Origin of the sequence: Saccharothrix australiensis (genome assembly GCF_003634935.1) — a bacterium.
GTDB classification, from domain to species: Bacteria; Actinomycetota; Actinomycetes; order Mycobacteriales; family Pseudonocardiaceae; genus Actinosynnema; species Actinosynnema australiense.
Window position 1 is genome coordinate 677,094 of the sequence record NZ_RBXO01000001.1, and the last position, 56,413, is coordinate 733,506.

Sequence of the window (56,413 nt, forward strand, 5' to 3'; positions counted from 1 at the left end):
AGCAAGTCCGGGACGGCAAGGTCAAGGAAGCCACGATCGAGGACAAGGAGCAGCGCCTCAAGCTGACTCTCAACGACGGGGCGACCTTCGAAGGTCACAACCGGTTGATCACGCAGTTCCCGGCGAGCTCCACCGACGAGGTCTTCACCATCCTCGACCAGGCCGGCAACAAGCCGACCGTCGAGACCAAGGTCAGCCAGGACTCGTTCCTGACGCAGATCCTGCTGTACCTGGTCCCGCTCGGCCTGCTGTTGCTGCTGCTGATGTGGATGATGAACAACGCCCAGGGCGGCGGCAACCGCGTCCTGAACTTCGGCAAGTCCAAGGCCAAACAGCTGTCCAAGGACATGCCGAAGACGACGTTCGCGGACGTCGCGGGCGCGGAGGAGGCCGTCGAGGAGCTCCAGGAGATCAAGGACTTCCTCCAGAACCCCGGCCGCTACCAGGCGCTGGGCGCGAAGATCCCGAAGGGCGTCCTGCTCTACGGCCCGCCCGGAACCGGTAAGACGCTGCTCGCGAGGGCCGTCGCCGGCGAGGCGGGCGTGCCCTTCTACTCGATCTCCGGCTCGGACTTCGTCGAGATGTTCGTCGGCGTCGGCGCCTCCCGCGTGCGCGACCTGTTCGAGCAGGCCAAGCAGAACGCGCCGTGCATCATCTTCGTGGACGAGATCGACGCGGTCGGCCGCCACCGCGGCGCGGGCCTCGGCGGCGGCCACGACGAGCGCGAGCAGACGCTGAACCAGCTGCTCGTGGAGATGGACGGGTTCGACTCGCGCGGCGGGATCATCCTGATCGCGGCGACCAACCGCCCCGACATCCTCGACCCGGCGCTGCTGCGCCCCGGCCGGTTCGACCGGCAGATCCCGGTGTCCGCGCCCGACCTCAAGGGGCGCAAGCAGATCCTCCGGGTCCACGCCAAGGGAAAGCCGTTGCACCCGGAAGCGGACCTGGACGGCCTGGCCAAGCGCACCGTCGGCTTCTCCGGCGCGGACCTCGCGAACGTCATCAACGAGGCCGCCCTGCTGACCGCCCGCCAGAACGGCACCGTCATCACCGGCGCCGCGCTGGAGGAGTCGGTGGACCGCGTGATCGGCGGTCCGGCCCGCAAGAGCCGGATCATCTCCGAGAAGGAGAAGAAGATCACCGCCTACCACGAGGCCGGGCACGCCCTGGCCGCGTGGGCGATGCCGGACATCGACCCGGTCTACAAGGTCACCATCCTCGCCCGCGGCCGGACCGGCGGTCACACGCTGTCCGTGCCCGAGGAGGACAAGGACCTGATGACCAGGTCCGAGATGATCGCCCGGCTGGTGTTCGCGCTCGGTGGCCGCTCCGCCGAGGAGCTGGTCTTCCACGAGCCGACCACGGGCGCGTCGAACGACATCGAACAGGCGACCAAGATCGCCCGCGCGATGGTCACCGAGTACGGCATGTCCGCCCGCCTCGGCGCCGTCAAGTACGGCCAGGAGCAGGGCGAGCCGTTCCTCGGGCGCACGGCGGGCCGGCAGGCCGACTACTCGCTGGAGGTCGCGCACGAGATCGACGAGGAGGTGCGCGAACTCATCGAGGCCGCGCACACCGAGGCGTACGAGGTGCTCAACACCTACCGCGACGTGCTCGACGCGCTGACGCTGGAGCTGATCGAGAAGGAGACCCTGCACCAGAAGGACCTGGAGCGGATCTTCGCCGACGTCGAGAAGAGGCCGCGGATCACGAAGTTCAACGACTTCGGCAACCGCACGCCGTCCGACAAGCCGCCGGTCAAGACCCCGGCGGAGCTGGCGAAGGAGCGCGGCGAGCCGTGGCCGCCCGCCATCGAGGACACCCTGGACAAGGAGCTGCCGCCCGCGCAGGACCCGGTGCCCGCGCCGCCTGCCGTGCCGAACGGCAACGGCGCGCCGTACCAGCCGCAGCACCCGTCGTCCGGCCCGCCGAACTACGGCGCGCCCCCCGGCTGGACCCCGGCCACGGTGCCCGGCGGCGGCCAGCCCGCGCCGCAGTGGCAGCCGGAGCACACCGACGCCGACGCGGGGAAGCGCACGTTCGACACGGATTCGGACAACCGCAAGTGACCGAGATCGACCAGACCGGCCTCCCCGCTTCCGGGGAGGCCGGTTCCACGAGGCGGGCGTTCGACCAGCGCCGGGCCGAGGCGGCCGTGCGCGAGCTGCTGCTCGCGTGCGGCGAGGACCCCGAGCGCGAGGGCCTGCGGGAGACGCCCGCCCGCGTGGCGCGGGCGTACCGCGAGCTGTTCGCGGGCCTGTACACCGACCCGGACAGCGTGCTGGCGAAGACCTTCGACGAGAGCCACGAGGAACTCGTCCTGGTCACCGACATCCCGATGTTCTCCTTCTGCGAGCACCACCTGCTGCCGTTCCACGGCGTCGCGCACGTCGGGTACATCCCGAACGAGCACGGGCGGGTCACCGGCCTGTCCAAGCTGGCCCGGCTGGTGGACCTCTACGCCAAGCGGCCCCAGGTGCAGGAGCGCCTGACGTCGCAGATCGCGGACGCGCTGGTGCGCAGGCTGGAGCCGGGCGGCGTGATCGTCGTCGTGGAGGCCGAGCACCTGTGCATGGGCATGAGGGGCGTCCGCAAGCCCGGCTCGCGGACCACGACCTCGGCCGTGCGCGGGCTGCTGCGCTCGTCCTCGTCCACGCGCGCCGAGGCGATCGAGCTGATCAGGGGACGCACGCGGTGAGCCTGCCTCGGCCGGGGCGCTGCGTGGTGATGGGCGTCGTGAACGTCACCCCGGACTCGTTCTCCGACGGCGGCCGGTACCTCGGGCGGCCGGACGCCGTCGAGCACGGGGTCGCGATGTTCCGCCGCGGGGCCGACCTGATCGACGTGGGCGGCGAGTCGACCCGGCCGGGAGCGGACCGGGTCGAGCCCGCCGTGGAGGCCGCTCGGGTCGCCCCGGTGATCCGCGAGCTGGTCGCCGCCGGCGTGCCGGTGTCCGTGGACACCATGCGGGCCGAGGTGGCGGAGGCGGCGCTGGAGGCGGGCGCCTCGATCGTGAACGACGTGTCCGGCGGCCTGGCCGACCCGAGGATGGCGTCCGTCGTGGCGTCGGCCGGGGTGCCGTACGTGCTGATGCACTGGCGCGGGCACAGCCGGGACATGGACAAGCTCGCGGTGTACGACGACGTGGTGCGCGACGTGCGGGACGAGTTGAGCGCCCGCGTCGACACCGCCCTCGCGGCCGGGGTGCGGGCGGAGGACGTCGTGCTGGACCCCGGCCTGGGGTTCGCCAAGGACGCCACGCACAACTGGCAGCTGCTCCAGCGCCTGGACGAGCTGCTGGAGCTGGGCTTCCCGGTGCTGGTCGGAGCATCCCGCAAACGTTTTCTCGGCACCCTGCTGGGTGGTCGCCCGCCGAGCGGGCGCGAGGATGCGACGGCCGCGGTGTCGGCGCTGGCGGCGTTCTCGGGCGCGTGGGGCGTGCGGGTGCACGACGTGGGCAGGTCGCTGGACGCGGTGGCCGTGGCAGGGGCGTGGAGGGCTGGACGTGGGTGACCGGATCTCGCTGCGCGGCCTGCGGGTGCGCGGCTTCCACGGCGTGTTCGAGCACGAGAAGCGCGACGGCCAGGACTTCCTGGTCGACGTGACGGTGTGGCTGGACCTGTCGCGGGCGGCGGCCACCGACGACCTGCGGGAGACGCTGCACTACGGCGAGCTGGCCGAGCGCGCGGCGGCGATCGTGGCGGGTGAGCCGTACGACCTCATCGAGACCGTGGCGGGGAAGATCGCCGACGAGGTGATGACCGACCTGCGGGTGCGGGCGACCGAGGTGACGGTGCACAAGCCGTCCGCGCCGATCCCGCTGACCTTCGCGGACGTCGCCGTCACGGTGCGGCGCACCCGTGACTAGGGAGGTGCGCCCGTGACCAGGGCGGTGCTGTCCATCGGCTCGAACCTGGGCGACCGGCTCGGGTACCTGCGGGCCGCGGTCGCGGGGTTCGCCGCCGAACTCGTCGCGGTGTCCCCGGTTTACGAGACCGCGCCGTGGGGCGTGACCGACCAGGACGACTTCCTCAACGCGGTGCTGGTCGTGGCCGGCGACCTCGGGCCGTGGGACTGGCTGCGGCGCGGGCAGGAGCTGGAGAACGCGTCGGGCCGCGTCCGGACCCTGCGGTGGGGGCCGCGGACGCTCGACGTCGACGTGGTGACCGTGGACGGCGTGACGTCCGACGACCCGGAGCTGCTGCTGCCGCACCCCGGCGCGGCCGAGCGCGCCACCGTGCTCGTGCCGTGGCTGGACGTGGAGCCGGACGCCGTGCTGCCGGGCCGGGGTCGGGTCGCGGACCTCGTGGCGGGGCTGGACCTGGGCGGTGTGGAGCGCCGGGACGACCTGTCGCTGACCTGACCGTTCCGCCGCCGCGACGCCGAGCCGGTCGCCGGGTCGGCCCGCGCCGCGGATGACGCCGGGGCGGGAAGACCGCGCGCTGGTCGAAAGGCACGAATGACACCATGAGCCGTGTGAGGTTCACCAAGCCCCGTGACCTGCTCGCCGCCGGACTCGTCGCGGGCCTGCTCGCGCACCTGCTGCTGCGGCTCGCCTACGACACCCTGCCGCCGCTGCCCACGTTCGCCGGGTTCACGCTGCTGGTCATCGCGGTGGTCGACCTGGTGCTCGGTTTCTCGTTGCGGGCGCGCATCCGGCGCAAGCCGGGCACGCCGCCCGTCGAACCGCTGACCGCCGCGCGGGCGGTCGCGCTGGCGAAGGCGTCGTCGCTGCTCGGAGCCATCATGGCGGGCGCGTGGGCGGGCGTGCTGATCTACGTGCTGCCGGTCCGCGGCGAGTTCGAGGCCGCCGACCACGACCTGGTCAGCGCGGTCGTCGGGATCGCCTGCGCCGCCGCGCTGGTGGGCGCGGCGCTGTGGCTGGAGCACTGCTGCCGGACGCCGGACGACCCCCACCTGGACGCGTGAACGCGGACGCGGAGGTCTCAATCGGATAACTGACCGGTACGGTAGGCGCCATGACCGGGCGAGGCACGTCGCAGGACGACGAGCGGCAGGATCACGGTCGTGGCTCCGGGCGACTGCTGCTGGTGGCGGCACTGGCGCTCGCGCTGGGCGCCGCGGCGGTGCTGGTGCTGAGCGACAACGCCCGCTGGCTGCGGCTGGCCGTCGTCGCCGCCCTGTGGGCGGCGCTGGTCGGGGCGTTCCTCGCGGCCCGCTACCGCCGCCAGGCCGCCGACCGCGAGGACGAGGTCGCCGACCTCCAGTCGGTGTACGAGCTGGAGCTGGAGCGCGAGGTCGCCGCCCGCCGCGAGTACGAGCTGGAGATCGAGGCGGAGACCCGCCGGCAGGTGCGGGAAGAGGCGAAGGACGACCTGGAGGCGCTGCGCGGCGAGCTGCGCGCGCTGCGGGAGAACCTGGAAGCCCTGCTCGGCGGCGAGGTCCTGGTCGAACGGGTGGCGCTGCGCGCCGAGTCGACGCGGATGCGCTCGCTGTCGGACCAGTCGCGCCTGATGGGGCTGGCCGACCAGCGGGTCATCACCGCGGGCGGCGCGAAGACGACCGTGAAGAAGGCCGCGGAGAAGCCCGCGGCGGACCGGACGGAGCTGATCGAGCGGGTCGCGCACGAGGCGGCGCGCAAGGAGCAGGTCCGGCGCCCCGAACCCGTCCGCCCGGAGCCCGCGCGCCGCGAGTCCGGCCAGCCGGTGCGCCGCGAGCCCGCCCGCGCGGACCGGCAGCGGCCCGCCGTCGTGGCCCGGCCGGGCGCGCCCGACCCGACCGAACGCGTCAGCCGGGCCGACCTGGCGGGTCGCCTGAACCCGGCGGGCCGCCCGGCGGAGCCGACCCGCCGCGTCGAGCCCGCCGCCGGTCGCGGCGCGGACGCGCAGGCGGACCCGCCGGTCGGCGGTCCGCCCCCGGCCGAACCGGCGCGGGCGGACACCCCGCGCGCCACCGCGCAGGCCGACGTGCCGCGGCCGGACCCGGCTCGGGTGGACTCCGCGCGCACGGGTTCGGCGCGGACCGACTCGGCGCGGGTGGACCCGGCGCGGGTCGACGCCGTGCGCGCCGAGACGCCCCGCAAGGCCGAGCCGGCCAGGACCGAGCACACCATCCAGCGGCGCAGCCGGATCGCCGAGCGGACCGAGATGATCAGCCGCGACGCCCTCGCCGCCGACCAGGCCGCCCGCCGAGGCTCGCCCGCCGACCAGGACGGCGGCCACCGCGCCGCGCCGCCCGCCGAGGCGACCGGCGCACGCGCGGTGCCCGCCGCGGCGCGGACCGGCGGGTTCCGCCCGGTGGACCCGGATCGGGCCGAGCAGGCCGGCGGCCACCGCGTGGCGCCCGCAGCCGGGGAGACGCCCCGTCCCGGCCGGACCGCCCGCGCGGAGGCCGGTGGTCGTCGGCCCGCGCCCGCGGCCGGTCCGGCCGGCGGGTTCCGGTCGGTGGGCGAGGGGGGCGGCGAGCCGACGGCCGGTCGGCGCGCGGCCGAGGAGAGCGGGTACGTGCCGGTCGAGCCCGAGCCCTCCGCCGGCGGGCACGCGGCCGAGGAGGGCGGCGGTCGGCGGCGTGCCGAGGACCGGTCCACCCGGCGCGGTGCGCCCGAGCCGGTCGAGCCGGCCGGCGCGCACGCGGACGGCAAGTCGGTGAGCGAGCTGCTGGCCGCGTTCGGCGGGGCGGAGTCGCCGCGGCGTCGCCGTCGGCGCGGCGGGGACTGAGCGCGGGCGCTGAGCGGGCCGGTGAGGACCCGGCGCGGTGCTGAGCAGGCCGGTGAGGACCCGGCGCGGGTGCCGAGCGGTCGGTCGGTGGGGACTGAGCGCGAGTGCTGAGCGGGTCGGCGCGGTCTACTTGTCGATGTCGCCGACCACCACGGCGAACGAGCCCAGCACGGCGGGCAGGTCGTCCACGCGGGTGCCGGGCAGCAGCGCGGACAGCGCCTGCACGTTGTTGAACGACGGCGTCCGCAGCTTGAGCCGCCAGGGCGTCTTCTCGCCGCGGGACGACAGGTGCACCCCGGAGACGCCCAGCGGCGCCTCCACCCGCGTGTACACGGAACCCTCGGGCGCCTTGACCGCCTTGGGCAGCCGCAGGTTCACCGGACCGCCCGGCAGCCGGTCCAGGCACTCGCCGGCCAGCCGCACGGACTGCCGCACCTCGTCGACCAGGCACCGCACCCTGGCGAGCGCGTCGCCCTCGGTCCGCACGACCGGCGTCACGGTCAGGTCCCGGTAGCCGGGCAGCGGGTCGTCGCGGCGCAGGTCGAGGTCCACCCCGGACGCCCGACCGATCGGGCCGGTCACCCCGTGCGCGAGCGCCGCGTCCTGGCCCAGCACCCCGAGCCCGGCCAGCCCGTCGGGCACCGGGCCGGGGTCCACGGTGGACAACGCGGCGCGGACGCGGTCGGTCCACCCGGCGGGCACGTCCTCGCGCAGCCCGCCGATGCGGTTGAACATGAAGTGGATGCGCCCGCCGGACGCCTCCTCCAGCACCGCCTGCACGGCCTCCCGGCCGCGGGCCGCGGCCGGGCCGGTGAGCGGGGCGAGGAAGACCAGGTGCGCCATGACCCGGTTCAGCTCGCACAGCAGGGCGCGCAGCACTTGGGCGCGAGGAGGGACGTCCATGCCGGTCATGCGCTCGACCGCCAGCGCGACGGCCAGCTCGTTGCAGAACGCGGCCAGCCAGTCGTGGCGGTTGGCCAGCGTCAGCACCTGCCGGTAGTCGCGGACCTCGAACAGCTTCTCCGCGCCCCGGTGCAGGTGCCCGACGAGCGGTTCGGCGGCGGTGATGACCTCGTCGTCGCGGACGGTGAGGCGCAGCCGGTACGCGCCGTGCGCCGACGGGTGCAGGGGGCCGAGGTCGACCACCCGGTCCACGCCCAGGTGGCGGGCACCGGCCCCGACGCCAACGGTGATCTCCACGGCCCCATGCTCGCACGTCAGTCCGCGGTGACGGAGAACAGGAAGCACCCGTGCGACGCGCTGCGCACCTGGACCTCGACCACGCCGGGCTCGTCCAGCAGCCCGGTGATCCGCTCCGCCAGCTCGTCGGGGGCGGCGACCCCGCCGTCGTGGATGCGGCCCTCGGCGTCGTAGGCGCGGACGGTCCGGTGGTTGTGGCGCAGCGCCTCGGGCAGCTCGTGCGGGTCGTCCGGGCCGGCGCAGGGCAGCGCGTGCGCGAAGACCGGTCCGAGCTCTTCGTACGGGCCCCGGCCCGCGCTCGGCGCGTACCGGAACAGCACGACCGGCTCGCCGGCGACGGCCTTGCGGAGGCAGCACCGCAGGGGCGCGCCGACCTGTTCGTCGCGCAGCTCGTGGAACTCGTCCGTGCCGGCCAGCTTCCTGGCGCGGTCCAGCACGTCCGTGGGCAAGGCGTGGATCATCATGGCCGCCAGCCTGGTCGGCGGTCGCGCGCCGGGCCGGCGGTCTTCGGACGTGGCGACCGGGCGCCTGGCAGGTCGGGTGCCTGGCAGGTCGGGTGCTCAGCCGAGGGGCCGCCACGCGGGCAGCGGCGGGAGCAGGTCGGACACCGCGACGCCGACCCCGTGCAGCAGCCACCCGAACGAGCCGAGCCCGCCCACCGCCCGCAGCTCCGCGACCCGCGCCGCCCTGGCGGCCGACTCCAGCCACGCCATGCCGGTCCCCTCGGCGGACGCGACCAGGCCCAGCGCCGCCAGCGCCGCCCGCTGCGACACCAGCACCCGGTCGCCGCCCGCCGCCTCCGCGCACGCGTCCAGGGCCACGTGCGCGGTCAGGTCGCACGACCCGTCGAACACCGGCGTGACCTGCCTGCCGCCGCGGTAGGCGGCGAACGTGCCCGCGCGGTACCGGCCCGCGGCCCGGTCGGCCCGCAGGTGCCCGTAGTCGATGGCCAGCGCCGCCCCGCGCACCCGCGACACGGCGTCCGCCCAGGCCGCGTCGCGGGGCGCGCCGATCTCCGCGCGCCACCCCGGCCGCAACGGCCACCAGCGCGCCAGCCACGGGTCGTCGTGCGGCCCGACGACCAGGGGGCACGGGATCGCGTCGAGCCACTCGTGCCCCACCAGCAGGCCCTCCACGCGGTCCGGCAGGGCGTCGGTCCACCGGACGCCGGGCAGCGCGCGGGGCGGCCCGAGGTCGACCGCCGTGACGCGCAGGCGGCGGCCGAGCGACGGCGGCGCGAGGGAGCGGACCGCCGCCGACAGCTCGCCGCCGCCCGCGCCGACGTCCACGAAGTCCACGTGCGCGGGCCGACCGAGCGCGAAGTCCACCCGATCGAGCAGCACGAGCAGCGCTTCCGCCAGCTCAGGGCCGATCAGCGGCGCGGTGCGGAAGTGGTCGGCGGGCACCGCGCCGCGCCGGAAGAAGCCCTCCGGGCCGTAGAGGGCAACGCGCCACGCCGCTTCCGAGTCCCGCATCGGTCAAGTGTCCCTTTAAGGTTGCACACTGTGACCGCCTACCCTGCCCGCAAGCGCGCCAACCAGCGCCGCTGGACCGTCCTGCTGCCGGTCGTCGGCCTGATCGCGCTGGGCGTCTGCGGACTGGTGCTGTTGGCCCTGGGCACCAGCAAGATCGGCGCGGGGCCCATCCTGGTCGGCGCGGTGGCGGCGCTGGTGCCGGTCGCGGCGGTGCTGGGCGCGTTCCTGTGGGTGGACCGGTGGGAGCCGGAACCGGCGAAGATCCTCTTGCTGGCGTTCGCCTGGGGCGCGTGCGGCGCGACCATCACCTCGCTGGTGTTCAACCAGACCGCGCACGTGCTGGGCGAGCTGATCAACGACGGCGACGGGTCGACGTTCGCCGCCGTCGTGGGCGCGCCGATCGTGGAGGAGGCGACCAAGGCGGCGTTCGTGATCGCGCTGTTCCTGCGCCGCCGCGAGGAGTTCGACGGCGTGGTGGACGGCATCGTCTACGCGGGCGTCACGGCCGCCGGGTTCGCGTACACCGAGAACATCTACTACTTCGCGCGGGTGTTCGTCGACAGCGGGCTCGGCGACCTGTCCAGCGGCGTGGTGGCGCTGTTCATCCTGCGCGGCGTGCTGTCGCCGTTCGCGCACCCGCTGTTCACGGCCATGACCGGCATCGGGATCGGCATCGCGTCCATGACCGCGAACCGGCGGGTCCGCGTGGTCGCGCCCGTCCTGGGCTACCTGGGCGCGGCCGGGCTGCACTCGCTGTGGAACTTCTCCACCACCGTGGGCACCGGGTCGACGTTCATCAACCTGTACTTCCTGATCATGGTGCCGGTGTTCGCCGGCACGGTCTGGCTGGTGGTCTGGCAGCGCCGCCGCGAGCAGCGGATCGTCGCGGGCCAGCTCCCGGAGATGGCCGCGCGCCGGTGGATCGCGTCCAGCGAGGTGACGCTGCTCGCGTCGTTGCAGGGCCGCCGGCGGTGGCGGCGGGCCGTGCGCCGCAAGGTCGGGGACCAGGCCGCGCGGGCCGTGGCCGGGTACCAGGTGGCCGCGACGGAACTGGCGTTCCTGCGGCACCGGATCGCGCTGGGCACCGCGGGGCACGAAGCCGACCGACGGCACGAGGTGCTCTTGGAAGCGCTCATCACCGCACGTCAGGCCGCTGTGGACGCACCCGGTGCGCTCAAGGCGGCGGGTGGTGTTCGTCGCAGTTGACGGCTGGCGCGGCGAGCGCGGGATTACGCTCGCGCCCGTCGTCCGGTACCCGCCACGGGACTGGAACGCCATTGGAGGAGTACGTCGCATGGACGCGACCCCCCGCCCCGCGCGGCTGGCCGTCGGAGTGATCTCGGCCGGTCGGGTGGGCTCGGTGCTCGGCGCCGCCCTCACCAGGGCGGGCCACGTCGTCGGATCGGTGTCGGCCGTGTCCCGCGCGTCGCTGCGGCGCGCGGAGGAGCTGCTGCCGGACGTGCCGGTGCTGCCGCCGCCGGAGGTCGCCGCCGCCGCCGACCTCGTGCTGCTGGCCGTGCCGGACGACGAGCTGGCCGGGCTGGTGCGCGGGCTCGTCGCCACCGGGTCGCTGCGGGCCGGGCAGATCGTGGTGCACACCAGCGGCGCGCAGGGCGTCGAGGTGCTCGCGCCCGCGGCGGACGTCGGCGCGCTGTGCGTCGCGCTGCACCCGGTGATGACGTTCACCGGCCGCGCCGAGGACGTCGAGCGGATGACCGCCTGCTCGGTCGGGGTGACCGCCGCCGACGGCGACGACGCGGCGTGGCACGTCGGCGAGGCGCTCGTGGTGGAGATGTCCGCCGAGCCCGTGCGCGTGCCGGAAGCGGTCCGCCCGCTGTACCACGCGGCGCTGGCGCACGGCGCGAACCACCTGATCACCCTGGTCGCCGACTGCGCGGACCTGCTGCGCTCGGCGGGCATCGCCGACGCCGAGCGGGTGCTCGGGCCGCTGCTGTCAGCCGCCCTGGACAACGTGCTGCGGCACGGCGACCGCGCGCTGACCGGACCGGTCGCCCGCGGCGACGCCGGCACCGTCGCCAAGCACCTGCGCGTGCTCGCCGCCGAGGGGCCTGAGACGCTTGCCCCGTACCGAGTTCTCGCGCGCCGCACCGTCGACCGCGCACAGGCCGCCGGGCTGCTCAAGCCCGAACCGGCAGCCGACGTCCGCACCACCCTTGAGGACCGATGACCAAGCCGCTCACCAAAGACGACTACGCGCCCGACGACGTCACGGTGCACCGTGACCCGGACCGGCTGCGGCGCGTGGTCCGCGCGCTGCGCGCCGCGGGTCGCAACATCGCGCTCGTGCCGACGATGGGCGCGCTGCACGCGGGCCACCGGAAGCTGATCCGGGAGGCGCACGTCATGCAGAACACCGTGGTCGTGGTGTCGATCTTCGTCAACCCGACGCAGTTCGGTCCGAACGAGGACTTCGCCGCCTACCCCAGGACGTTCGAGTCCGATGTGGACGTCTGCCGCGAGGAGCGGGTCGGCCTGGTGTTCGCGCCCGCGGCGGAGGACGTGTACCTGCCCGGCGCCACCGTGACGGTGTCGCCGGGGCCGCTGGGCGACGAGCTGGAGGGCGCGTCCCGGCCGGGGCACTTCGCGGGCGTGCTGACCGTGGTGTCGAAGCTGTTCAACATCGTCCAGCCCACGTACGCGGTGTTCGGGGAGAAGGACTACCAGCAGCTCACGCTCATCCACCGGATGGCGCGCGACCTGAACTTCCCCGTGGACGTGGTCGGGGTGCCGACGGTCCGCGAGGCGGACGGGTTGGCGCTGTCCTCCCGCAACCGCTACCTGTCGGAGGCCGAGCGCGCCGCCGCGACGGCGCTGTCCGCCGCCCTCGTCGCCGGCGCGCACGTGAGCGGGCAGGGCGCGGACGCGGTGCTGGGCGCGGCGTCCGCGACGCTGGCCGCCGAGCCCGCGGTCGACCTGGACTACCTGGAGTTGCGCGCCCCCGACCTCGGGCCCGCGCCGGAGAACGGCGACGCCCGGCTCCTGGTCGCCGCGCGCGTGGGCGCCACCCGATTGATCGACAACATCGCGGTGCTGCTCGGCACCGGCGACGAGTGAGGGGAACCCCGATGTTCCGCACCATGCTCAAGTCGAAGATCCACCGGGCCACGGTGACCCAGGCCGACCTGCACTACGTGGGCTCGGTGACGGTGGACGAGGACCTGATGGACGCCGCCGACCTCCTCGCCGGCGAACAGGTCGCGATCGTGGACGTGACCAACGGGGCCCGGCTGGAGACCTACGTCATCCCCGGCGCGCGCGGCACCGGCGTGATCGGGATCAACGGCGCCGCGGCGCACCTCGTGCGGCCCGGCGACCTGGTGATCCTCATCGCGTACGGCCAGATGGACGACGCCGAGGCGCGGTCGTACGCGCCGAAGGTCGTGTTCGTGGACGCCGGGAACAAGGTCGTCGAGCTGGGGGTCGACCCGGCGCGCGCGCCCGAGGGCTCCGGGCTGGTGAGCGGCGCGGCGGTGGAGCCCGTCGCGGAGGCGGCGGAGACCACGGCGTCGGAGACCGAGGACGCCACGGCGCTGGACGCGCTGATCCAGGCCGAGAACTGAGCGGGTGCCGCGCCGGGGCACCGCTTCCGCGGCGCGTCCCGACCACCGCGTCCCGACCACCGCGTCTTGGCCACCGGTCTTGGCCACCGGTCTTGGCCATCGAGTCTTGGCCATCGAGTCTTGGCCACCGCGTCCGGGATACTGCGTCCTGAACAGAGAGGGAAGTCCGTGCTGCTCGCCATCGACGTCGGCAACACCAACATCGTCCTGGGGTTGTACGACGGCACCGGGGACAAGGCCGCGCTCGTGCGCGACTGGCGGATGCGCACCGACGCCCGGATGACCGCCGACGAGCTGGCCCTGACCATGCGCGGGCTGCTCGGCGAGTACGCGGACAAGATCACCGGCATCTCGGCGCTGTCCACGGTGCCCGCGGTGCTGCGCGAACTCCGGGTGATGCTGGGGCGCTACTACTCCACCGTGCCCAAGGTGCTGGTCGAGCCCGGCGTGCGCACCGGGGTCCCGCTGCTGGTGGACAACCCGAAGGAGGTGGGCTCGGACCGCGTGATCAACACGCTGGCGGCGCACCACCTCTACAGCACCGCGTGCGTGGTCGTGGACTTCGGCACCTCCACGAACCTGGACGTCATCTCCGCCAAGGGCGAGTTCCTCGGCGGCGCGCTCGCGCCGGGCATCGAGATCTCCGTGGACGCGCTGGCCGCCAGGGCCGCCCAGTTGCGGAAGGTCGAACTCGTCCGGCCCCGGTCGGTGATCGGGAAGAACACCGTCGAGTGCCTCCAGTCCGGCATCGTGTACGGGTTCGTGGGGCAGGTGGACGGGCTCGTGCGCCGGATCGTGGACGAGTTGCAGGTGACCGAGCCGGGGCCGGTGACGGTGATCGCGACGGGCGGGTTGGCACCGCTGGTGGTCACGGAGTCGGCCGCGATCCAGGGGCACGTCCCGGACCTGACGCTGCTCGGGTTGAGGCTGGTGTTCGAGCGCAACATGCGGTGATCCGAGAGTCGGAGCGGTGCCGAGTCGAAGAGAAGCCCTCGCCGCGCGGGGTGTCAGGTGCGGATGGCGCGCTCGACGTGAGTCCTGAGCGGCACGTCGAACTCGCCCTCGGCCGTTTCGGGTTGGGAGAGCAGGAAGTCCAGCATCCGCTGTCGGAGCGCCTCGCGTTCGTCCTGCGGCATGACGATGGCGTGCGAGTAGGTGTCGACCGTGGCCGCCAGGGTTTCCGCCGTCCTGCGGTGGGTGTGGGGGAACGTGCGGGTTTCCGCGTCCTTGAACAGTTCGTGGTCGGGGATCGACCGCACGGCGGTGTCCAGCGGTTCGGTGCCGCCTCGGGTGATCCGGTTGAACTCCGCCACCCACGGGACCTCGACGTCGTCGCCGTTCCACAGGCCCGCCAGGACGCCGCCGGGGCGCAGGACCCGCGCGATCTCGGGCAGGGCCCGCGCGGGGTCGAACCAGTGGAACGCCTGGCCGACCAGGACGGCGTCCACTGTCGCGTCGGGGAGCGGGATGCGTTCGGCGGTGCCGGGCAGGGCCCGGACGCCGCCGTGCCGCCGCACCAGTTCCGACAGCATCGACTCGTCGGGTTCCACCGCCGTCACGTGGTGGCCCTCCGCGACGAGCCCGCCGGTGAGCTTGCCGGTGCCGGCGGCGAGGTCCAGCACCTCGTGGGCGCCGGGGCCCAGTGGTGACAAGGCCCACCGGATGGCGGGCGCCGGGTAGTCCGGGCGGTGTTCGGCGTAGGCGTGGGCGTGTGCTCCGAAGGAGTTCGCCCGGCGAGTCCTCAGGTCATCACTCGTCACCGTCCCCACGATAGTGAGCACCGGTTCGAATCCCCGAGAGGTCTTTACGTACCCTTCCCGGCGTGAGTGAGCAGCCTGCCAACCCCTCCGCGACCAGTGACGACGATCTGCCCGAGCAGCTGCGGGTGCGCCGGGAGAAGCGGGCGCGGTTGCTGGAACGCGGGGTCGACCCGTATCCGGTGGAACTGCCGCGCACGCACACGTTGCGCCAGGTGCGGGAAGCGCACCAGGGGCTCGAACCCGATGTGGCGACCGGCGAAGTGGTCGGCGTCACGGGGCGCGTGATGTTCATCCGCAACACCGGCAAGTTGTGCTTCGCGACGCTGCGCGAAGGCGACGGCACCGAACTCCAGGCCATGCTGAGCCTCGACGGGGTCGGCGCGACGGCCCTGGCGGAATGGAAGTCCGACGTCGACTTGGGCGACCACGTATTCGTGCGCGGCGAGGTCGTCACGTCGCGGCGCGGCGAACTGTCCGTGCTGGCGGCGGAGTGGCGGCTGGCCGCCAAGGCCCTCCGCCCGCTGCCGGTCGCGCACAAGGAACTGGCCGAGGAAACCCGCATTCGGCAGCGGTACGTCGACCTCATCGTGCGGGAGCAGGCCCGGAACACGGTGCGCGACCGGGCGGCCGTGGTGCGGTCGTTGCGGGACTCGTTCCACCGCCGCGGATTCATCGAAGTCGAGACCCCGATGTTGCAGACGTTGCAGGGCGGTGCGTCGGCCCGCCCGTTCGTGACGCGCTCCAACGCGCTGGACATCGACCTGTTCCTGCGGATCGCCCCGGAGCTGTACCTCAAGCGGTGCGTCGTGGGCGGTATCGAGAAGGTCTTCGAGATCAACCGCAACTTCCGCAACGAGGGCATGGACTCGTCGCATTCGCCCGAGTTCTCGATGTTGGAGTACTACGAGGCGTACGCGACCTACGACACCAACGCCGTGCTGACCCGCGAGCTCGTCCAGGAGGCCGCGCTGGCGGTCGCCGGCCTTCACGTGGTGACGCTCGCCGACGGCGAGGAGTACGACCTCGGCGGCGAGTGGACGACGCTGGGCATGTACGAGTCGCTGTCCGAGGCGGTCGGCGAGGAGGTCGCGCCCGGCACGCCCGCGGAGCGCCTGCGGGCGCTCGCCGACCGGGTGGGGCTGGAGGTCGACCCGGACGCCGGCCACGGCAAGCTCGTGGAGGAGCTGTGGGAGCACCTGGTCGGCGACCGGCTGCACGCGCCCACGTTTGTCCGTGATTTCCCCCTGGAGACCTCGCCGCTCACCCGCCAGCACCGCACCCGGCCGGGGGTGGCCGAAAAGTGGGACCTGTACGTGCGCGGATTCGAGTTGGCCACGGGATACTCGGAGTTGGTCGACCCGGTCGTGGAGCGGGAGCGGCTGGAAGCCCAGGCGCGGCTCAGCGCCGCCGGGGACGCCGAGGCCATGCCCGTGGACGAAGACTTTCTGCGATCGCTGGAGTACGGAATGCCACCGAGCGGTGGCGTGGGAATGGGCATCGACCGACTGCTGATGGCCATCACCGGTCTCGGTATCCGGGAGACGATCCTGTTCCCCCTCGTACGACCTGAATGAAGTAACTTCTCGGACTCCGGTCTGCGCATTGCGGTACTTGTGCGCTAACCTGCACTCGACAATGCTTTGGTCGCGGTCGGGGAACACCGCGCATTCGGAGTCCAGGAGGATACGCATGGCGCAGAAGGTCACCGTGACCCTGGTCGATGACCTGGACGGCGGGCAGGCTGAGGAGACGGTCGGCTTCGGTTTGGACGGCGTGTCCTACGAGATCGACCTTTCTTCGAGCAATGCGGGCAGGCTCCGCGACGCCCTCGCCGACTTCGTCGCCAGCGCTCGCAAGGCGGGCGGTCGCAAGCGCGGTCCGGGTCGCCCGGCCGGTGTGAAGGCGGCACGTCCGGCGTCGGCCGATCGCGAGCAGAACCAGGCGATTCGGGAGTGGGCCCGCAAGCAGGGGATGAAGGTGTCCGATCGCGGGCGCATCCCCGCCGAGGTGCTGGAGGCATACCACCAGCAGGGCTGAGCCTGAAGGCCCTTTGCGTGGCGCACGCCACGCAATTACGTCAATCTACGAAGGGGTGCCGGTTTCGACCGGCACCCCTTCGCGGGTTTGCGGGCCCGCCACCGGTTGCTTTTCCGGGACGGTTCGGTGCGCAATCGTCACGGCGTGGTGATCAAGTGATCGGTACAGAAGAACCGATCGCGGGGCGAGCAGATGTCGGACGTCGGACGGTGAAGTGCGCAACGATCTCGCGGGGTGCTGCTGTTCGGCTGTGGACCGACGGGCGGGGGACGCGCCGAACGGACTAGGCGGCAGGTCCGGCGGCTTCGTCCCGGCACACCCGCGGGCACGTGGCGCACGCCTCCGCGGCGGGCAGCGCGAAGTGGAAGCAGCAGCTCTCCCGGCGGCGCGTCCACCCGGCGTCGGTGGCGCGCAGCGTCGACCCCGAGGTGAACGGGTCCTGCTTCGCGGGCAGCAGCAGCGCCGAGTCGGCCACCCCGGCGGCCTCGTCGCCGGCCAGCAGGCCGGCCGTCCAGGCGGCGGAGTCGAGGGCGTCGGTGGCGGCGGCCCACAGCTGGCGGCGGCCGAACCGGACGGTCGGGCCGAAGGAGGCCACGAACCGGGACGCGTGCGCGGCGAACCGCGCCCGCAGGAGGGCGGCGAGGGCGTGGTCGTCGGCGACGACCGTGGCCGCCGGGTGGTCGGCGTCGGGGTCGTCGGGCAGGCAGGCGAACCCGTCGGCCAGCACCGCGAGGCCCACGACGTGCGGCCGGTCGTGCTCCGCGACGTGGATCGCCACGTCGGAGGGCCGTAGTGACGGCACGCGGCGCGACTGGTGGAACAGCGCGCCGCCGAGCAGCCCGACGGCGCCCAGGTACCAGCTCATCACGTAGCCGCCGGTGGTCCGGTCCGGCGCCGCGCCGTACTGGGCGCGCAGCCAGTCGGCGAGCGTGGCGCGCCACGCGCCGAACCTGTCCGGGTCGGTCATGAACGCCTCGGTGACCACCCACCCGGTGCCGGCGCCGGGCTCGCCCGCGGTGCGCGGGAGGCCGTAGCGGACTTCACACCATTGGGCGAGTGCGTCCGCCCGAGTGACGGAACCGGCGATCGGCGTGCGCGCGTCGCGTGCTGGTGCCTGCACCGGTACGGTCATGGCAGAAGGTCCTCGCGTGGGTTCGAATGAGGCTTGCCTAACCTTATAGAGGTTCACCCGTCCCAGCGGTACCTCGTGACACCGGTCACGCTGGGTCCCGTCGGGCGGCCGGAGGTGTTCGCGCTGAGCGGACACCGCCCGATCCGTGGAATCTGCCTGGCAGATCACGCGTTGGTACCGGTGTCAGAGATCCCCGAAGGTGACTGCACGCGAACGGGAACTGAGAGTGTCGGGGCTGACGACTACAGTGGTCCCACGGTGCCGCGCTCTCCACGGTATGCCAGTGGTGAGCCCGAGGACCGCCGGCGCAGCAGTCAGGGAGTGCGAATGTTCGAAAGGTTCACCGACCGCGCGAGGCGGGTGGTTGTCCTGGCCCAGGAAGAGGCCAGGATGCTCAACCACAACTACATCGGCACCGAGCACATCCTCCTGGGTTTGATCCACGAGGGTGAGGGTGTCGCCGCCAAGGCGCTGGAGTCGTTGGGGATCGCGCTGGAGGGCGTCCGCCAGCAGGTCGAGGAGATCATCGGCCAGGGCCAGCAGGCCCCGTCCGGCCACATCCCCTTCACCCCGCGCGCGAAGAAGGTGCTCGAGCTGTCGCTGCGCGAAGCGCTGCAGCTCGGCCACAACTACATCGGCACGGAGCACATCCTGCTCGGCCTGATCCGCGAGGGCGAGGGCGTCGCCGCCCAGGTCCTGGTCAAGCTGGGCGCGGACCTCAACCGGGTCCGCCAGCAGGTGCTCCAGCTGCTGTCCGGCTACTCCGGCGGCAAGGAGCCCGCCGAGTCCGGTGGTCGTGGTGAGGGCACCCCGTCCTCGTCCCTGGTCCTCGACCAGTTCGGGCGCAACCTGACCGCGAGCGCGCGGGAGGGCAAGCTCGACCCGGTGATCGGGCGCACCAAGGAGATCGAGCGGGTCATGCAGGTGCTGTCCCGCCGCACCAAGAACAACCCGGTCCTCATCGGCGAGCCCGGCGTCGGCAAGACGGCCGTCGTCGAGGGGCTGGCGCAGATGGTCGTCAAGGGCGAGGTGCCCGAGACGCTCAAGGACAAGCAGCTCTACACCCTTGACCTGGGCTCGCTGGTCGCGGGCTCCCGTTACCGCGGTGACTTCGAGGAGCGCCTGAAGAAGGTGCTCAAGGAGATCCGCACCCGCGGCGACATCATCCTCTTCATCGACGAGATCCACACGCTGGTGGGCGCGGGCGCGGCCGAGGGCGCGATCGACGCGGCCTCGATCCTCAAGCCCATGCTGGCCCGCGGCGAGCTGCAGACCATCGGCGCGACGACGCTCGACGAGTACCGCAAGTACGTCGAGAAGGACCCCGCGCTGGAGCGCCGGTTCCAGCCGATCCAGGTCGGCGAGCCGTCGCTGGAGCACACGATCGAGATCCTCAAGGGCCTGCGCGACCGGTACGAGGCGCACCACCGCGTGTCGATCACCGACTCGGCGCTGGTCGCCGCCGCCACGCTGGCCGACCGGTACATCAACGACCGGTTCCTGCCGGACAAGGCGATCGACCTCATCGACGAGGCGGGCGCGCGGATGCGCATCCGCCGGATGACGGCGCCGCCGGACCTGCGCGAGTTCGACGAGAAGATCGCGGACGTGCGGCGCGAGAAGGAGTCCGCGATCGACGCGCAGGACTTCGAGCGGGCCGCCAAGCTGCGCGACTCCGAGAAGCAGCTGCTCGGCCAGAAGGCCGAGCGGGAGAAGCAGTGGAAGGACGGCGACCTCGACGTCGTCGCCGAGGTGGACGACGAGCAGATCGCCGAGGTGCTGGCGAACTGGACCGGCATCCCGGTGTTCAAGCTCACCGAGGAGGAGACCACGCGTCTGCTCCGCATGGAGGACGAGCTGCACAAGCGGATCATCGGCCAGGTCGACGCGGTCAAGGCCGTGTCGCAGGCGATCCGCCGCACCCGCGCCGGCCTGAAGGACCCCAAGCGCCCGTCCGGCTCGTTCATCTTCGCCGGCCCGTCCGGCGTCGGCAAGACGGAGCTGTCGAAGGCCCTGGCGAACTTCCTGTTCGGCGAGGACGACGCGCTCATCCAGATCGACATGGGCGAGTTCCACGACCGGTACACCGCGTCGCGGCTGTTCGGCGCGCCTCCCGGCTACGTCGGCTACGAGGAGGGCGGCCAGCTCACCGAGAAGGTGCGCCGCAAGCCGTTCTCCGTGGTGCTGTTCGACGAGATCGAGAAGGCGCACCAGGAGGTGTACAACACGCTGCTCCAGGTGCTGGAGGACGGCCGCCTGACCGATGGCCAGGGCCGGACGGTGGACTTCAAGAACACCGTCATCATCTTCACGTCCAACCTGGGCACGTCGGACATCTCGAAGGCCGTCGGCCTGGGCTTCACGTCCGGGCAGGACACCGCGTCGAACTACGAGCGGATGAAGAACAAGGTCAACGACGAGCTGAAGAAGCACTTCCGCCCGGAGTTCCTGAACCGCATCGACGACATCATCGTGTTCCACCAGCTGACGCAGGACGAGATCATCAAGATGGTCGACCTGATGATCGCCCGCGTCGAGACGCAGCTGAAGAACAAGGACATGGCGATCGAGCTGACCGACCGGGCGAAGAAGCTGCTGGCCAAGCGCGGCTTCGACCCGGTGCTCGGCGCCCGTCCGCTGCGCCGGACGATCCAGCGCGAGATCGAGGACCAGCTGTCGGAGAAGATCCTGTTCGGCGAGATCCAGCCGGGCCAGATCATCATCACCGACGTCGAGGGCTGGGACGGCGAGTCGGAGGCGGACGACAAGGCGCACTTCGTCTTCCGCGGCGAGTCCAAGCCCCTCGGGGTGCCGGACGCGCCTCCGGTCGACCTGGCCGCGTCGTCCGGCGGTGACGCCGGCGAGTCGGACGCGGACTCGGCCTGACGGGTCCGGAGCCGGGCCTGCGGGTCCGGCTCGACCCGACGGGTCCGGAGTCGCGCTTGGCGGGTCCGGTTCGGCCTGGCGGGTCCGGAGTCGCGCCTGCGGGTCCGGTTCGGCCTGGCGGGTCGGGCTCGGCCACGACGGGCCGATCCGACGGCTCGGGCTCGCGCCGACCGGTCGGGCTCGGCCTGACGGGTCGGGCTCGCGCCGACCGGTTGGGCTCGGCCTGACGGGTCGGGCACGAGCCGACGGGAACGGGTCGGGCTCGGCCTGACGGCAGAAGCTGAAGCGCCTCCTGGGAACGCCCAGGGGGCGCTTTCGCATCTCCGGGCAGAGGTCTCGGGGCATCGGCGCAGGTCAGAGGAGCCGAACTGAACCGAACCACGCCCAGCCCGACCATGCACGACTCTCAGCCGGCAGGGCCGAAACCGTCGTGGTCGGGTGCTTGGATGCACGCAGGGGTTCCCAACTCGGGGGGACGCCTGCTCAAGCCCGCCCTTGCCGCGGCCTGGCGCGTACTGCTTGCCGGTGGTGTACGCGTTCGGCGGCGGAAGGCGCGTGCGGGTGGTGCTCGCCTTCGGCGGAGGTTCTGCCTGGGGCGCGCCTTCGGTGGAAGGTGCGTGTCCGTGGTGCGCCGTCGGAGGACCGCTGCGTGTCCGTGGTGCGCGCGTTCGGCGGGAGGTGCCTGCCTGTGGTGCGGTCCCAGGCGGAGGGCGCCTGCCTGTGGTGCGGTTCCCGGCGGAGGTGCCTGCCCGTGGTGCGGTCCCCGGCGGAAGGCGCGTGCTCGTGGCGCGTGCCTTCGGTGGAGGCTGCTTCGGCAGCGGGACCTCAGTGCAGCGTGCCGGCCGTGGTGCGCAGGTCGGTGGTCCGGTTGATCGTCGTCCGGATGATCAGCTCCAGCGCGCGGGTCGTCGTGCCGATCTCCAGGCTCGGAGCGTCGTCGTGCCCCTGCTCCGGCGCGTAAGGCACGTGCACGAACCCGCCCCGGACACCGGGGAACTCCGTCGCGACCAGGTGCATCAGGCTGTAGAACACGTGGTTGCACACGAACGTCCCAGCGGTGTGCGACACGGCCGCCGGGATGCCCGCGTCCAGCAGCGCCGCCGTGCAAGCCTTCACCGGCAGGGTCGCGAAGTACGCCGCGGGTCCGTCCGCCACGACCGGCACGTCGATGGGCCGGCGGCCGGCGTTGTCCGGGATGCGCGCGTCGTCGAGGTTGATCGCCACCCGCTCCGGCGTCACCGCGTTCCGACCGCCCGCCTGCCCGACGCAGATCACCACGTCCGGCGCGTGCCGCACCACCGAGTCGCGCAGCACCGCCGCCGACGTCCCGAACTCGCACGGCAACTCGACCGCCTCCAGCTCGTACCCCCGAGGCGTGACGCGGCGGACCGCGTCCCAGGACGGGTTGGCGGCCTCGCCCCCGAACGGCTGGAACCCCGTCAGCAGAACTTTCACTCGGGCAGACTAGAGGCCGTGGCCGACATCGAGGAACGCCGACCGCGAAACAAGGCCACGACGTTCCTGCTGGTGCTCGCCGCCGCAGCGTTCGTCGTGGCGTCCGCGCTCCGCCTGCTGGGCATCGACGGCACCCGGCACATGGTCGCGACGACGGCCCTCGTCCCCTACTTCACGGCGGCCGGCGTGCTGCTGGGCGCGATCGCCCTGCTGGCGCGGCGGTGGTTCGTCGGCACGGTCACGCTGCTCGTCGCGCTGGTGCTGGTGGCGGCCGTCGCGCCGCGCGCCTTCCCGGACGCCCGGCCCATCGGGGTCGGGCAGGAGGTCCGGGTGATGGCGGCCAACCTGCTCGTGGGCAAGGCCGACGCGGAGGTCCTGGTGGCCGCGGTCCGCGACCACGCGGTCGACGTGCTCGCGCTCCAGGAGCTGAGCCCGGCGATGGTGGTCGACCTGGAGCGCGCGGGCCTGGACGAGGTGCTGCCCCACCGCGTGTTCCTCGCCGAGCCGGGCGCTTCGGGGTCGGGCATCGCCTCGCGGTACCCGCTGACCGCGCGCGACCTGGCCGGGCCGAGCACGCTGCGCCAGGCGGGCGCGCTGGTCGCCCTGCCCGGCGCCGACCTGGAGGTCGTGTCGGTGCACCCGCTGCCACCGGTCACGCCGGACGGCCCGGAACCCTGGCAGCGCGACATGGCGGGCCTGCCCCGGCCGGACCTGAACGGCCCCTACCGGGTGCTCGCGGGCGACTTCAACGCCACCCTGGACCACGTCGGCCTGCGCCGGCTGCTCAACCACGGCTACGTGGACGCCGCCGACCAGGTCGGCGCGGGGCTGGACCCGACGTGGCCGGCCGACGCGGTGTGGCCGCCACCGGTCGTCATCGACCACATCCTGGTGGACGACCGGTGCCCGGTGGACACGTTCCAGGTGGTCGACATCCCCGGCAGCGACCACCGCGCGATCGTCAGCCAGTTCGTCGTGCCGGCTCGGTGAGCGCCGCCGGCGCGCCCATCGGCCGCGACACCCCGCGCCCGTGCCGCACCTCGGGCTCGCGCGGGTCGATCCTGATCAGCGCACCGGAGGCGGCACCGGCCAGCTCCGCCTGCCGCCGCACGCTCGGCACCGCGAGGCCCGCGCCCAGTTCGAGCACCACCAGGTCGCGCACGCCGCGCCGCCACGCGGTCAGCTCGTCCAGCGCGCGTCGGCTGCGGTCGGGCAGCCACGACCAGTCGCCGAACATGAGGATGTTGGGCCGCGCGAGGCCACCGCAGGTGCGGCACGCGGGTAGCGGCGACGCGGCCCGCATGGTCGCCGGGTCGACCTCGCGCCCGCGCACACCGGCACCGCGCCGGCGTTCGCGATCAGCTCGGCGACCCGGTCGAGCCCCGTGTCGGTGGTGGCCTGGTCAGGCACCCTTCGGGTCGGAGCTGAGCACGACCTCGAACTCCAGCAGGTCCGACCCCGTGCCGACGGGCTTGGCCCGCTCGCCCGAGTGCGCCTCGCGGGCGCCGCTGCCGAGCCAGTTCCGGAAGTCCTCGTCGGTCTCCCACTGGGTGACGACGAAGTACCGCTCGTCGCCCGCGACGGGGCGCAGCAGCTGGAAGCCGAGGAACCCGGCCGCCGAGTCCACCGCGCCGAGCCGTGCGGCGAACCGCTTCTCCAGCTCGGGGCCCGAGCCGTCGGGGACGTGGATCGCGTTGATCTTCACAACCGCCATGCCACCGACGTTAGCACCGGCCCGACGAACCGCGCCGCGCCGAGCCGGGTGGTGTCAGCGCCGCAGGCCGCCCGGCCACAGGTGCTCGTCGGGCGGCAGCTCGTCGCCCCGGAACCACGCGCCGAAGAACGCGTCCAGGTCCTGCCCGGACGCCTGCTCGACGTGCGCCTCGAACTCCGGCCACGACGCGTTGCCGTCGCGGTGCTCGGCCGTCCAGGTCCGCAGCACCCGGTCGAACGCCTCGTCGCCGAGCAGGCGGCGCAGGGCGTGCACCGCGAGCTGCCCCTTGTCGTAGACGCCCCGGAACTCGTTCCCCCGGCCCATGTCGTACAGCTTGCGGTTCCAGTACTCCGCCGAGTCGTCGGTCCGGTCGATCTCCGCCCGGTACCGCGCGTCGAGGTCGACACCCTCCTTGGCCTCCGCCCACTGCCACTGGGCGTAGCTCGCGAAGCACTCGTTCAGGCAGATGTCGGCCCACGACCGCAACGACACCGAGTCGCCGAACCACTGGTGGGCGTTCTCGTGCACGATCGTCTCCAGGTCCGCCCACCCGGCGTACACGGGGCGCGTCTGGGTCTCCAACGAGAAGCCGATGTTGTCGGACAGGAAGATCCCGCCCGCCGACCGGAACGGGTACGGCCCGTACTTGTCGGCCAGGAACGCCAGGACCTCGGGCAGCCGCCGCTGGTCCTCGCGCGCGCCCAGCGCGCCCGGCGCGTAGGCGTCCACCACCGGGGTGCCGTCCGGCAGGGTCGACCGGTCGATCGTCCACTTGTCGATCGCCACCGTGGCCAGGTAGGTCGCCAGGGGCTGCGGCGCGTGCCACCGGAACGTCGTCCAGCCGCCCTCCTGCGAGCTGCCCTCCTCGACGCCGTTCGACACCACCGACCAGCCGTCCGGCACGCGCGCGGTGAGCTTGAACGACGCCTTGTCGCGCGGGGTGTCGTTGGCCGGGAACCAGGTGGTCGCCGAGTGCGGCTGCCCCGCCGCGAACGCGCCGCCGGACGCCGAGACCTGCCAGCCGTTGCGGCCCAGCGCCCGGTCCTCGATCAGGGTCGGCTCACCGCCGTAGACGACGGTGACGACGAACTCCTCGTCCTTGCGCACCGGCGCGGCGGGCGTGACGACGAGTTCGTGGTCGCCCTCCTGGCTGAACCCGGCCGGCACGCCGCCGACCGCCACCTCGGACACCGCCAGCCGGTGCAGGTCCAGGTTGAACCGGCTCAGGTCGTCGGTCGCGACCGCCGTGATCAGCGCCTTGCCGTCCAGCTTCCGGGTGGCCGGGTCGTACCCGATGGTCACGTCGTAGGCGCTGACGTCGTAACCGGTGTTGCCGTCCTCCGGGTAGTACGGGTCGCCCGCGCCCGGACCGCCCCGCGCGTCGACCACCGGGGGAGTGCCGGTGGTGGTGGGCGCGGCGGTCGGCGTCGGCTCGGGTGGGCCGGGCACCCTGGCGACCAGCACCCCGGCGACCGCCAGCGCCACGGCCGCGACGAGCAGGTAGGGGCGTGCCTTGGGGCTGATTGCCATGCCGACATGATGCACGCATGAGCGTCGTGGAGTTCGGCGGATCGGGACCGGGCATCCTGCTCCTGCACGGCCTGATGAGCCGCGCCACCACGTGGTGGACGGTCGCGCGGTGGCTCAAGCCCTACGGCCGCGTGGTCGCGGCGGACGCCCGCGGGCACGGCCGCAACCCGCGACGCGGTCCGTTCCGGACGGAGGACTTCGTCGCCGACGCCGCGGCGCTGATCGAACGGCTCGACCTCGCGCCCGTCGTCGTGATCGGGCACTCGATGGGCGGCCTGCACGCGTGGGCGCTCGCCGCGACCCGCCCGGACCTGGTGCGGGCCGTGGTGGCGGAGGACGTCGTGCCGGACAACCGGGGCCGGACGGTGGACGAGTGGCGCCCGTACTTCGAGTCCTGGCCGGTGTTCGAGTCGCTCGCGCACGTCCGGTCGGTCGTGCCGGTGCCGCACGTCGAGGAGCTGTTCGAGGAGCGCGCCGACGGCTACCACCTGATCGCGCGGCTGGAGGACCTGTACGAGATCGCGGCCGAGTGGGGCGAGCGGTCGTACTGGGACTTCGTGGACGCCATCCGGTGCCCCACGCTGACCGTCGAGGCGGGGCGCGGCGGCCTGCGGCCGGGGCAGATGGCGGAGGTGGCGCGGCGCACGGGCGGGCACCACCTGCTGGTGCCCGAGTCGGGCCACGTCGTGCACGCCGAGGCGCCGGAGGTCTACCGGGGCGCGGTCGAGGCTTTCCTCAGCGGGTCGATCACGCCGGTCTGAGTGTCCACGACGGACACCTCGCGGACCTTGGCGCGGATGGGCTCCACGGGGTGCACCGCGGCGAACGCCCGCACGAGCGCGGCGTCGTCAACGCCGTGCCGCAACGTGCAGTGCGGTACCCAGTTGCCCGGCAGGTAGTACGCGTTGGGGTCCTTCACCCGACCGGCCAGGACGTCGTGGATCGCCGAGTGCACGGCGAGCAGCTCGCCGTCCACGACCGCGCCGAGCTGGAGCACGTTCTCGGCGGTGGCGAACACGCCCAGGGTGTGCAGCCACAGGTCGGGCACCCACAGCCGGGACAGGTCCTCGCGCAGCTCCGCCCGCACCTTCGGCCCGATCGCGCCCGCGACCGCGAAGGTCAGGTGCGGCGGGTACTCGAACGTCGCGCCGACCTTCCGCCACAGGTCCCGGACCCGGGCGTCGGCCTCCTCGTCGAAGAACACCACCAGCGCGTGCACGTCAGTGTTCACCCGGCAGCGCGAACAACCCGTCGGCGGTCTGCTCGACCAGCCCGTCCACCAGCAGCGAGTGCAGGCACCGGTCGCGCTGGCCCGCGTCGGACCAGACGGCGTCCAGGCGGGCCTTGCCGACCGGTTCGGACGTGCCGCGCAGGACGTCCAGCAGCAGCCCGCGCACCTGCCGGTCGGTGCCCGCGAACTTCTGCACGGCCTTGGCCGGCCCGGCGTAGGCGGGGCGGCCGTTGCGCTGCCACGCGCAGGTGTCGAACACCGGGCAGTCCGCGCACCGGGGCGTGCGGGCGGTGCAGACGAGCGCGCCGAGCTCCATCAGGGCCGCCGAGTACGTGGCGGCGCCCTCCTCCGGCAGCAGGGCCGCCACGTCGGCCAGGTCCCTGGTGGTGGACGGCGGCCCGGCGTCGGCCGCGCCGTGCGCGGCCCGCGCCACCACGCGTCGCACGTTCGTGTCCACGACCGGGCACCGCTTGCCGTACGCGAAGGCGGCCACCGCGCGGGCGGTGTACGCGCCGATGCCCGGCAGGGCGAGCAGGGTGTCGACGTCGTCCGGCACCACGTCGCCGTGGTCGGCCGCGATGTCGACCGCGGCGGCGTGGAGCCGCAGCGCGCGGCGCGGGTAGCCGAGCTTGCCCCACGCCCGCAGGACCTCGCCCTGGCTCGCGGCGGCCAGGGCGGACGGCGTCGGCCAGCGCTCCAGCCACTCCCGCCAGACCGGCTCGACCCGTGCGACCGGTGTCTGCTGGAGCATGATCTCGCTGACCAGCACGCCCCAGGCGGTGCACTCGGGCCGTCGCCAGGGCAGGTCGCGGGCGGTCTCGGCGAACCAGTCGAGGAGGGTCTGCGCGTCGAGGCTCATAGCGGTGGCCAGTGTTCCAGAACCACCCGCTCGGGTGAGCAGCGCCGCCGGGAACGCCCCGCGCTCAGACGACCTCGGTCAGCTCACCGGTGTGCACGTCGTAGACGAACCCGCGCACCTGGTCGCGGTGCGGCACGAACGGGCTGTGGCGCAGGCGGTTCATCGAGTTGCGCACGCTGTCCTTGACCTCGCGGAACGCCTCGACCGACCAGGTGGGGCGCATACCCGCGTCGTGCTCCAGCTCGTCCTTGAACTCGTCCTCGGTCACCAGCTCCAGCCCGCAGTTGGTGTGGTGCACCAGCAGCACCTCGCGGGTGCCGAGCTTGCGCTGGCTCAGCGCCAGCGACCGGATCATGTCGTCGGTGACGACACCGCCCGCGTTGCGCAGCACGTGGGCCTCGCCCTGCTTCAGCCCGAAGATCTCGAAGACGCGGATGCGGGCGTCCATGCAGGTCAGGATCGCCACCCTCATCGAGGGCTTCGGCGAGGAGCGGTCGCCGGGAACCGCGTTGCCCAACTCGGCGTTGCGCCGCAGCAGCTCGTTGATCGATGTCATGGCCACCTCCCTGGTGTTCCCCGGGATTGGAACCTCGACTCCCGGGTAGCGGCAAGCGAATCGGACGGGGATCACGTCCACCCCATCGGATGACGTGCGGCTACCTTACTATTCCAGGGCGCTTGGCTACCTTCGGTCACGTGATGGAGCCGAACGGCCCGTTGCCGCCGGCGGTGTACCGGCGGCGGCGAGCGCTGGCCGCCGGGGGCTCCGGGCTCGCGTTCGCCCTCGCGCTGTGGTCGGTCGGCGTGCTCATCAGCCGGAGTGAGCCGGCGGTGCCGGCCGCGCCGGCGACCGCGCCGTCCTCCAAGCCGCCCGCGTCGGCCACCGCCGCGTCGCCCGCCGCGCCGTCCCCGTCCGCCGCGCCGTCCCACGCGTCGTCCTCTGTGCCGTCCTCTGTGCCGTCCCCGCCGCCCGCCCCGGAGCCGTCGCCCGCGCCGCCGGCCGGTCCGCCGCCGCCGTGCGAGGACGCCGGGCTGGTCGTCCGGGCCGCCGTGGCGAAGCCGTCGTACCCGGCGGGCGAGCCGGTCAGGTTGGCGATCCTGGTGTCGAACCCCGGTCCGCCGTGCGTGGAGGACATCGGCCGGTCGGTGCGCGAGCTGGTGGTGACCACGGCGGACGGCGCCACGCGCCTGTGGTCGAGCAACGACTGCTTCGCCACCGAGGGGACGGAGGTGCGCGTCCTGCGGCCGGGCGAGGTGTTCGAGTACGGGCTGGAGTGGCTGGGCGGCACGTCGGAGCCGGGCTGCGCGAAGCACACCCGGCTGGGGCCGGGGGACTACCTGCTCACCGCGCGGGTGGCCGGGAAGTCGAGCGACCCGGTGGTGTTCCGGATGACCTGACGCCCGACCGGCCGCGTCACGGGCCGAACCAGCGCTCCTCCACCACGCCGCGCGGCGCGGCGGCCGTGGTGCCGACCACCAGCTCCGTGGCCAGCGTGACCGAGCGCGGCCGGGTGCGCTCCGCCGAGTCCAGTAGCAGCTTGCCCGCCGCCCGGCCCTTCTCCAGCACGGGCTGGCGGACGGTGGTGAGCCCGGCCTGCTCCGCCTCCCGGATGCCGTCGAACCCGGTGACCGTCAGGTCGTGCGGCACGTTGAGGCCGCGCTTGCGCGCCTCGCCGAGCGCGCCGAGCGCGAGGATGTCCGAGGTGCAGATCAACGCGGTGATGCGCGGGTCGCGGTCGAGCACCTGGGCCGCCGCCGACGCGCCGGACGCGATGGTGTGGTCGAACCGCTCCACCACCGGCACGCCCGCCCAGTCGACGCCCGCCTCGGTGAACGCCTCGGCCAGCCCGGCCAGCCGGGCCCGCTGCACGTGGAAGTGCGCGGACCGCCTGCGCTCGGGCGTCACGTAGCCGTCGTTGCGGTCGCGGGCCAGCCGCATGCACACCACGCCGATGCGCCGGTGGCCGAGGGAGATGAGGTGCTTGGCCAGCGCGTTCATCGCGGCCTGGTCGTCGATGCCCACCCGGTCGACGTTGCCCAGGTCCGGCTGGTCGCACACCACCGTGGGCACCGGCCGCTCCAGCACCGCCGCCAGGTGCGGGTCGTCGTCGGGCACCGAGTACACGACGAACCCGTCCACGCCGGCGCGGTGCACGGCGGCCACGTCCTCGCGCTCGGGGTTCGCCGGCACCAGCAGCAGGCCGGTCCCGGCGTCCTCGCACGCCAGCGCCAGGCCCTCCAGGAACCCGATCGCCGCCGGGTCGCGGAACGCGTAGGACAGGTTCTCGGTGAGCAGGAGGCCCACCGCACCCGCCTTCCGCGTCCGCAGCGACCGCGCCACCGGGTCGGGGCCCGGGTATCCGAGTCGTCTCGCTGTCTCCAACACCCGGCGTCGCAGCTCCGGCGAGAGCTGGTCGGGACGGTTGTACGCGTTGGACACCGTTGTCCGGGAAACACCCAGCTCCGCCGCCAGTGAGGCGAGCGTCGCGGGGCGTCGCACATGCATCGACCGCGCCATGAAGTGACCGTAACGGTTCAGAACCAATTACAGAAGTGGGGGTGATGCGCATCCCTGGTGGAAGCCATCGGCGCAGGTAGTCCAGGGTCGACCACCTGGAACATGGTCCAGACCAATTAGGCGGGCGGTGGCGGCGCGGTGGACTCCCGGACGACCAGCCTCGGGCGGAACACGCGGGTGTAGTTGCCGGCCGGCCTCCTGCGCCGGTCGGGGTCCAGCCGGTGCACCAGCTCGTCCACCGCCGCCGTCGCCATCTCCTCGATCGGCTGGGCCAGCGTGGTCAGCGACGGCGAGCAGTACGAGGCGAGCGGGATGTCGTCGAAGCCCACCACCGACAGGTCGCGCGGCACGGACAGGCCGCGCCGGTGCGCCTCCCGCAGCACGCCGATAGCCATGTGGTCGGACGAGCAGATCACCGCCGTCGGCCGCACCGAGTCCAGCAGGGCCGCCGTCGCCGCCGCGCCGCCCTCCGGCCCGAACGGCGCGTGCGCCACGTGCTCCGACCCGGCGGGCAGCCCGTCCTCCTCCAGCGCCGCCGCCCACCCGGCCCGCTTGAGCCGCGACGGCAGCGACCGCGCCGGGCCGGACACGAACCCGATCCGGCGGTGGCCCAGCTCCACCAGGTGCCGGGTCGCCGCGTAGCCGGCGTGCTGCTCGTCCACGGTCACGTCCGGCACGTCCAGCGACGGCGTCACGCCGTTCAGGAACACCATGTGCACGCCGTCGGCGAGCAGCTTGGCGTAGTAGCTGGGGCGCGGCGCCTGGCCGAGCGGCACCTCCACGTTGGTGATCTCGGGCGACACGAACACCATGCCCTCGACCCCGCGCGCGAGGAGCATCCGCACGTACTCCTCCTCGCCCATCGCGGCGCTGCCGGTGGCCCGCGTGTTGCACAGCAGCGACGAGTAGCCCAGCCGCGCGGCGCGCACCTCCAGCGCCTCGGCGAACGCCGGGAACACCGGGTTGGACAGCTCGGGCACGAGCAGCCCGATCACCCCGGTCCGCTGCAACGCGCCCAGGCCGCGCGGCGTGTAGGGCATCTCCGCGAGCACCGCCAGCACGCGCTGGCGCGTCTCCTCGTTGACCCCGGCCCTGCGGTTGAGCACGCGGCTGACCGTGGAGATGCTCACCCCGGCCGCCCTCGCGATCTCGGCCAGACCGGACACCGTTCCTCCTCGCGCGACGACCGTGGGGCGACGTGCAGCCTGCCGGTCCAGGAAAGGTTTTGCAACGCCCGCTGCGACATTCGCCCACCCGGCCGCCTCCGTTGAGGCTGGATCGCGGCGAGGGGCTTGACCCCTCCCCGCCGCGGGTATGGGATTCGCGTCGACGGCTCCACAACTCCTTGCAAGACCCTCATCGCGATGAGGCCGGCAGGAGGGACGACAGCGACGATGCGACGCACCACCCTCGTGAACGCCCTGGCCGCGGGCATGGCCGCCGCGCTCGCCCTCACCGCGTGCGGCGGCGGCGGCGGACCCGCGGGCGACAGCGGCGAGGTCGTCTTCTGGGACACCAGCGGCCCCAACGAGAGCCCCGTGTTCGGCGCCATCGCGCAGGAGTGCGCCGCGCGGGGCGGTTACCGGGTCAGGACCGAGGTGGTCGCTTTCGACCAGGCGCTCAACAACTACAAGACCGCCGCGCAGGGCGGCCAGGGCCCCGACGTGCTGCGCGCCGAGGTCGCCTGGGTGCCGCAGCTGGCCAAGCTCGGCTACCTCGTCGACCTGACCGGCACGGAGCCGGGCAGGGACACCGGCGACTTCCTCGCCACCCCGCTGGGCTCGACCAGGTACCAGGACAAGTCCTACGGCGTGCCCCAGGTCACCGACTCGCTGGCGCTGTTCTACAACCGGAAGCTGCTCGCCGACGCGGGCGTCGAACCGCCGCGGACCTGGGACGAGGTCAAGGCGGCGGCGGTCAGGCTCGGCGGGGAGAAGACCTTCTTTCTCAACAACGACGCCTATTACGCGCTGCCGTTCATCTACGGCGCGGGCGGCGACCTCGTGGACGCGTCCGCCAAGAAGATCGTCGTCAACTCGCCGGAGAACGTGCGGGCGCTCCGGACCGCCAAGGGCCTGCTCGACGCCAAGGCCGCGACCACCGCCCTGGACCCGGCGAACTCGTACCACAACATGCAGGCCGCGTTCTCCGCCGGCGAGGTCGCGATGGTGGTGAACGGCCCGTGGTCGGTCGCCGACTACCTCAAGGGCCCCGCCTTCGCCGACCCGGCGAACCTCGGCATCGCGCCCGTGCCCGGCGAGGAGGCGGGCAAGGGGTCGGCGCCGGTGGGCGGCCACGACTACGTCGTCCGCCAGGGCACCAGGGCGAAGGAGTCCTCGATCCGGTTCGTCTCCTGCATGAGCAGCACCGCCTCGCAGGTGCGGGTCGCGAAGGAGCTGGGCCTGCCGCCGACCCGCAAGTCCGCCTACGCCGACCCCGGGGTGCAGGCCAACGCGATCGTCTCCGCCTTCCAGCCGGTGGTCACCGCCGCGCACGCCCGCCCGTGGATCCCGGAGGGCGGTCAGCTGTTCGACCCGCTGAAGATCGCCTACGCCGACGTGCTGGCGGGCGCGAAGGACGCCGAGGCCGCGCTGGACGAGGTCGCGAAGGCGTACCAGGACCAGGTCGTCACCGACTACCGCATCGGCTGACGCCGGGCCGCGCGCCGGCCACCCACCCGCCGCCGACGAGAGGAGGCGACCGTGCGCAGGTTCCTGGACCGGCACTGGTACGCGTACGCGATGGTGCTGCCGGTGGTGGTGGTCATCGCCGCGCTCGTGCTCTACCCGTTGGCGCAGGGCGTGTTCTTCACCTTCACCGACATCAACGAGGGCAACATCGCCAACCCGGTCCTCGACCGGGCCGCGACCTACACGGGCGTCGGCCTGACCAACTACCTGAACGTGCTCTCCGGCGACCCCAGCTTCGGCTCGTTCTGGTCGACGCTGGTCCGCACGCTGGTCTGGACGTTCGGCTGCGTGCTCGGCCACTACGCCATCGGGCTCGGCCTGGCGCTGCTGCTCAACCGGCCGGTGCGGGGCCGCGCCGCCTACCGGGTGCTGCTCATCCTGCCGTGGGCCGTGCCCGCGTTCATCAGCGCGTTCGCGTGGAAGTACATGTTCAACGCCCAGTACGGGATCATCAACCAGGCGCTGCGCGCGGTCGGCCTGCCGGACCCGGTGTGGCTCGGCCAGTCCGACTGGGCGCTGGTCGCGGTCGTGGTGGTCAACGTCTGGCTGGGCGTCCCGTTCATGATGGTGGCGCTGCTGGGCGGCCTCCAGGCCATCCCCGGCGACCTGTACGAGGCGGCCGAGGTGGACGGCGCGTCGCCGTGGCAGCGGTTCCGGCACGTGACGCTGCCCGGCCTGCGGTCGGTGTCCGGGACCGTCGTGCTGCTCGGGACCATCTGGACGTTCAACATGTTCGCCGTGATCTACCTGATCACCGGGCCGAACCCGAACACCCGCATCCTGGTCACCTACGCGTTCGAGCGGTTCTTCTCCGGCGCTTCCCGCGACTACGCGATCGCGTCGACCTACGGGGTGCTGATCCTGTCCGTCCTGCTCGTGTTCGCGGGCGTCTACCGGCGGGCGCTGCGCCGGCAGGGTGAGGTGTGGTGATGTCCGCGCCGGTCGCCACCCGGGCGCCCGCAGCCCGCCGCGCCCGCGGGCGGCGGTCCAGGGTCGCGAGCGTCGCGCTGCACGCCGCGCTGGTCACCGCGTCGCTGATCGCCGTGTTCCCGGTGTTCTGGGTGCTCGTGACGTCGTTCAAGCCGGACGCGCGGGCCGTCGAGACGACGCCGCGGCTGTTCAACGAGTCCGGTGTGGACAACTACGCGCGCGTCCTGTCCGGCGAGAAGGGCGACTTCCTGGCGTGGTTCGGGAACTCGGTGCTCATCGCCGTGCTGACGACCGCGGTCTCGGTGTTCCTGTCGGCGACCACCGGTTACGCGGTGTCCCGGTTCCGGTTCCCCGGCAAGCGCCCGCTGATGCTGTCCTTCCTCGTGGTGCAGATGTTCCCGTTCGCGGTGCTGATCGTGCCGCTGTACAACATCCTGCTGTCGCTGGGGTTGCAGGGCACGAGCCTCGGCCTGGTGCTGGTCTACTGCACGACGGCGGTGCCGTTCTGCACGTACATGCTGAAGGGCTACTTCGACACCATCCCGACCGACCTGGACGAGGCGGGCCGGGTGGACGGGCTGTCGCCGTTCGGGGTGTTCTGGCGGCTGGTGCTGCCGCTGGCGCGGCCGGGGCTGGCGGTGACCGCGTTCTACGCGTTCCTGACGGCGTGGGGCGAGGTGGCGTTCGCGTCGGCGTTCCTGTCGGCGGCGGACGAATCGAAGACGCTCGCGGTCGGGTTGCAGGTGTTCGTGCAGCAGAACCGGACCGAGTGGGGCCACCTGGCGGCGGCGTCGATCCTGGTGGCCATCCCGGCGGTCGTCGTGTTCTACCTGGTGCAGCGCTTCCTGGTGACCGGCCTGTCGGCGGGCGCGGTGAAGGGCTGACCGCGTGGGCGGCACTGGACCAATGCACCCGTTCCCGTAAGCGCTTGCAATGCCTAACGTGGCGGCAAAGCCCGGTAGTGAAAGGTGCGTTCCACATGGCTGAGGTCGCCTACGACAAGGCGTCGCGGATCTTCTCCGGCAACCCGCCGGTCCGCGCGGTCGACGAGCTCTCCCTCGACGTGGCGGACGGCGAGTTCCTCGTCCTCGTCGGCCCGTCGGGCTCGGGCAAGTCGACGGCGCTGCGGATGCTCGCGGGCCTGGAGGACGTCGACGAGGGCGCGATCCGGATCGGCGGCAAGGACGTCACGAACGTGCCCCCGAAGGGCCGGGACATCGCGATGGTGTTCCAGTCCTACGCCCTCTACCCGCACATGACGGTCGCGGAGAACATGGGTTTCGCGCTCAAGCTGCGCGGCGTGAACAAGGCCGAGATCAAGGAGAAGGTCGCCGAGGCGGCCAAGATGCTCGACCTGACCAAGTACCTGGACCGCAAGCCGAAGGCGCTGTCGGGCGGTCAGCGGCAGCGCGTCGCGATGGGCCGGGCGATCGTGCGCGAGCCCTCCGTGTTCCTCATGGACGAGCCGCTGTCCAACCTGGACGCGAAGCTGCGCGTGGAGACCCGCGCGAACATCGCCGCGCTCCAGGCGCGGCTCGGCACCACCACCATCTACGTCACCCACGACCAGGTCGAGGCCATGACGATGGGTCACCGGGTGGCGGTGCTCAAGGACGGGCTGCTCCAGCAGTGCGACACCCCGCGCGCGCTGTACGACCGGCCGGCCAACGCGTTCGTCGCCGGGTTCATGGGCTCGCCCGCGATGAACCTCAAGACGGTGCCGCTGACCGCCGAGGGCGTGCGGCTGGACGGCGTCGTGGTGCCGCTGGAGCGCGCCGCGCTGGACACCGCCTCGGCGGAGGGCCTGGGCGAGGTCACGTTCGGCGTCCGGCCGGAGTCGCTGGCGCTGGTGTCGTCGCAGGACGCCGGCATGGAGATGACCGTCGAGCTGGTCGAGGAGCTGGGCGCGGACGCGCTGGTGCACGGCGCGGTGCGGATCGGGAAGTCGTCGGAGCGGTTCGTGGTCCGCGTGGACGGGCGCACGCCGCCCGCCCTGGGCCAGACGGTGAAGGTCGCGGTGCGCGACGCCACCGAGGTCCACCTGTTCCACCCGGAGTCGGGCGCACGCCTCGCCGGCTGACCACCGTCCTCCGTCCGAGGGCCACCTCCCCGCGCGGGAGGTGGCCCTCGACGCGTCGTGGACCCGGCGTGAACACCACGAACACCCGGTCGGTGGACACCCCGGTGGCGGAGCGTTCTAGACTGAACTCGACAACGGTTTCCATTGCCTATAGATCAGCCAGTCGAGGAGCCCGACCATGACCGTCCGTAACGCGATGCTCGGCGCGGTCGCCGCCGTGACCGCCGCCGTCGCCCTCACCGCCTGCGGCGGCGACCCCGCCACGCCCGCGGCGGACGGCAGGATCAAGGTCGTCACCTCGACCAACGTGTGGGGGAGCGTGGTGCGGGCGGTCGGCGGCGACGCGGTCGACGTCACCGCGATCATCAACGACCCGTCGGGCGACCCGCACTCCTACAACAGCAAGCCGTCCGACGTGGCCGCGGTGAAGGACGCCCGGCTCGTCGTGTTCAACGGCGGCGGCTACGACGACTTCTTCGCCTCCCTGCTCACCGCCGAGACCGAGGGCGCGCGGAAGATCGAGGCGTTCCCGCTGTCGGGCAAGGCGTCCGACCACGAGGAGCCCAAGCACGAGGAGCCGGGGCACGAGGAGCCGGGGCACACCGGAGAGGCGCACGGCCACGACCACGGCGTCAACGAGCACGTCTGGTACGACCTCGGCACGGTGCGCAAGGTCGCCGACCAGGCCGCCGCCGACCTGGCGGGCATCGCGCCCGACAAGAAGGACGCGTTCACCGCGAACGCCGCCGAGTTCGGGCGGCAGCTCGACGAGCTGCACCGGCGGGTCGAGGGCGCGGCCAAGGGCGGGAAGGTCCTGGAGACCGAGCCGGTCGCGCACTACCTCCTCGACGCCGCCGGCGCGCAGGACGCCACGCCCGAGACGTTCAGCGAGGCCGTGGAGGGCGAGACGGACATCCCCGCCGCCGCGCTCGCCGAGGTCACCCGACTGGTGGAACAGAAGCAGGTCGTGGCGGTCGTCCACAACGTGCAGACGGAGAACACCGCGGTCAAGCAGGTCGTGGAGAAGGCCCGGCAGACCGGTGTGCCCGTGGTGGAGGTCACCGAAACGCTGCCGGAGGGCGTCACGGGTTACCTTGACTGGATGACGAAGCAGGTGGACGCGCTGACGGGCGCGCTGCGCGGATGACCGCACAGGTGACGGACACGCCCGTGCGCGGCGCCGTGGCGCTGCGCGGCGCACGGCTGTCCTATGGGGACCGGGTGCTGTGGGACGGGCTGGACCTCGACGTCGCGCCCGGCGAGTTCGTCGCCGTGCTCGGGCCCAACGGCTCGGGCAAGACCAGCCTCATGCGCGTCCTGCTCGGCCTCCAGCCGCTGTCGGCGGGCACCGTGCACGTCGCCGGCGGGAACCGCCGCATCGGGTACGTGCCGCAGCAGCGCGCGGTGGACCCGTCGCTCACGCTGCGCGGCCGAGACCTGGTGGGCTTCGGCCTCGACGGGCACGGCTGGGGCCTGGGCTGGCGCAACCGGCGCACCCGCCGGGCCAGGGTGGACGAGGCGCTGGCCGCCGTGGGCGCGACCCGGTACGCCGACGAGCCGGTCGGCCTGCTGTCCGGCGGGGAGCAGCAGCGCCTGCGGGTGGCGCAGGCCCTGGTCGGCGACCCCGCCGTGCTGCTGTGCGACGAGCCGCTGCTGTCGCTCGACCTCGCGCACCAGCGGGTGGTCAGCGACCTGATCGACCGGCGGCGGCGCGCCGCGGGCACGGCGGTCCTGTTCGTGACCCACGAGATCAACCCGATCCTGCCGCTGGTCGACCGGGTGCTGTACCTGGTGGACGGCCGGTTCCGGATCGGCGCCCCGGCCGAGGTGATGACCTCGGCGGTGCTGTCCGAGCTGTACCGCACGAACGTCGAGGTGGTCCGGGTGCGCGACCAGATCCACGTGGTCGGCGCGCAGCACGTGTGCGAGGACGAGCCGCACCACGTGGCGGATGAGGGCTGATGGAGAACTTCTTCGACCTGTCGCTGACCTTCGAGCTGCTCGGGTACGGGTTCGTCCGGCAGATGCTGATCGCGGGCGCGGTGCTCGCCGTGGTCGCGGGCCTGCTCGGGCCGCTGGTGGTGACCCGCAAGATGGCGTTCGCCGTGCACGGCACGTCCGAGCTGGCGTTCACCGGCGCGGCGGCGGCGCTGCTGGTCGGCGTCGGCGTCGGGTACGGCGCGCTGGCCGGCGCGGTCGTGGCGGCGCTGCTGCTGGGCCTGCTGTCGCGGCGCGACTCCGACCGCGACTCGGTGATCGGCGCGATCCTGGCGTTCGGCCTCGGGCTGGGCGTGCTGTTCCTCTACCTCTACAAGGGACGGTCGGCGAACAAGTTCGGCCTCCTCACGGGCCAGATCGTCAGCGTCGGTTCCACGGACCTGTGGCTGCTGGTCGGCTCGTCGGTCGCCGTGCTGGCCGTGCTCGCGGTCATCTACCGGCCGCTGCACTTCGCCTCGGTCGACCCGGCGGTGGCGACGGCCCGCGGCGTCCCGGTCCGCGTGCTCTCGGTGGTCTTCGCGGTGCTGGTCGGCGTGGCGACGGCGCTGAGCGTGCAGGTCGTCGGCGCGCTGCTCGTGCTGTCCCTGATGATCACGCCCGCCGCCGCCGCGACCCGCGTGACGGCGTCGCCGGTCAAGGCGACCGTGCTGGCCGTGGTGTTCGCCGAGGCGGCGGTGCTGCTGGGCATCCTGCTGTCGCTCGCGCCGGGCGTGCCGGTGAGCGCGTTCGTCACGGCGGTGTCGTTCCTGATATACCTCGTGTGCCGAGCTTTCGGCCGTGCGCGGTCGCGCGCGGACGCCTGACACCGGCCGTCCACCAGGTGGGACGGCGACCTGGTGGCGCAGCGGCGCGCCCGCGGTCGGACTTGCGCAGGTCAGCGCCCGTGACCCGGTCGAACGGGGTGGCGTAACCGGCGCGTAACGGTCCGTTCGCGATCGGTGACCCAGACTGTGCCGCATGAGCAGCGCACCGGAGCGGCGCCTGCGGGCCGACCGGGCGCGCCAGGCGGCCGACGTGATCCGCAGGCAGGTCGTCCAACGGTCCTACCCGGACGGCGTCCTGCCCGACGAGCGGTTCCTCGCCGCCGAGTTCTCCGCGTCCCGCAACACCATCCGCGAAGCGCTGGCCCTGCTGCGGGAGGAGGGCCTGATCGAGCGCGTGCCCGGCGTGGGCACCGTCGTGGTGACCGAGAAGTGCGTGCACGGCCTCGACCGGCTGATGGGCCTCGCCGAGACCCTGCACGAGCAGGGCGAGGTCACCAACGACATCCGCGCCGCCGGGCCGATCAGGCCGCCCTCGTCGGTCGCGCGGCGGCTCCGGCTCGCCGACGGCGAACCGGTGGTCTACGTCGAACGCCTGCGCCGGCTCGACGGCCTGCCGCTGTCGCTCGACCTGACCTACCTGCCGGTGGACGTCGGCGCGCCGCTGCTGGCGCAGGACCTGCGCAACCACGACATCTTCTCGCTCATCGAGCAGACCTCCGGGCAGCGGCTCGGCGCCGCCGACGTGGCGCTGGAGGCGGTCAACGCCGACCTGCACTCCGCGACCGTGCTGGAGGTGCCCAGGGGCGCGGCGCTGCTGGTGGTGGAGCGGCTGAGCCACTTCGCCGACGGCCGCCCGGTCGACCTGGAGTTCATCCGGCTGCGCGGCGACCGGTTGACGATGCGCGCGGTGCTGGATCGCCGCGACTGACGTCTCGGCAGGCTCGGGCGCCCGAAGGCGGCGCGCCCACGAGAAGGGGAGCACACCCGTCATGGCCCTGGTGAACCACCGCGTCGACGTGCCGGTGACGATCGACGAATCGCTCTGCGTGGCCGGCTGCCGGCTGTGCGTGGACATGTGCCCGCTGGACTCGCTGGCCATCCACCCCGAGACCGGCAAGGCGCACATGCACGTGGACGAGTGCTGGTACTGCGGTCCGTGCGCCGCGCGGTGCCCGACCGGCGCGGTCCACATCAACATGCCCTATTTGCTGCGGTGAGAGGAGTTCCGGCGATGCGCAAGCTCCTGGCCGTGGCGCTGCTCGCGGCCGTGTCGGTGCCGGCGTGCGGCACGGGCGGGGCGTCCGGCGACGCCGTGCCGGTCGTGATCGGGTACCAGTCCAAGACCATCAACACGGTGACCGCCGGAACCCTGTTGCGGGAGAAGGGTTTCCTCGAACGGAGGCTCGCGGGCCTGGGTGACCGCACCGGCCGCCGGTACGAGGTCGTCTGGCAGGACTACGACACCGGCGCGCCGATCACCGCGCAGATGGTCGCGGGCAAGGTGGACATCGGGTCGATGGGGGACTACCCGTTGCTCATCAACGGCTCGCGCACCCGGCAGCGCGGCGGCGAGGGCAGCCGGATGGTGTCGGTCACCGGCTACAACGCGCGCGGCGCGCTGAACATGGTGGTGGTGCGGCCGGACTCGCCCGCGCGCACGCTCGCCGACCTGGCCGGGCGGAAGGTGTCCACGAGCGTCGGGTCCGCCGGGCACGGGACGCTGGTGCGGGCGTTGGGCGGCGTCCAGGTGACGGTGGAGAACCACCAGCCGTCGGTCGGCGCGTCGGCGTTGCAGGGCGGCGGGGTGGCGGCGCTGTCGCAGTTCGTGGCGTGGCCGGGGCAGCTCGTGTTCGCGGGGCAGGCCAAGGTGCTCTACGACGGGGCGGCCTTGGACTTCCCCACGCTGCACGGCGTCGTGGTGCGCGGGCCCTTCGCCGCGGCGCACCCGGACGTGCTGGCGGAGTTCCTGCGGGCGCAGCTCGACGCGACGGAGTACCTGCACCGCGCCCCGTTGGAGGCCGCGGAGGTCGTGGCCCGCGTGACGGGCCTGCCGCCCGAGGTGGTCTACCTCTACAACGGACCGAACGGCATCGCGACGTTCGACCTGTCGCTGAAGTCCGTGCTGCGCGCGGCGTTGCGGGACGACGTGCCGCTGCTGCGCTCGATCGGCGACATCGAACCGCTCGACGTCGACCGGTTCGTCGACGACGGACCGCTGCGGTCGGTGTTCGCCGGCACCGAGGACCTGGTCAATCCGGCGCGCGTGACCGGCGTCGACCCGGTGTGCGGCGTCGAGGTCGGCGACCCCGCCACGGCGGGCGAGGTGTGGTTCGAGGGCGAGGCGGGCACGCGCCCGGCGGCCACGCCGGACTGCCTGCTCCGGCAGGTCAAGCAGGCGGGCCGCGCGGTGCGGGCGGCGTACGTGCCGGACGCGGCGACGGGCACCCGGTGGTTCGCCGAGCACTCCTTCTGGGTGCGCGACGGCGACCGGCTGCTCCCGTTCACGACGGAGGCCGCCGCGGCCGAGCGCGGTCCGGTGCTGTCCTACGAGCAGGCGTTGGCGGAGGCGTGATGCCGGGTCGGTGGGTGCTGCGGGCGGTCTCGCTCGCGGCGGGACTGGCGCTGTGGCAGGTGTTGACGGCCACCGGCGCGCGGGTGTGGCTGCGGTTCGACCAGCTCCCGACCGTGGTGGAGGTGGCGGAGCGGTTCGCGCGGCAGGTGCGGCTGCCGGAGTACTACGAGGACCTCGCGAGCAGCCTGGCGCGGATCGGGTCCGGCTTCCTGCTCGCGGCCGTGCTCGGGACGGCGCTCGGCGTCGCGGTGGCGCGGTCCCGGCTGCTGGGCGACGTCCTGGGACCGGTGCTGGAGGTGGTGCGGCCGATACCGGCGATCGCGCTGGTGCCGATCGCGATCCTGCTGTTCCCGACCGACGAGCAGGGCATCGTGTTCATCACCTTCGTGGCCGCGTTCTTCCCGATCCTGGTCAGCACCCGGCACGCGGTGCGCGCGCTGCCGACGAGCTGGGAGGACGCGGTGCGCACGATGGGCGGCGGCCGGTGGCAGGTGCTGGTCAAGGTCGTGCTGCCGGGCACGCTGCCCGGCGTGTTCGGCGGCCTCTCGGTCGGCATGGGCGTGTCGTGGATCTGCGTCATCTCCGCGGAGATGATCTCCGGGCAGTTCGGCGTCGGCTACCGCACCTGGCAGGCGTACACGGTGGTGGACTACCCCGGCGTGATCGTCGGCATGGTCACCATCGGCCTGCTGGGCTGGCTCACGTCGGCCGCGGTGGAGCTGCTCGGCCGCCGCGCCACCCGGTGGCTGCCCCGGCGGGAGGCGCGGTCGTGAGCGTGCTGGTCGAGGGGCTGACCGCCGGGTACGGCCGGTCGCCGGTGCTGCGGGACCTGGACCTCCGGGTCGCCGACGGCGAGCTGCTGGTCGTGGCCGGGCCGTCCGGGTGCGGCAAGTCGACGCTGCTGCGGGTGATCGCGGGCCTGCTGCCCGCCACGTCGGGGCGGGTGCTGGTGGGCGGCGTGCCGGTGCGCGGCGCCTCGCGGGACCGGGCGGTGGTGTTCCAGGACGACGGGCTGCTGCCGTGGCGCAGCGCGCTGAAGAACGTGGAACTGCCGCTGGCGTTGCAGGGCGTGTCCACAGTGGAGCGACGGGAGCGGGCGCGCGGCTGGCTGGACCGGGTCGGGCTGGCCGGCTTCGAGCGGTACCTGCCGCGCGAGCTGTCCGGCGGGATGCGCCAGCGGGTGCAGCTCGCCCGTGCGCTCGCGCAGGGGCCCGAGGTGGTGTTGATGGACGAGCCGTTCGGCGCGCTGGACGCGCGGACCCGCTCGGCGATGCAGGGGCTGGTGGTCGAGGTGCTGCGGGAGACCGGGACGACGACGATCTTCGTCACGCACGACGTGGACGAGGCGGTGCTGCTGGGCGACCGGGTGGTGGTGCTCGGCGCGGGCGAGGTCGACGTGCGGCGCGAGGCGATCCTGGAGGTGTTGGGATGATGGAGATCCCCCCGGTGGCACAACGGGTTCCGCTGTCCTGCGACGTGCTGGTGATCGGCGGCGGCACGGCCGGGTCGATGGCCGCCCTCACCGCCGCCGAGCACGGCCGGTCCGTGCTGCTGCTGGAGAAGGCGCACGTCCGGCACTCCGGCGCGCTGGCGATGGGCATGGACGGCGTCAACAACGCCGTCATACCGGGCAAGGCGTCGCCCGCCGACTACGTCGCCGAGATCACGCGCGCCAACGACGGGATCGTGGACCAGCGGACCGTGCTCCAGACCGCGACCCGCGGGTACGCGATGGTGCGGCGGCTGGAGCGGTACGGCGTGAAGTTCGAGAAGGACGCGGCGGGGGAGTACCACGTCCGCCAGGTGCACCGGTCCGGCTCGTACGTGCTGCCGATGCCCGAGGGCAAGGACGTGAAGAAGGTGCTGTACCGGGTGCTGCGCGAGCGGTCCGTGCGGTCGCGCGTCCGGATCGAGAACCGCGTGATGCCCGTGCGCGTGCTCGTGTCGGGCGGGCGCGCGGTCGGCGCGGCCGGGTTCAACACCCGCACCGGCGAGTTCGTGACGGTGTCGGCGGGCGCGGTGGTCCTCGCGACCGGCGCGTGCGGCCGGCTCGGCCTGCCCGCCAGCGGCTACCTCTACGGCACCTACGAGAACCCGACCAACGCGGGCGACGGCTACTCGATGGCCTACCACGCGGGCGCCGAGCTGTCCGGCATCGAGTGCTTCCAGGTCAACCCGCTGATCAAGGACTACAACGGACCCGCGTGCGCGTACGTGGGCAACCCGTTCGGCGCGTACCAGGTCAACGCGCTGGGCGAGCGGTTCGTGGACTGCGACTACTGGTCCGGGCAGATGATGGCCGAGGTGGCGGCGGAGATCGCGTCCGACCGCGGCCCGGTGTACCTGCGCACCACGCACCTGCCGGAGGAGTCCGTCGCGGCGCTGGAGAACATCCTGCACACCACGGAACGACCCACGCGCGGGACGTTCCACAGCGGACGCGGCCACGACTACCGCACCCACGACGTCGAGATGCACATCTCCGAGATCGGGCTGTGCGGCGGGCACTCCGCGTCCGGCGTGTGGGTGGACGAGCACGCGCGGACGACCGTGCCCGGCCTGTACGCGGCGGGCGACCTCGCCTGCGTGCCGCACAACTACATGCTGGGCGCGTTCGTGTTCGGCGACCTGGCGGGCGCGGACGCCGCCGCCTCCGCCGTCGCGCCGGGCGAGCTGCCCGAGGACCAGGTCGCCGAGGCGCACGAGCTGGTCTACCGCCCGCTGCGCAACCCGGACGGCCCGCCCCAGCCGCAGGTCGAGTACAAGCTGCGGCGGTTCGTGAACGACTACGTGGCCCCGCCCAAGACCGGGACGCGGCTGGAGCTGGCGCTGGAGGCGTTCGCGCGGATGTCGGGCGAGATCGCCGGGATGGGCGCGCGGACACCGCACGAGCTGATGCGGTGCGCGGAGGTGACGTTCATCCGGGACTGCGCGGAGATGGCCGCCCACGCGTCCCTGACCCGCGCGGAGAGCCGGTGGGGCCTGTACCACGAACGGGTGGACTTGCCGGCGCGGGACGACGCCGAGTGGTTCTACCACCTCAACCTGCGCAAGGGCGCGTCCGGCGGGATGGAGTTCGTCAAGCGCCCGGTGGCCCCCTACCTGGTGCCGGTGGACGGCCTCACGCCGCCCGCCGGCGAGGTCGAGGTGCTGGCCGGGCGGTCGGTGTCGGCGCCGCCCACCGCGGCGACGCCGGCGCGCGGACCGGTGGGCGGCGGGTCCGCCCGCCTGCTGGAGCTGCTGGCGCTGGCCGACGCGCAGCCCGACCTGGCGGCGATCGAGCCGCACCTGGCCGACCCGGACCCCGCCGTGCGGCGCGCGGCCGTCGCGCTGCTGACCGAGGTGGTGCCGCCCGGATTCGAGTTCGCGCTGGTCACGGCGATGGCGGACGAGGACGCGGAGGTGCGCGCGGCGGCGGGCGCCGGGCTGCGGGAGCTGGTCGAGGTCGTGCCGGCCGGTGCCGAGCTGCGCCGGGCCCTGGCCACGTCGCCGTCGCGGGCGGTGGCGCTGGAGGTGCTGTGGGCGCTGCGGCTCGGCGACGAGCCGACCTACGCCGCGGCCCTGGACGACCCGTCGCCGGCCGCGCGGCTGGCCGCGGTGCGCGGCCTGGTGGCGGTGCGGGCGGTCGACGCGCTCGCCAGGGCGGCGCGGGACCCGGAGCGCGAGGTGCGGGTGCGGGCGGCCGAGGGACTGGGCGGCCTGCGGGCCGGGCCGGACGTGCTGGTCGAGCTGGCCGGCGACCCGGACGAGCTGGTCAGGGCGGCGGCGCTGGAGGCGGGCGCGGGGTTCCCGGAGCTGCGCGAGCCGGCCCGCGCGGCGCTGTCCGACCCGGCCTGGCGGGTGCGGGTGGGCGCGGTGTGGGCCGTGGGCGCGCCGGAACCGGTGGTGGGCTGCCTGGACGACGTCGACCTGGACGTTAGGAAAGCCGCGGCGCGGGTACTCGCGCGGTGGGCCGATCGGCCCGAGGTCGCGGATGCGCTGGAACGGGCGCTGGATGACACGGACGCGGACGTGCGCGCCTACGCGCGCCAAGCCCTCCGCGCGGCCGGAGGGAGGTGACCGGCCGCCCCGGCGCGGCCGCTCAGGCGGAGCGGGTCACCTCGGGCTCGTCGACGCGCGGCGCGGGCAGGCGGCGCGGGTGGAGGTCGATGCCGGCGACGCGGACCTGGTTGCGGCCGTTCTCCTTGGCCGTGTAGAGCGCCGCGTCGGCGCTGTGGTGCGCGGCCATCAGGCAGTCGCCGTTGTCCGGGACGACGGCCACGCCGATGGACGCCGAGATGGCCCGCACCTCCGGCCCGTCCTCGGTGAGCGGCAGGTTGCGCCCGCGCAGGGTTACGGTGTTGCGGTGCTTGTCGGTGGTCACGACGGACATCTCGGCGATGGCCTCCCGGACGCGCTCGGCGATCGCCGTGCCCTGGGTCAGGCCCGTGTCGGCCAGCACGACGACGAACTCCTCGCCGCCGTCGCGGCCCGCCACGTCGCCCGGCCGCAGCTTCTCCCGCAGGATGCGGCCCACCTCGGCCAGCACCGCGTTTCCCGCCGGGTGGCCCCAGGTGTCGTTGATGCGCTTGAAGTGGTCCAGGTCGATCGCCAGCACCGCCACCGGCTGCCCCGCGTGCCGGCAGCGCTCGGTCAGCCTGTTCGCGTGCTCGCTGAAGCCGTTGGTGTTGAACAGGCCCGTCCGGTAGTCGGTGTGGGCGTCCTTGGTCAGCTGGAGGTGCGCCTTGTGCTGCTCCGCGACCAGCCGCTCCAGGTGCGCCTGGCGTTCCGACGCGCGGTGCAGCAAGGCGTTCACCAGGATCACCGGCACGGCCAGCAGCAGCGGCGCGACCCAGTGCGTGGCGACCAGCATCCCGAGCATCGCGCCGACGCCCAGCGTCGTCATCTCCAGCATGTTGTCGTTGCGGGAGCCCAGCGAGTCCACGAACCGGGTCTGCGGGTTGACGATCTTCAGCGCCACCGTCATCAGCAGCACCTGGACGAACCAGTACAGCGCCGCGACGACGACCAACATGGACAGCAGCGCCAAGTCCATCAGGAACTGACCCGAGGCCGCCAGGGACAGTCCGGAGAGGTGCACGGCGGCGTTCGCGAGCACCGTGCTCGCCACGATGTGGGCGGAGGTGAACACGAACCGGTACGGCTGCCGCCGGGCGATCGGCCACAGCACGATCCGCAACCACACGGCCACCAGCACGGCCATCGCCGCGGGCAGTACGATCGCCGCCGCGAAAGTCCAGACCGACGTGAGGTCGAAGTACGGACCGGCGGATTCGTCCCGGCGCGATTCCTCGGCCCGGCGCACGATCGTGAGGTGGACGGTGACGGCCAGCACGAGCGCGGCGAACCGGAACCACTCCGTGGTCGTGGTGGAACCGAGCGTGGGCAGCAGCCAAATGGCGGCGATCGCCACCGCCAGTTCGACGGAAAGGATGTACGCGATCGCGGTACGGCGCAAGGACCAAAGGTCCCAGTTCCGACTCAGACGCCACGTGACTGTCGCGGACGGCTCGTGGTCAGGCAAACTGTTCTTCACCACGTCCCCCTACACTCATGCCGCCGCAGCGCGCTGACCCGCCGGCGCGGCGTCGGCCTTACGGCCCCCCTTGGTACCCAAGTCGCGCGTAGAGGAGTGTCTGCCATGCGTAACCGCGAGTGGTGACCCCATCCGCTCTCCTTGAGCCCGGTCCGAAACTTCACCGTACGTGCGTGCGTTCTCGCGGAGAGCACACGAACGCCTCGTCATGGGAATCGCCGTTCATGATGAGTCCGTTTCATGTGGTCACCGTGTTCGGGTCGCTCTTCGCCCGTGCGCGGTTCCAGGCTACGGTCGCCTGCCCCGCGAGGAGCACCCCGACGACGCCCGCGCCGGCGAGCGTCGCCGTCACCGACCCGACCGCGTGCGCCACCACGCCGGCGAGCGCCATGCCGCCTCCCTGGCTGCTCCGCAGCGCCGTCCGCGCGATGCCGTGGGCCCGCCCGCGGTAGGCGTCCGGGACGATGCGCATCCACGCCGACCTGGCGGGCGTGTGGTACGCGCCGGCCATGCCGGCCACCACGAGCAGGGCGATCGTCCAGGTCAGGTTCGGCTGGAGCGCGAACATGACCAGCGGCGCCAGGGACAGTATGGCGAGCGGGCCGATGAGCCGCTCGCGTTTCGCCGGATCGCGGACGAGGCGGAACAGCACGGCGACGCCCAGGACGTTCGCGGCCGGCTCGATGGCCAGGATGAGGCCGACGGCCCACACCGCGTCCAGGCTCGCGGCCAGCGGCACGGCGAGCCCCTCGGGCACCATCGCGATGCCGGCCAAAAGGCGCATACCCATAAGAGAGCGCAACCGCGGCTCAGTGACGAGCAGCGCGAAAGCTCCCTTCCCGCCTTCGGCTTCCCGAAGCGCCCGGCCGCGCGGGTCGGCGGCCGGGCGGGACCGCACCGACAGCTGCACCAGGACCGCGACCAGCACGAACGTGGCCGCGTCCAGCACCAGCGCCAGGCGCGGCCCGGTCTCCGTCACGAGGAAGCCCGCCGCGGCGAGACCGGCCATCTGGGCGACGTCCACCGAGGTGCCGAACAGCGCGACGCCGTCGTCGTAGCGCTTGCCCGGCAGCACGGACGGGAGGCTCGCCTCCTGCGCGGACAGGAAGGGGGAGGCGACCATGAGGACGAGGACCAGCAGGACTATCATGATCCACAACGGCACGCCGGGCAGCGCCATCAGGCCGACCAGCGCGGCCTGGAGCCAGGCGCAGCAGATCATCACCGTGCGGCGCGGGTACCGGTCGGCGACCCAGCCCAGCAGCGGCCCGGACACCAGGGACGGGAGCAGCGTCAGCGACCAGGTGAGGGCGGTCCACGCGGGCGACTTCGTGCGCTCGAACACCAGGAGTGACAGCGCCACGGCCGCGAGCTGGTCGCCCGCGGTGGACACCGTCGAGCCGATCCACAGCCCGCGGAACTCGCGGTTGCCCACGAGGGCGCGGATGGTCCCCCCGGAAGTCACCACTCCTCCAGGTCGGTCGGCCCCGTTGAGTGAGTCACGTTACCCCCACCCGAAGTAACAATTATCCCGGTTAGCACGGTAGAAGCTGCTGGTTGTGCAATCTCTGTCCTACCACAGTGTGTACCCGAACGGACCAGATCAGTTACATAAAGTAGTTACAATGGGGAAAAGTACCTCACCCATTCTTGACAGTTGACGGTACGTGGCCCGACGTGGGCAATGCCCGCCTACCCTGCGTCAGGGCGACCTCCATTGGTCGTCGCGCGGCCGGCCCGGACGGGCCGGCGCGTTCGTGCGGGGCGCCGAGCCGTCGGCCGCGCCGGTTCGGCAATTCCCGCCCAGCCGTGCCGGTCGATCATCAGAACTGGTAGTACAGGAACGGGCTGAACGTCCCGCTCGCGACCAGGATCGCCGCATAGCCGACGCCCAGCGTCATCAAGGACACCCTAGCGGCTACCGCGATCCGGTCCCTGGAGGACTCCAGGTACGGCCCGGTCACGGGGTGGGCGGGCAGGACGACAATCGCCAGCGCGAGCACCAGCAGCAGCACCCGCTGATTGGTCGCGGCGGCGGCGACGGCTTCCCCGAGTCCGCCGAAATCGGGCACGAGCAGGTGCCCGATGATGGTGAACGCGTCACCCAGGTCGGCTGATCGGAAGAACACCCAGCCGATTACCACGAGCAACATCGTCAGCGTTCGACGGACAATTCGGGCACGCGTCGCGGTCGGTGCCGAATCCCATCCGAAACGGCGTTCCAGAACCAGCAGCGCGCCGTGGAACAAACCCCACGCGAGGAACGTCCAGTTCGCGCCGTGCCAGAAACCGGTGAGCACGAAAACGATCGCCAGGTTCCGGTAGGTGCGCAGCACACCGCCCCGGTTGCCGCCCAGCGGGATGTAGACGTAGTCCCGGAACCAGCGGGACAGCGACATGTGCCAGCGCCGCCAGAACTCGGTGATGGTCACGGAGGAGTACGGGCGCGCGAAGTTCTCCGGCAGCCGGAACCCGAGCATCCGACCCAGGCCGATCGCCATGTCCGAGTACCCGGAGAAGTCGAAGTACAGTTGCAGCGTGTAGCCGATCGCGCCGAGCCAGGCGATCGCGGAGGTCATCCGGTCGTCGGGCGTGGCGAAGCAGGCGTCGACCAGCGGTGCCAGCGAGTCGGCGATGACGACCTTCTTGCACAGGCCCAGCGCGAACCGCGGGAAGCCCGCCGCGATGTCGTCCCAGCGGTGCAGGCGGGGCTGCGGGAGCTGGTCGGAGATCTCCCGGAACCGGACGATCGGGCCGGCCACCAGTTGCGGGAACATCGCGATGTAGGTGACGAACGCGACCGGCTCCCGGAGGGCGGGCCGCTCGCCCCGGTAGACGTCCACCACGTACGAGATGTGGTGGAACGTGTAGAACGAGATGCCGATCGGCAGCGCCAGGTGCACCACCGGCAGGTCCGCGCCGACCAGCGCGGCGATGTCGTGCAGCTGCTCGGTCGCGAACCCGAGGTACTTCCAGACCAGCAGGACGCCGAGGTTGACGCAGATCGCGCCGACCAGGACCAGCTTGCGGTCGCCCGGCGTGCCCGGTTCCAGGCGGCGGCCCGCGAGGTAGTTCAGGACCATCGCGCCGAGCAGCAGGAAGGTCGTGCCGCCCGCGCCGGTGAAGTAGAAGAAGAGGCTGGCGACCGCCACCACGCCGTTGCGCCGACTCCGGGGTGCGACGAGGACGGTCGCGAGCACGACCGGCAGGAAGAACCACAGGAACAGCGGGGTGGCGAAGGACATCGCGGGAGACCTTATCCGGCGGATGGACGTCGAGGTCACCGATCGGGTGACAAATCGCCCAGCGTCACATCCGGCGGGGTGCGGGCGGGCCGGCGTCGCCCCTCGGGGTGACGCCGGCCCGCACCGCGCGCCTCAGGGGCGGAGCACGTCCAATCGCCGCCGCCGCGCGACCTCCGCGAGCACCACGCCCGCCGCGACCGACGCGTTCAGCGACTCCACGCCCGCCGCCATCGGGATCGACACCGTCTGGTCGCACGTCTCCCGCACCAGCCGCGACAGGCCGCGGCCCTCCGAGCCGACGACCACCACCAGCGGGCCGGTGGCCAGGTCGAGGCCGTCGACGTCGACCGTCCCGTCCGCGTCCAGGCCGACGACCATCAGGCCCGCGTCGGCCCACTCGCGCAACTGCCGGGTCAGGTTCGTCGCCACCGCGATCGGCATCCGCGCCGCCGTGCCCGCGCTGGTGCGCCACGCCACCGCCGTGATGCCCGCCGAGCGCCGCTGCGGCAGCACCACGCCGTGCGCGCCGAACGCCGCCGCCGACCGCACCACGGCACCGAGGTTGCGCGGGTCCGTCACGCCGTCCAGCGCCACCAGCAGCGGCGGCGAGCCGGACTCGCGGGCGATCCGGAGCAGGTCGCGCGGCTCCGCGTACTCGTACGGCGGCACCTGGAGGCCCAGGCCCTGGTGCATCGCGCCGCCGGTGATGCGGTCCAGCTCGCCGCGCTGCACCTCCAGCACCGAGATACCCCGGTCGGCGGCCAGTTGCACGGCCTCGGCGACGCGGTCGTCCGCGTCGATGCCCAGCGCCACGTACAGCGCGGTCGCCGGGATGCCCGCGCGCAGGCACTCCACCACGGGGTTGCGCCCCGCGACGGTCTCCGGCGCGTTCTCGGCGGCCTTGCGGCGCTGCGCGCGCGCCTGCTCGGCCTTCGCGCTCGCCTGCGCCCGCCGGTACGCCGGGTGGTTGGGCCGTTCCGCGGCCTTCGGCGTCGGTCCCTTGCCCTGCAAGCCCTTGGACTTCTGCCCGCCGGAACCGACGACCGCGCCCTTCTTGGAGCCGGGGTTGCGCATGGCGCCCCGGCGTTTGGAGTTCCCTGCCACGAGGTCAGTCGTCCTTCAACGTCCACAGCGGACCGTCGGGGGTGTCCTCGACGGCGATCCCGGCCAGGAGCAGGTGGTCGCGCAGCGCGTCCGCCCTGGCGAAGTCCTTCTCCTTGCGGGCTTGCACGCGCTCCTCCAGCACGTGCTCGACCAGGGTGGCGAGCGCCTTCCGGCCGCTCGACCCGTCGACGGCGGTGTCCGCCCAGCGCAACGGGTCCACGCCGAGCACGCCGGTCATCGCGCGCACCGACTCGGCCGCCGCCCGCGCGCCGAGGTCGTCGGACGCCTCCAGCGCCGTGTTGCCCTCGCGGACCCGCCGGTGGATCGCGGCCAGCGCGCCCGGCGTGCCCATGTCGTCGTCCATCGACGCCACGAACGCCCCGGACAGGTCACCGCCGTCGCCGACGGCCCCGGTGCGCTCGACCACGCGGCGCAGGAACGACTCGATGCGCCGGTACGCCGACACCGACTCGTCCAGCGCCTCCTGCGAGTACTCGATGGTCGACCGGTAGTGCGGCCCCACCAGGTAGTAGCGCAGCTCCGGCGCGCGGACCTGCTCCAGCATGGTCGGGATGGCCACCGTGTTGCCCAGCGACTTGGACATCTTCTCGCCGCTGAGCGTCACCCAGGCGTTGTGCATCCAGTACCGCGCGAAACCGTCGCCCGCCGCGCGCGACTGCGCCTGCTCGTTCTCGTGGTGCGGGAAGATCAGGTCGATGCCGCCGCCGTGGATGTCGAACGTGCCGCCGAGGTACTCGGTGGCCATCGCCGAGCACTCCAGGTGCCAGCCGGGCCGCCCCCGGCCCCACGGCGTCGGCCACGACGGCTCGCCGGGCTTGGCGGCCTTCCACAGCGTGAAGTCGCGCGGGTCGCGCTTGCCCTGCCCGGCCGACTCGCCCTGGTGCACCTCGTCGAGCCGCTGACCGGACAGCGCGCCGTACTCCGGGAACGAGGTGACGGAGAAGTACACGTCACCGCCGGCGGCGTAGGCGTGACCGCGGTCCACGAGGCGCTGCATCAACTCGACCATCTGCGTCACGTGGCCGGTCGCGCGCGGCGCGTAGGACGGCGGAAGGCAGCCCAGCGCCGTGTACGCGTCCTCGAACGCGCGTTCGTGCGCGTAGGCCCACTCCCACCACGGGCGACCGTGCTCGGCGGCCTTGGCGAGGATCTTGTCGTCGATGTCCGTGACGTTGCGCACCAGGCGGACGTCGTCGTGCGTGCGCGCCAGCCAGCGGCGGAGCACGTCGAAGTTCAGCCCGCTGCGCACGTGGCCGATGTGCGGCACGCCCTGCACGGTCGCCCCACACACGTAGATCGACGCCGTTCCGGAGACCTGCGGGATGAACTCCCGCATGGACCGGCTCGCGGTGTCGTACAAGTGGAGGCTCACCCCGGTGATGGTACGGGCGTCAGCCGTCCGGGGTTGAATCGCCCGCCCGATTGTGCATGCGCCGAATGCCCATGCCGCGTGCCCGCGACTAAGCCACCCCGTGCTCGCGGAGCACCCGGAGCAGCGCGTCGGGCCGCTCGGCGGTCTCCAGCGGCGGCACGATCGCGACCCGGCAGCCGATCGCCGCCGCGCCGCCGTCGGCCTCCTCGCTGTCGCCGACCATCAGCGCCTCGGCCGGCTCGACGCCCAGCCGCTCGCAGGCGACCCGGAACACCGCCGGGTCCGGCTTCACGCTGCCCACCTCGTAGGACAGGACGAACTCGTCGACCAGGCCCTCGACGCCGTGCCGGGCGAAGACCGCCCGGACGTCCCACGCGATGTTGCTCACCACGGCGGTCGGCAGCCCGCAGCCGAGGGCCGCCGCGGTGTCCGGGTAGGGCTGCCAGTAGGGCGGGCTGCACAGCCGGTCGTAGAAGTCGCCGGGGTCCTCGGCGCCGACCGCGGTCAGCGCCTTCAGGTGCAGCTCGCGGTGCAGGTCGCCGTCGAGGTCGCGGCGCTCCCACTGCACGGGGTCGATGTCCAGGCCCTCCGCCACGCCGACCGGCGCGGTCAGCGCCCGCAGCAGGTCGGCGTGCTCGACCAGCGAGTCGTGCTCCAGGCGGAAGAGCGTGCCGGAGAAGTCGAAGAGGACGGCGCGGATCTTCGTCACGATGCCACGTTACGTGGTCTGGACCTCTCGGCTGAAGGTCCCGGAGCGCGACAGGACGCACGCCACACCCCCCGACCGCGCCGCGCGGCGGTCAGGCGGCGTTGCCGGTGACCTTCGTCGGCGTGACGCGCAGGACCACGCGGACCCTGTCCGGCGACTCCTCCGGGTACGGCCCGCCCAGGTACTTCCGCGCCAGGCGTTCCACGACGGAGCGGTCGGTGTCCTCGGTGATCGTCACGGTGCCCCGGATCTCCACGTACACCTCCGGCTTGTCCCGCTGCCACACGCTGACGCTCACCCGGGGGTCGCGGCGCAGGTTGCGCTCCTTCTGCCGGCCGCGCAGCGTGGAGAAGACCAGTTCGTCGCCGTCGCGCTCGATCCACATGACCGAGCTGTGCGGACTGCCGTCCGGGTTGATCGTGCTGATCGTGGCGTAGTTCCGGTCGTCCACCAGGGCACGGGTCGACGCGCTGAGAGTGATCGACATGCGGCTCAGGCTAGTGGAACGATCAACGCGGTCGCGATGGCCGCGACGCCCTCGCCGCGCCCGGTGAGGCCGAGGCCGTCCGTGGTCGTCCCGCTCAGTGAGACGGGGCCGCCGACGGCCGCCGAGAGCACCTGCTGCGCCTCCGCGCGGCGCTTGCCGACCTTGGGTGCGTTGCCGATCACCTGCACGGCCGCGTTGCCCACCCGGTACCCCTCGTCGGCCAGCAGGCGGCGCACCTCGGCGAGGAACTCGACGCCGTGCCTGCCCGCCCAGCGCGGGTCGCCGGTGCCGAAGACCGCGCCCAGGTCGCCCAGCCCCGCGGCGGACAGCAGGGCGTCGCACAGGGCGTGCGCGGCGACGTCGCCGTCCGAGTGGCCCGCGCAGCCGTCCACGCCCTCCCAGAACAGGCCGGCGAGCCAGCAGTCCCGACCGCGCTCCACCTGGTGGACGTCCGAGCCGATGCCGACCCTCACGCCTGGCCTCCCACGAGCAGCGCCTCCGCGACCGCCAGGTCGAACGGGGTGGTGATCTTCAGGGCGTCCGGGTGGCCCGGCACCGTCGCGACCGGCACGCCGAGGCGCTCGACCAGCCCGGCGTCGTCGGTGGCGTGCCCGCCCGCCTCGTGCGCCCGCAGCAGGACCCGCGCGTCGAAGCCCTGCGGTGTCTGGACCACGCGCAGCGCCGACCGGTCCGGGGTGGCCACGACCACGCCGCCCGCGTCGACCTGCTTCACGGTGTCCGCCACCGGCAGCACCGGGATCACGGCCGGGTGACCGGCGGCGACCGCGTCGACCACGGCCTTCACCACACCCGGTGGGGTGAACGCACGGGCGGCGTCGTGCACCAGGACGATCGTCGTGCCGGGCAACTCGCGCAACGCGTGGAGCAGGGCCAGGCGCACGGAGTCCGAGCGCTCCGCGCCACCGGGCACGACGTGCACCGCCCCGCCGGCCGGGGCCAGCGGGGCGGTGACTTCGTTCACGACTTCCACGTCGGACGGCGGCGCGGCGACGACCACGTGCCGCACGCAACCGGCCTCGAACAGGCCGCGCACCGCACGCGCCAGCAGCGGTACGCCACCGACCGGCACGAGCGCCTTGGGCATCCGGTGCCCCAACCGCTCACCCCGGCCCGCCGCGGGCACGAGCGCGACCACACCCATGTTCGCGGCTTCTGTTCTCCGTCGTGCGGGCGTCGAGGGTCAGGACGCGGTCGCGAGGACCTCGTCGAGGAGGACCTCCGCCTTGTCCTCGTCGGTGCCCTCGGCGAGCGCCAGTTCGCTAACCAGTATCTGTCGAGCCTTCGCCAGCATCCGCTTCTCACCAGCGGACAGTCCGCGATCCTTCTCGCGCCGCCAGAGGTCGCGCACCACTTCGGCCACCTTGTTCACGTCGCCGGACGCGAGCTTCTCCAGGTTGGCCTTGTACCGCCGGGACCAGTTGGTCGGCTCCTCGGTGTGAGGAGCACGCAAGACCTCGAAGACCCGGTCGAGACCCTCCTGGCCGACGACGTCGCGCACGCCGACGATCTCGGCGTTGTCGGCGGGGACGCGGACCGTGAGGTCGCCCTGGGCGACCTTGAGGACGAGGTACTTCTTCTCCTCGCCCTTGATCACACGGGTCTCGATTGCTTCGATGAGAGCGGCACCGTGGTGCGGGTAGACGACGGTCTCTCCGACCTTGAAAACCATGTGTCCTCTGCCCCTTTCGCTAACCCCATCCTAACACGCCGAGCAATCCCCTCTTCGGCGTCCGGAGATCAGTTAGCGCAGGTCAGGGCGGGCGAGGGGGGTTGACAAACCACCCGGTCGCGTGCAACGGACGGGGTGCGCGCGGCTCCACTGTGGACGACTCGATCAGCTGTGGGGCACCACGTGAGGTGGTTGATCCGCCGCCCGGTTAGGCTCCTGGACTGGTGGTCGACCGGCCTCAACACCGGGTACGGCCCGCCCAGCCAGCACACCGGAAGGAATCCGAGCAGCCGTGGGTCGCGCAGAGCAGAAGTTTCCAGCGCCTCGCCGCCTGGCCCTCGTGGCCGCGGCGGCGGCCGGCCTCGCCCTGGCCGTCGCGGGTTGCAGCGCAGGTCAGGTGACGCAGACCGACACGCAGGTCGCCGCGGTCAACGGCGCGAGCGGTGAGGCGGGCGCCATCGCGGTGCGGGACGCCCAGCTCCGGTTCCCGGTCGCGGAGGGCCACTACCGCGCGGGCGACGACGCGCCGGTGCTCGTGGTGATCGCGAACAACGGCACGGACGCCGACAAGCTCATCTCGGTGACCAGCGACACCAGCGGCGCGGCCGAGGTGTCGGGCGACGCCGAGCTGGAGCCGGGCACGGCCATCTCGGCCGCCGCGGAGCAGGGCGAGGCGGACGGCCACGCGGCCACCACGACGCCGAAGTCGGGCTCGTCGTCCGCGCCGTCGACGGCCACCACGACCGCCTCCCCGGCGAGCGGGGCCACGACCACCACGCCCACGTCGCCGATCGGCGGCGTCAGCTCGGTGTTCCCGTCGAGGTCGGACAGGCCCTCGTCGTCGGCCGACACCTCGGTGGAGCCCGGCAAGGTGCGGATCGTGCTCAAGGACCTCGCCAAGGAGCTGCGGCCCGGCCGGACGCTGAAGGTGACGTTCCTGTTCGAGAAGGCCGGCCCGGTGACGCTGGACGTGCCGATCGGCGCCACGCCCGAGCCGCGCCACGACGCACCGTCGGAGCACTGACCGGCGCGCCCCGGTCGACGGGCGCCGGCCGTCGGGCCCCGACCGCCGGGGTTCGACCGGTCGGGTGAACCGCACGCGTTCTTCGAGGACCCGCCACCACCGCGTGGCGGGTCTTCGCCTTTCGGGGGCGCGC

General features: G+C 72.9%; 56 protein-coding genes and 1 pseudogene (1 of these 57 running past the window's edge). 32 read left to right on the forward strand and 25 right to left on the reverse strand.

Going from position 1 to position 56,413, the window contains the following annotated elements:
• The 7 genes from ftsH to C8E97_RS03325 all read left to right on the forward strand — a co-directional run.
• Window positions 1-2,072, forward strand: the 3' portion of a protein-coding gene (ftsH, locus tag C8E97_RS03295) for an ATP-dependent zinc metalloprotease FtsH (protein WP_121001512.1). 130 nt of this gene lie to the left of the window's left edge; only the last 2,072 of its 2,202 coding nucleotides appear in the window; the start codon falls outside the window, past its left edge; it ends in the stop codon at window positions 2,070-2,072.
• Between the two features lie 5 nt (window positions 2,073-2,077).
• Window positions 2,078-2,701, forward strand: a complete 624-nt coding sequence (gene folE / locus C8E97_RS03300) for a GTP cyclohydrolase I FolE (RefSeq protein ID WP_121010684.1) — start codon at window positions 2,078-2,080, stop codon at window positions 2,699-2,701.
• Between the two features lie 29 nt (window positions 2,702-2,730).
• Complete coding sequence (folP, locus tag C8E97_RS03305) at window positions 2,731-3,516, forward strand: dihydropteroate synthase (protein ID WP_121001514.1); 786 nt, start codon at window positions 2,731-2,733, stop codon at window positions 3,514-3,516.
• Window positions 3,509-3,871, forward strand: coding sequence for a dihydroneopterin aldolase (gene folB / locus C8E97_RS03310; RefSeq protein WP_121001516.1), 363 nt, complete (start codon window positions 3,509-3,511; stop codon window positions 3,869-3,871). Before folP ends, folB begins: the two co-directional genes overlap by 8 nt.
• A 12-nt stretch (window positions 3,872-3,883) precedes the next feature.
• Window positions 3,884-4,366: a 2-amino-4-hydroxy-6-hydroxymethyldihydropteridine diphosphokinase gene (gene folK / locus C8E97_RS03315; RefSeq protein ID WP_121001518.1), complete on the forward strand. Its 483-nt coding sequence runs from the start codon at window positions 3,884-3,886 to the stop codon at window positions 4,364-4,366.
• A gap of 113 nt (window positions 4,367-4,479) precedes the next feature.
• A complete protein-coding gene (locus tag C8E97_RS03320) occupies window positions 4,480-4,932 on the forward strand; it encodes a DUF3180 domain-containing protein (RefSeq protein ID WP_121001520.1) in 453 nt (150 codons plus the stop codon).
• A 50-nt stretch (window positions 4,933-4,982) separates the two neighbouring features.
• Window positions 4,983-6,680 (forward strand): DUF6779 domain-containing protein, encoded by a 1,698-nt coding sequence (locus tag C8E97_RS03325; protein ID WP_121001522.1) that lies wholly within the window; start codon window positions 4,983-4,985, stop codon window positions 6,678-6,680.
• Window positions 6,681-6,806: 126 nt separating this feature from the next.
• Here the strand turns inward: C8E97_RS03325 and C8E97_RS03330 are convergent, their stop codons facing one another.
• From C8E97_RS03330 to C8E97_RS03340, 3 genes are all read right to left on the reverse strand, one after another.
• Window positions 6,807-7,880, reverse strand: a complete 1,074-nt coding sequence (locus C8E97_RS03330; protein ID WP_121001524.1) for an NADH-quinone oxidoreductase subunit D — start codon at window positions 7,878-7,880, stop codon at window positions 6,807-6,809.
• 17 nt (window positions 7,881-7,897) lie between these two features.
• The gene (locus tag C8E97_RS03335; protein ID WP_121001526.1) at window positions 7,898-8,344 is read right to left on the reverse strand and encodes a DUF1203 domain-containing protein; all 447 of its coding nucleotides are present in this window, start codon (window positions 8,342-8,344) and stop codon (window positions 7,898-7,900) included.
• 96 nt (window positions 8,345-8,440) lie between these two features.
• Window positions 8,441-9,355 (reverse strand): SAM-dependent methyltransferase, encoded by a 915-nt coding sequence (locus C8E97_RS03340; protein ID WP_121001528.1) that lies wholly within the window; start codon window positions 9,353-9,355, stop codon window positions 8,441-8,443.
• A gap of 30 nt (window positions 9,356-9,385) precedes the next feature.
• On the opposite strand from C8E97_RS03340, the gene C8E97_RS03345 reads away from it, so the two are divergent.
• The 5 genes from C8E97_RS03345 (at window position 9,386) to C8E97_RS03365 (ending at window position 13,890) form a co-directional block, all read left to right on the forward strand.
• Entirely contained in the window at window positions 9,386-10,561 is a 1,176-nt protein-coding gene (locus C8E97_RS03345) for a PrsW family intramembrane metalloprotease (RefSeq protein ID WP_121001530.1), read from the forward strand.
• Window positions 10,562-10,649: 88 nt separating this feature from the next.
• Window positions 10,650-11,543, forward strand: a complete 894-nt coding sequence (locus tag C8E97_RS03350; protein WP_121001532.1) for a Rossmann-like and DUF2520 domain-containing protein — start codon at window positions 10,650-10,652, stop codon at window positions 11,541-11,543.
• Window positions 11,540-12,430 (forward strand): pantoate--beta-alanine ligase, encoded by an 891-nt coding sequence (gene panC, locus C8E97_RS03355; protein WP_121001534.1) that lies wholly within the window; start codon window positions 11,540-11,542, stop codon window positions 12,428-12,430. Before C8E97_RS03350 ends, panC begins: the two co-directional genes overlap by 4 nt.
• Before the next feature lie 11 nt (window positions 12,431-12,441).
• Complete coding sequence (gene panD / locus C8E97_RS03360) at window positions 12,442-12,936, forward strand: aspartate 1-decarboxylase (RefSeq protein ID WP_121001536.1); 495 nt, start codon at window positions 12,442-12,444, stop codon at window positions 12,934-12,936.
• Window positions 12,937-13,104: 168 nt separating this feature from the next.
• Window positions 13,105-13,890, forward strand: coding sequence for a type III pantothenate kinase (locus tag C8E97_RS03365; RefSeq protein WP_121001538.1), 786 nt, complete (start codon window positions 13,105-13,107; stop codon window positions 13,888-13,890).
• A gap of 53 nt (window positions 13,891-13,943) precedes the next feature.
• Here C8E97_RS03365 and C8E97_RS03370 read toward each other — a convergent pair whose 3' ends face one another.
• Window positions 13,944-14,696, reverse strand: coding sequence for a class I SAM-dependent methyltransferase (locus tag C8E97_RS03370; protein WP_121010687.1), 753 nt, complete (start codon window positions 14,694-14,696; stop codon window positions 13,944-13,946).
• A gap of 62 nt (window positions 14,697-14,758) precedes the next feature.
• On the opposite strand from C8E97_RS03370, the gene lysS reads away from it, so the two are divergent.
• Window positions 14,759-16,270: a lysine--tRNA ligase gene (lysS, locus tag C8E97_RS03375; protein WP_121001539.1), complete on the forward strand. Its 1,512-nt coding sequence runs from the start codon at window positions 14,759-14,761 to the stop codon at window positions 16,268-16,270.
• A 115-nt stretch (window positions 16,271-16,385) separates the two neighbouring features.
• Window positions 16,386-16,733, forward strand: coding sequence for a histone-like nucleoid-structuring protein Lsr2 (locus tag C8E97_RS03380; RefSeq protein WP_121001540.1), 348 nt, complete (start codon window positions 16,386-16,388; stop codon window positions 16,731-16,733).
• 283 nt (window positions 16,734-17,016) lie between these two features.
• Here the strand turns inward: C8E97_RS03380 and C8E97_RS03385 are convergent, their stop codons facing one another.
• Window positions 17,017-17,865 carry a (2Fe-2S)-binding protein gene (locus C8E97_RS03385; RefSeq protein ID WP_121001541.1) on the reverse strand — a complete coding sequence of 283 codons (849 nt, stop codon included), beginning with the start codon at window positions 17,863-17,865 and terminating at the stop codon, window positions 17,017-17,019.
• A 327-nt stretch (window positions 17,866-18,192) separates the two neighbouring features.
• On the opposite strand from C8E97_RS03385, the gene C8E97_RS03390 reads away from it, so the two are divergent.
• Window positions 18,193-20,751, forward strand: a complete 2,559-nt coding sequence (locus tag C8E97_RS03390; protein ID WP_121001542.1) for an ATP-dependent Clp protease ATP-binding subunit — start codon at window positions 18,193-18,195, stop codon at window positions 20,749-20,751.
• Between the two features lie 825 nt (window positions 20,752-21,576).
• Here the strand turns inward: C8E97_RS03390 and pcp are convergent.
• A complete protein-coding gene (gene pcp / locus C8E97_RS03395) occupies window positions 21,577-22,206 on the reverse strand; it encodes a pyroglutamyl-peptidase I (RefSeq protein ID WP_121001543.1) in 630 nt (209 codons plus the stop codon).
• Window positions 22,207-22,224: 18 nt separating this feature from the next.
• Between pcp and C8E97_RS03400 the strand changes: the two genes are divergently transcribed.
• The gene (locus C8E97_RS03400) at window positions 22,225-23,196 is read left to right on the forward strand and encodes an endonuclease/exonuclease/phosphatase family protein (protein WP_121001544.1); all 972 of its coding nucleotides are present in this window, start codon (window positions 22,225-22,227) and stop codon (window positions 23,194-23,196) included.
• On the opposite strand, the pseudogene C8E97_RS03405 reads toward C8E97_RS03400, so the two are convergent.
• The 3 genes and pseudogenes from C8E97_RS03405 to C8E97_RS03415 all read right to left on the reverse strand — a co-directional run.
• Window positions 23,168-23,524: pseudogene (locus C8E97_RS03405) on the reverse strand (SIR2 family NAD-dependent protein deacylase); the annotation flags it as partial. The gene C8E97_RS03400 and the pseudogene C8E97_RS03405 sit on opposite strands and share 29 nt — an antisense overlap.
• Window positions 23,525-23,608: 84 nt before the next feature.
• The gene (locus tag C8E97_RS03410) at window positions 23,609-23,920 is read right to left on the reverse strand and encodes an antibiotic biosynthesis monooxygenase family protein (protein WP_121001545.1); all 312 of its coding nucleotides are present in this window, start codon (window positions 23,918-23,920) and stop codon (window positions 23,609-23,611) included.
• Between the two features lie 54 nt (window positions 23,921-23,974).
• Complete coding sequence (locus tag C8E97_RS03415; RefSeq protein WP_121001546.1) at window positions 23,975-25,450, reverse strand: M1 family metallopeptidase; 1,476 nt, start codon at window positions 25,448-25,450, stop codon at window positions 23,975-23,977.
• Between the two features lie 17 nt (window positions 25,451-25,467).
• Here C8E97_RS03415 and C8E97_RS03420 point away from each other — a divergent pair, with 17 nt between their 5' ends.
• Entirely contained in the window at window positions 25,468-26,211 is a 744-nt protein-coding gene (locus C8E97_RS03420) for an alpha/beta fold hydrolase (protein WP_121001547.1), read from the forward strand.
• Here the strand turns inward: C8E97_RS03420 and C8E97_RS03425 are convergent.
• The 4 genes from C8E97_RS03425 to C8E97_RS35735 form a co-directional block, all read right to left on the reverse strand.
• Window positions 26,160-26,681: a 2'-5' RNA ligase family protein gene (locus tag C8E97_RS03425; protein ID WP_246018647.1), complete on the reverse strand. Its 522-nt coding sequence runs from the start codon at window positions 26,679-26,681 to the stop codon at window positions 26,160-26,162. The two genes, C8E97_RS03420 and C8E97_RS03425, sit on opposite strands and share 52 nt — an antisense overlap.
• Window positions 26,671-27,540, reverse strand: coding sequence for an HhH-GPD family protein (locus tag C8E97_RS03430; protein ID WP_121001550.1), 870 nt, complete (start codon window positions 27,538-27,540; stop codon window positions 26,671-26,673). The genes C8E97_RS03425 and C8E97_RS03430 overlap by 11 nt, the downstream gene beginning before the upstream one ends.
• Before the next feature lie 64 nt (window positions 27,541-27,604).
• Window positions 27,605-28,096 (reverse strand): beta-class carbonic anhydrase, encoded by a 492-nt coding sequence (locus C8E97_RS03435; protein ID WP_121001552.1) that lies wholly within the window; start codon window positions 28,094-28,096, stop codon window positions 27,605-27,607.
• Window positions 28,097-28,232: 136 nt separating this feature from the next.
• Window positions 28,233-28,676 carry a hypothetical protein gene (locus C8E97_RS35735; protein WP_246018648.1) on the reverse strand — a complete coding sequence of 148 codons (444 nt, stop codon included), beginning with the start codon at window positions 28,674-28,676 and terminating at the stop codon, window positions 28,233-28,235.
• Between C8E97_RS35735 and C8E97_RS35740 the strand changes: the two genes are divergently transcribed.
• Window positions 28,666-28,938 carry a hypothetical protein gene (locus C8E97_RS35740; RefSeq protein WP_246018649.1) on the forward strand — a complete coding sequence of 91 codons (273 nt, stop codon included), beginning with the start codon at window positions 28,666-28,668 and terminating at the stop codon, window positions 28,936-28,938. The genes C8E97_RS35735 and C8E97_RS35740 overlap by 11 nt on opposite strands.
• 16 nt (window positions 28,939-28,954) lie before the next feature.
• On the opposite strand, the gene C8E97_RS03445 is transcribed toward C8E97_RS35740, so the two are convergent.
• Complete coding sequence (locus tag C8E97_RS03445) at window positions 28,955-30,058, reverse strand: LacI family DNA-binding transcriptional regulator (RefSeq protein WP_121001556.1); 1,104 nt, start codon at window positions 30,056-30,058, stop codon at window positions 28,955-28,957.
• A gap of 116 nt (window positions 30,059-30,174) precedes the next feature.
• Entirely contained in the window at window positions 30,175-31,224 is a 1,050-nt protein-coding gene (locus C8E97_RS03450) for a LacI family DNA-binding transcriptional regulator (protein WP_121001558.1), read from the reverse strand.
• Between the two features lie 228 nt (window positions 31,225-31,452).
• On the opposite strand from C8E97_RS03450, the gene C8E97_RS03455 reads away from it, so the two are divergent.
• The 13 genes from C8E97_RS03455 (at window position 31,453) to C8E97_RS03515 (ending at window position 45,151) form a co-directional block, all read left to right on the forward strand.
• Window positions 31,453-32,709 carry an extracellular solute-binding protein gene (locus C8E97_RS03455; RefSeq protein WP_121001560.1) on the forward strand — a complete coding sequence of 419 codons (1,257 nt, stop codon included), beginning with the start codon at window positions 31,453-31,455 and terminating at the stop codon, window positions 32,707-32,709.
• Window positions 32,710-32,760: 51 nt separating this feature from the next.
• On the forward strand, window positions 32,761-33,678 hold the full coding sequence (locus C8E97_RS03460; RefSeq protein WP_121001562.1) for a carbohydrate ABC transporter permease: 918 nt from the start codon (window positions 32,761-32,763) through the stop codon (window positions 33,676-33,678).
• Entirely contained in the window at window positions 33,678-34,562 is an 885-nt protein-coding gene (locus C8E97_RS03465) for a sugar ABC transporter permease (RefSeq protein WP_121001564.1), read from the forward strand. The genes C8E97_RS03460 and C8E97_RS03465 overlap by 1 nt, the downstream gene beginning before the upstream one ends.
• A gap of 95 nt (window positions 34,563-34,657) precedes the next feature.
• On the forward strand, window positions 34,658-35,758 hold the full coding sequence (locus tag C8E97_RS03470) for an ABC transporter ATP-binding protein (RefSeq protein WP_121001566.1): 1,101 nt from the start codon (window positions 34,658-34,660) through the stop codon (window positions 35,756-35,758).
• 178 nt (window positions 35,759-35,936) lie between these two features.
• On the forward strand, window positions 35,937-36,905 hold the full coding sequence (locus C8E97_RS03475; protein WP_121001568.1) for a metal ABC transporter solute-binding protein, Zn/Mn family: 969 nt from the start codon (window positions 35,937-35,939) through the stop codon (window positions 36,903-36,905).
• Window positions 36,902-37,720: a metal ABC transporter ATP-binding protein gene (locus C8E97_RS03480; RefSeq protein ID WP_121001570.1), complete on the forward strand. Its 819-nt coding sequence runs from the start codon at window positions 36,902-36,904 to the stop codon at window positions 37,718-37,720. The genes C8E97_RS03475 and C8E97_RS03480 overlap by 4 nt, the downstream gene beginning before the upstream one ends.
• A complete protein-coding gene (locus tag C8E97_RS03485; RefSeq protein WP_121001572.1) occupies window positions 37,720-38,559 on the forward strand; it encodes a metal ABC transporter permease in 840 nt (279 codons plus the stop codon). Before C8E97_RS03480 ends, C8E97_RS03485 begins: the two co-directional genes overlap by 1 nt.
• 154 nt (window positions 38,560-38,713) lie before the next feature.
• Entirely contained in the window at window positions 38,714-39,448 is a 735-nt protein-coding gene (locus C8E97_RS03490; protein WP_121001575.1) for a GntR family transcriptional regulator, read from the forward strand.
• Window positions 39,449-39,509: 61 nt separating this feature from the next.
• Complete coding sequence (locus tag C8E97_RS03495; RefSeq protein ID WP_121001577.1) at window positions 39,510-39,737, forward strand: ferredoxin family protein; 228 nt, start codon at window positions 39,510-39,512, stop codon at window positions 39,735-39,737.
• A gap of 14 nt (window positions 39,738-39,751) precedes the next feature.
• Complete coding sequence (locus C8E97_RS03500; RefSeq protein ID WP_121001579.1) at window positions 39,752-41,092, forward strand: ABC transporter substrate-binding protein; 1,341 nt, start codon at window positions 39,752-39,754, stop codon at window positions 41,090-41,092.
• Window positions 41,092-41,865, forward strand: coding sequence for an ABC transporter permease (locus tag C8E97_RS03505; protein ID WP_121001581.1), 774 nt, complete (start codon window positions 41,092-41,094; stop codon window positions 41,863-41,865). The genes C8E97_RS03500 and C8E97_RS03505 overlap by 1 nt, the downstream gene beginning before the upstream one ends.
• Entirely contained in the window at window positions 41,862-42,524 is a 663-nt protein-coding gene (locus C8E97_RS03510; RefSeq protein ID WP_121010690.1) for an ABC transporter ATP-binding protein, read from the forward strand. The genes C8E97_RS03505 and C8E97_RS03510 overlap by 4 nt, the downstream gene beginning before the upstream one ends.
• Window positions 42,521-45,151, forward strand: coding sequence for a fumarate reductase/succinate dehydrogenase flavoprotein subunit (locus C8E97_RS03515; RefSeq protein ID WP_211346902.1), 2,631 nt, complete (start codon window positions 42,521-42,523; stop codon window positions 45,149-45,151). Before C8E97_RS03510 ends, C8E97_RS03515 begins: the two co-directional genes overlap by 4 nt.
• A gap of 22 nt (window positions 45,152-45,173) precedes the next feature.
• On the opposite strand, the gene C8E97_RS03520 is transcribed toward C8E97_RS03515, so the two are convergent.
• From C8E97_RS03520 to C8E97_RS03565, 10 genes are all read right to left on the reverse strand, one after another.
• On the reverse strand, window positions 45,174-46,550 hold the full coding sequence (locus C8E97_RS03520; protein WP_246018650.1) for a GGDEF domain-containing protein: 1,377 nt from the start codon (window positions 46,548-46,550) through the stop codon (window positions 45,174-45,176).
• Between the two features lie 316 nt (window positions 46,551-46,866).
• A complete protein-coding gene (locus C8E97_RS03525; protein WP_121001585.1) occupies window positions 46,867-48,093 on the reverse strand; it encodes an MFS transporter in 1,227 nt (408 codons plus the stop codon).
• Between the two features lie 358 nt (window positions 48,094-48,451).
• Window positions 48,452-49,873 (reverse strand): MBOAT family O-acyltransferase, encoded by a 1,422-nt coding sequence (locus tag C8E97_RS03530; RefSeq protein ID WP_121001587.1) that lies wholly within the window; start codon window positions 49,871-49,873, stop codon window positions 48,452-48,454.
• A gap of 132 nt (window positions 49,874-50,005) precedes the next feature.
• Entirely contained in the window at window positions 50,006-50,977 is a 972-nt protein-coding gene (gene rlmB / locus C8E97_RS03535; protein ID WP_121001589.1) for a 23S rRNA (guanosine(2251)-2'-O)-methyltransferase RlmB, read from the reverse strand.
• 4 nt (window positions 50,978-50,981) lie between these two features.
• On the reverse strand, window positions 50,982-52,370 hold the full coding sequence (cysS, locus tag C8E97_RS03540) for a cysteine--tRNA ligase (RefSeq protein WP_121001591.1): 1,389 nt from the start codon (window positions 52,368-52,370) through the stop codon (window positions 50,982-50,984).
• Window positions 52,371-52,458: 88 nt separating this feature from the next.
• On the reverse strand, window positions 52,459-53,079 hold the full coding sequence (locus C8E97_RS03545; protein WP_211346903.1) for an HAD family hydrolase: 621 nt from the start codon (window positions 53,077-53,079) through the stop codon (window positions 52,459-52,461).
• Between the two features lie 91 nt (window positions 53,080-53,170).
• Window positions 53,171-53,566, reverse strand: coding sequence for a PPOX class F420-dependent oxidoreductase (locus tag C8E97_RS03550; protein WP_121001593.1), 396 nt, complete (start codon window positions 53,564-53,566; stop codon window positions 53,171-53,173).
• Between the two features lie 5 nt (window positions 53,567-53,571).
• The gene (gene ispF / locus C8E97_RS03555) at window positions 53,572-54,039 is read right to left on the reverse strand and encodes a 2-C-methyl-D-erythritol 2,4-cyclodiphosphate synthase (protein WP_121001595.1); all 468 of its coding nucleotides are present in this window, start codon (window positions 54,037-54,039) and stop codon (window positions 53,572-53,574) included.
• Window positions 54,036-54,728 (reverse strand): 2-C-methyl-D-erythritol 4-phosphate cytidylyltransferase, encoded by a 693-nt coding sequence (gene ispD, locus C8E97_RS03560; protein ID WP_121001597.1) that lies wholly within the window; start codon window positions 54,726-54,728, stop codon window positions 54,036-54,038. The genes ispF and ispD overlap by 4 nt, the downstream gene beginning before the upstream one ends.
• A 39-nt stretch (window positions 54,729-54,767) precedes the next feature.
• Window positions 54,768-55,256: a CarD family transcriptional regulator gene (locus tag C8E97_RS03565; protein WP_065915127.1), complete on the reverse strand. Its 489-nt coding sequence runs from the start codon at window positions 55,254-55,256 to the stop codon at window positions 54,768-54,770.
• Window positions 55,257-55,548: 292 nt separating this feature from the next.
• Between C8E97_RS03565 and C8E97_RS34265 the strand changes: the two genes are divergently transcribed.
• Window positions 55,549-56,280, forward strand: coding sequence for a copper chaperone PCu(A)C domain-containing protein (locus C8E97_RS34265; protein ID WP_246018651.1), 732 nt, complete (start codon window positions 55,549-55,551; stop codon window positions 56,278-56,280).
• Window positions 56,281-56,413 lie beyond the last annotated feature (133 nt).

Bases quoted from the DNA above. Each gene is read 5' to 3' on its own strand.
- folP (WP_121001514.1), top strand. From the start codon at position 2,731: ATGGGCGTCGTGAACGTCACCCCGGACTCGTTCTCCGACGGCGGCCGG.
- C8E97_RS03325 (WP_121001522.1), top strand. From the start codon at position 4,983: ATGACCGGGCGAGGCACGTCGCAGGACGACGAGCGGCAGGATCACGGT.
- C8E97_RS03335 (WP_121001526.1), bottom strand. From the start codon at position 8,344: ATGATGATCCACGCCTTGCCCACGGACGTGCTGGACCGCGCCAGGAAG.
- C8E97_RS03340 (WP_121001528.1), bottom strand. From the start codon at position 9,355: ATGCGGGACTCGGAAGCGGCGTGGCGCGTTGCCCTCTACGGCCCGGAG.
- C8E97_RS03350 (WP_121001532.1), top strand. From the start codon at position 10,650: ATGGACGCGACCCCCCGCCCCGCGCGGCTGGCCGTCGGAGTGATCTCG.
- panC (WP_121001534.1), top strand. From the start codon at position 11,540: ATGACCAAGCCGCTCACCAAAGACGACTACGCGCCCGACGACGTCACG.
- panD (WP_121001536.1), top strand. From the start codon at position 12,442: ATGTTCCGCACCATGCTCAAGTCGAAGATCCACCGGGCCACGGTGACC.
- C8E97_RS03380 (WP_121001540.1), top strand. From the start codon at position 16,386: ATGGCGCAGAAGGTCACCGTGACCCTGGTCGATGACCTGGACGGCGGG.
- C8E97_RS03385 (WP_121001541.1), bottom strand. From the start codon at position 17,865: ATGACCGTACCGGTGCAGGCACCAGCACGCGACGCGCGCACGCCGATC.
- C8E97_RS03390 (WP_121001542.1), top strand. From the start codon at position 18,193: ATGTTCGAAAGGTTCACCGACCGCGCGAGGCGGGTGGTTGTCCTGGCC.
- C8E97_RS03410 (WP_121001545.1), bottom strand. From the start codon at position 23,920: ATGGCGGTTGTGAAGATCAACGCGATCCACGTCCCCGACGGCTCGGGC.
- C8E97_RS03415 (WP_121001546.1), bottom strand. From the start codon at position 25,450: ATGGCAATCAGCCCCAAGGCACGCCCCTACCTGCTCGTCGCGGCCGTG.
- C8E97_RS03420 (WP_121001547.1), top strand. From the start codon at position 25,468: ATGAGCGTCGTGGAGTTCGGCGGATCGGGACCGGGCATCCTGCTCCTG.
- C8E97_RS03430 (WP_121001550.1), bottom strand. From the start codon at position 27,540: ATGAGCCTCGACGCGCAGACCCTCCTCGACTGGTTCGCCGAGACCGCC.
- C8E97_RS03435 (WP_121001552.1), bottom strand. From the start codon at position 28,096: ATGACATCGATCAACGAGCTGCTGCGGCGCAACGCCGAGTTGGGCAAC.
- C8E97_RS35735 (WP_246018648.1), bottom strand. From the start codon at position 28,676: ATGTCCTCCACGCACGGCGGACCGGGGTTCGACACCAGGATCGCCAAC.
- C8E97_RS03445 (WP_121001556.1), bottom strand. From the start codon at position 30,058: ATGGCGCGGTCGATGCATGTGCGACGCCCCGCGACGCTCGCCTCACTG.
- C8E97_RS03455 (WP_121001560.1), top strand. From the start codon at position 31,453: ATGCGACGCACCACCCTCGTGAACGCCCTGGCCGCGGGCATGGCCGCC.
- C8E97_RS03465 (WP_121001564.1), top strand. From the start codon at position 33,678: ATGTCCGCGCCGGTCGCCACCCGGGCGCCCGCAGCCCGCCGCGCCCGC.
- C8E97_RS03470 (WP_121001566.1), top strand. From the start codon at position 34,658: ATGGCTGAGGTCGCCTACGACAAGGCGTCGCGGATCTTCTCCGGCAAC.
- C8E97_RS03475 (WP_121001568.1), top strand. From the start codon at position 35,937: ATGACCGTCCGTAACGCGATGCTCGGCGCGGTCGCCGCCGTGACCGCC.
- C8E97_RS03480 (WP_121001570.1), top strand. From the start codon at position 36,902: ATGACCGCACAGGTGACGGACACGCCCGTGCGCGGCGCCGTGGCGCTG.
- C8E97_RS03485 (WP_121001572.1), top strand. From the start codon at position 37,720: ATGGAGAACTTCTTCGACCTGTCGCTGACCTTCGAGCTGCTCGGGTAC.
- C8E97_RS03490 (WP_121001575.1), top strand. From the start codon at position 38,714: ATGAGCAGCGCACCGGAGCGGCGCCTGCGGGCCGACCGGGCGCGCCAG.
- C8E97_RS03495 (WP_121001577.1), top strand. From the start codon at position 39,510: ATGGCCCTGGTGAACCACCGCGTCGACGTGCCGGTGACGATCGACGAA.
- C8E97_RS03500 (WP_121001579.1), top strand. From the start codon at position 39,752: ATGCGCAAGCTCCTGGCCGTGGCGCTGCTCGCGGCCGTGTCGGTGCCG.
- C8E97_RS03505 (WP_121001581.1), top strand. From the start codon at position 41,092: ATGCCGGGTCGGTGGGTGCTGCGGGCGGTCTCGCTCGCGGCGGGACTG.
- C8E97_RS03515 (WP_211346902.1), top strand. From the start codon at position 42,521: ATGATGGAGATCCCCCCGGTGGCACAACGGGTTCCGCTGTCCTGCGAC.
- C8E97_RS03530 (WP_121001587.1), bottom strand. From the start codon at position 49,873: ATGTCCTTCGCCACCCCGCTGTTCCTGTGGTTCTTCCTGCCGGTCGTG.
- C8E97_RS03550 (WP_121001593.1), bottom strand. From the start codon at position 53,566: ATGTCGATCACTCTCAGCGCGTCGACCCGTGCCCTGGTGGACGACCGG.
- ispD (WP_121001597.1), bottom strand. From the start codon at position 54,728: ATGGGTGTGGTCGCGCTCGTGCCCGCGGCGGGCCGGGGTGAGCGGTTG.
- C8E97_RS03565 (WP_065915127.1), bottom strand. From the start codon at position 55,256: ATGGTTTTCAAGGTCGGAGAGACCGTCGTCTACCCGCACCACGGTGCC.